General features: G+C 57.4%; 33 protein-coding genes, 3 rRNA genes and 1 pseudogene (2 of these 37 only partly in view). 24 read left to right on the plus strand and 13 right to left on the minus strand.

Annotated features, from left to right (window positions below; genetic code table 11):
• The 6 genes and pseudogenes from KGD89_RS25125 to KGD89_RS25150 form a co-directional block, all read right to left on the minus strand.
• On the minus strand, positions 1-334 hold the start of the coding sequence (locus tag KGD89_RS25125; protein WP_051427758.1) for a hypothetical protein. 443 nt of this gene lie to the left of the window's left edge; only the first 334 of its 777 coding nucleotides appear in the window; its start codon is at positions 332-334; its stop codon lies off the left edge, out of view.
• A gap of 546 nt (positions 335-880) precedes the next feature.
• Positions 881-1339 (minus strand): annotated as a pseudogene (locus KGD89_RS25130) (ATP-binding protein); the annotation flags it as partial.
• A 318-nt stretch (positions 1340-1657) separates the two neighbouring features.
• A complete protein-coding gene (locus KGD89_RS25135; RefSeq protein WP_025262489.1) occupies positions 1658-2971 on the minus strand; it encodes an OprD family porin in 1314 nt (437 codons plus the stop codon).
• 633 nt (positions 2972-3604) lie between these two features.
• Positions 3605-4717, minus strand: a complete 1113-nt coding sequence (aguA, locus tag KGD89_RS25140) for an agmatine deiminase (protein ID WP_025262491.1) — start codon at positions 4715-4717, stop codon at positions 3605-3607.
• Positions 4718-4722: 5 nt separating this feature from the next.
• The gene (gene aguB / locus KGD89_RS25145; protein WP_025262492.1) at positions 4723-5601 is read right to left on the minus strand and encodes an N-carbamoylputrescine amidase; all 879 of its coding nucleotides are present in this window, start codon (positions 5599-5601) and stop codon (positions 4723-4725) included.
• A gap of 187 nt (positions 5602-5788) precedes the next feature.
• A complete protein-coding gene (locus KGD89_RS25150) occupies positions 5789-8701 on the minus strand; it encodes an aminotransferase (protein WP_025262493.1) in 2913 nt (970 codons plus the stop codon).
• Positions 8702-8961: 260 nt separating this feature from the next.
• Here KGD89_RS25150 and rfbB point away from each other — a divergent pair, with 260 nt between their 5' ends.
• From rfbB to KGD89_RS25180, 6 genes are all read left to right on the plus strand, one after another.
• Positions 8962-10044, plus strand: coding sequence for a dTDP-glucose 4,6-dehydratase (gene rfbB / locus KGD89_RS25155; protein ID WP_025262494.1), 1083 nt, complete (start codon positions 8962-8964; stop codon positions 10042-10044).
• Complete coding sequence (gene rfbA, locus KGD89_RS25160) at positions 10041-10916, plus strand: glucose-1-phosphate thymidylyltransferase RfbA (protein WP_025262495.1); 876 nt, start codon at positions 10041-10043, stop codon at positions 10914-10916. The genes rfbB and rfbA overlap by 4 nt, the downstream gene beginning before the upstream one ends.
• Positions 10913-11458 (plus strand): dTDP-4-dehydrorhamnose 3,5-epimerase, encoded by a 546-nt coding sequence (gene rfbC, locus KGD89_RS25165; RefSeq protein ID WP_025262496.1) that lies wholly within the window; start codon positions 10913-10915, stop codon positions 11456-11458. Before rfbA ends, rfbC begins: the two co-directional genes overlap by 4 nt.
• 154 nt (positions 11459-11612) lie before the next feature.
• Entirely contained in the window at positions 11613-13427 is a 1815-nt protein-coding gene (locus tag KGD89_RS25170; protein ID WP_025262497.1) for a sensor histidine kinase, read from the plus strand.
• On the plus strand, positions 13424-14809 hold the full coding sequence (locus KGD89_RS25175) for a sigma-54-dependent transcriptional regulator (protein WP_025262498.1): 1386 nt from the start codon (positions 13424-13426) through the stop codon (positions 14807-14809). Before KGD89_RS25170 ends, KGD89_RS25175 begins: the two co-directional genes overlap by 4 nt.
• Complete coding sequence (locus KGD89_RS25180) at positions 14796-15266, plus strand: YiiD C-terminal domain-containing protein (protein ID WP_025262499.1); 471 nt, start codon at positions 14796-14798, stop codon at positions 15264-15266. Before KGD89_RS25175 ends, KGD89_RS25180 begins: the two co-directional genes overlap by 14 nt.
• 42 nt (positions 15267-15308) lie before the next feature.
• On the opposite strand, the gene cysQ is transcribed toward KGD89_RS25180, so the two are convergent.
• Positions 15309-16148 (minus strand): 3'(2'),5'-bisphosphate nucleotidase CysQ, encoded by an 840-nt coding sequence (cysQ, locus tag KGD89_RS25185; RefSeq protein WP_025262500.1) that lies wholly within the window; start codon positions 16146-16148, stop codon positions 15309-15311.
• The gene (gene nudE, locus KGD89_RS25190; protein WP_025262501.1) at positions 16145-16711 is read right to left on the minus strand and encodes an ADP compounds hydrolase NudE; all 567 of its coding nucleotides are present in this window, start codon (positions 16709-16711) and stop codon (positions 16145-16147) included. Before nudE ends, cysQ begins: the two co-directional genes overlap by 4 nt.
• A 99-nt stretch (positions 16712-16810) precedes the next feature.
• Between nudE and yrfG the strand changes: the two genes are divergently transcribed.
• Positions 16811-17473 carry a GMP/IMP nucleotidase gene (yrfG, locus tag KGD89_RS25195; RefSeq protein ID WP_025262502.1) on the plus strand — a complete coding sequence of 221 codons (663 nt, stop codon included), beginning with the start codon at positions 16811-16813 and terminating at the stop codon, positions 17471-17473.
• 67 nt (positions 17474-17540) lie between these two features.
• Here yrfG and lysM read toward each other — a convergent pair whose 3' ends face one another.
• Positions 17541-17987, minus strand: coding sequence for a peptidoglycan-binding protein LysM (gene lysM, locus KGD89_RS25200; RefSeq protein WP_025262503.1), 447 nt, complete (start codon positions 17985-17987; stop codon positions 17541-17543).
• 153 nt (positions 17988-18140) lie between these two features.
• Here lysM and KGD89_RS25205 point away from each other — a divergent pair, with 153 nt between their 5' ends.
• From KGD89_RS25205 to KGD89_RS25235, 7 genes are all read left to right on the plus strand, one after another.
• Positions 18141-19022 carry a LysR family transcriptional regulator gene (locus KGD89_RS25205; protein WP_025262504.1) on the plus strand — a complete coding sequence of 294 codons (882 nt, stop codon included), beginning with the start codon at positions 18141-18143 and terminating at the stop codon, positions 19020-19022.
• Positions 19023-19123: 101 nt separating this feature from the next.
• Positions 19124-19963 carry a formate dehydrogenase accessory sulfurtransferase FdhD gene (gene fdhD, locus KGD89_RS25210; protein WP_025262505.1) on the plus strand — a complete coding sequence of 280 codons (840 nt, stop codon included), beginning with the start codon at positions 19124-19126 and terminating at the stop codon, positions 19961-19963.
• On the plus strand, positions 19960-22296 hold the full coding sequence (locus KGD89_RS25215) for an FdhF/YdeP family oxidoreductase (protein WP_025262506.1): 2337 nt from the start codon (positions 19960-19962) through the stop codon (positions 22294-22296). Before fdhD ends, KGD89_RS25215 begins: the two co-directional genes overlap by 4 nt.
• A 203-nt stretch (positions 22297-22499) precedes the next feature.
• Entirely contained in the window at positions 22500-22976 is a 477-nt protein-coding gene (locus KGD89_RS25220; protein ID WP_025262507.1) for a YMGG-like glycine zipper-containing protein, read from the plus strand.
• Positions 22977-23138: 162 nt separating this feature from the next.
• Positions 23139-23975 carry a hypothetical protein gene (locus KGD89_RS25225; protein ID WP_025262508.1) on the plus strand — a complete coding sequence of 279 codons (837 nt, stop codon included), beginning with the start codon at positions 23139-23141 and terminating at the stop codon, positions 23973-23975.
• 341 nt (positions 23976-24316) lie between these two features.
• Complete coding sequence (locus tag KGD89_RS25230; protein WP_025262509.1) at positions 24317-25468, plus strand: DNA cytosine methyltransferase; 1152 nt, start codon at positions 24317-24319, stop codon at positions 25466-25468.
• Positions 25465-26526: a hypothetical protein gene (locus KGD89_RS25235; protein WP_025262510.1), complete on the plus strand. Its 1062-nt coding sequence runs from the start codon at positions 25465-25467 to the stop codon at positions 26524-26526. Before KGD89_RS25230 ends, KGD89_RS25235 begins: the two co-directional genes overlap by 4 nt.
• 80 nt (positions 26527-26606) lie before the next feature.
• Here the strand turns inward: KGD89_RS25235 and KGD89_RS25240 are convergent, their stop codons facing one another.
• Entirely contained in the window at positions 26607-28091 is a 1485-nt protein-coding gene (locus tag KGD89_RS25240) for a YdgA family protein (protein WP_025262511.1), read from the minus strand.
• A 313-nt stretch (positions 28092-28404) separates the two neighbouring features.
• Between KGD89_RS25240 and KGD89_RS25245 the strand changes: the two genes are divergently transcribed.
• The 10 genes from KGD89_RS25245 (at position 28405) to KGD89_RS25290 (ending at position 41930) form a co-directional block, all read left to right on the plus strand.
• Positions 28405-29094, plus strand: coding sequence for an HAD-IA family hydrolase (locus tag KGD89_RS25245; RefSeq protein WP_025262512.1), 690 nt, complete (start codon positions 28405-28407; stop codon positions 29092-29094).
• 143 nt (positions 29095-29237) lie between these two features.
• Positions 29238-30245, plus strand: coding sequence for an aldo/keto reductase (locus KGD89_RS25250; protein ID WP_025262513.1), 1008 nt, complete (start codon positions 29238-29240; stop codon positions 30243-30245).
• A 232-nt stretch (positions 30246-30477) separates the two neighbouring features.
• Positions 30478-31218, plus strand: a complete 741-nt coding sequence (locus KGD89_RS25255) for a GntR family transcriptional regulator (protein WP_025262514.1) — start codon at positions 30478-30480, stop codon at positions 31216-31218.
• Positions 31219-32006: 788 nt separating this feature from the next.
• Positions 32007-32783 (plus strand): DUF3050 domain-containing protein, encoded by a 777-nt coding sequence (locus tag KGD89_RS25260; RefSeq protein ID WP_025262515.1) that lies wholly within the window; start codon positions 32007-32009, stop codon positions 32781-32783.
• Positions 32784-32818: 35 nt separating this feature from the next.
• Positions 32819-33766: a diiron oxygenase gene (locus KGD89_RS25265; protein WP_025262516.1), complete on the plus strand. Its 948-nt coding sequence runs from the start codon at positions 32819-32821 to the stop codon at positions 33764-33766.
• A complete protein-coding gene (locus KGD89_RS25270) occupies positions 33763-37218 on the plus strand; it encodes a non-ribosomal peptide synthetase (RefSeq protein WP_025262517.1) in 3456 nt (1151 codons plus the stop codon). The genes KGD89_RS25265 and KGD89_RS25270 overlap by 4 nt, the downstream gene beginning before the upstream one ends.
• A 38-nt stretch (positions 37219-37256) precedes the next feature.
• The gene (locus KGD89_RS25275; RefSeq protein ID WP_025262518.1) at positions 37257-37733 is read left to right on the plus strand and encodes an SRPBCC family protein; all 477 of its coding nucleotides are present in this window, start codon (positions 37257-37259) and stop codon (positions 37731-37733) included.
• 133 nt (positions 37734-37866) lie between these two features.
• The gene (locus KGD89_RS25280; protein ID WP_025262519.1) at positions 37867-38367 is read left to right on the plus strand and encodes a sigma-70 family RNA polymerase sigma factor; all 501 of its coding nucleotides are present in this window, start codon (positions 37867-37869) and stop codon (positions 38365-38367) included.
• Positions 38364-39353, plus strand: a complete 990-nt coding sequence (locus KGD89_RS25285; protein ID WP_025262520.1) for a FecR domain-containing protein — start codon at positions 38364-38366, stop codon at positions 39351-39353. The genes KGD89_RS25280 and KGD89_RS25285 overlap by 4 nt, the downstream gene beginning before the upstream one ends.
• Before the next feature lie 84 nt (positions 39354-39437).
• Positions 39438-41930, plus strand: a complete 2493-nt coding sequence (locus KGD89_RS25290) for a TonB-dependent siderophore receptor (RefSeq protein ID WP_025262521.1) — start codon at positions 39438-39440, stop codon at positions 41928-41930.
• A 136-nt stretch (positions 41931-42066) separates the two neighbouring features.
• Here KGD89_RS25290 and rrf (KGD89_RS25295) read toward each other — a convergent pair.
• The 3 genes from rrf (KGD89_RS25295) to KGD89_RS25305 form a co-directional block, all read right to left on the minus strand.
• Positions 42067-42182: ribosomal RNA gene (gene rrf, locus KGD89_RS25295) — 5S ribosomal RNA — on the minus strand.
• A gap of 109 nt (positions 42183-42291) precedes the next feature.
• Positions 42292-42407: ribosomal RNA gene (gene rrf, locus KGD89_RS25300) — 5S ribosomal RNA — on the minus strand.
• Positions 42408-42554: 147 nt separating this feature from the next.
• Positions 42555-44805 (minus strand): 23S ribosomal RNA (locus KGD89_RS25305); it runs 641 nt beyond the window's last position.

The following is a 44805-nucleotide window of genomic DNA, read 5'->3' on the forward strand; positions in this document are numbered from 1 at the left end:
ATCCCAGGCCGGAAAGCCACAGCAGGCCGAGGCCTATGGCGACCACGGTGCTGATGAAGGTGAAGGTACTCTTGATTTCAACCGGAAGACTGCCTTTGCGCATCCAGCGAAGGATCCAGTAATCCAGCATGGTCGCGCCGCCCAGGCCGAAGCACAGGCCGAGAAGGTGCAGGCCTACCAGAACGGTCAGCACTCGTACGTGAGGGAGTGGATCGGGCAAATCGATGCGCAGCTCACGTGGGTCTGCCAACACAGGCTCACTGGCAATCAGTGCCACTGCTCCCGCTATCAAGGGGATGACTAAATAAAGCGGGTTAGCAGTTCGTTTGTCCATTTGTAATTACCTCGGCCAAGGAGACCTTAATCCATGAGAAAGCCAGATCCTTGCCGAAGAATAATGAACAGAAATTAAAAGTGTAATGAATATTCTATATTGAATAGTTTGAAAAATACTTCTTGATTTTTATTGCCTACCGATGAGTAATTGGAAGTTTTTTATTTTCTTTATCAACTGCCTTTATCTGAAATATTTTCTTACAAAGCTTGTCTCACTCTTTAGCTTTTTACCCATACTTACCTCTGCGTAAGTACTTTAAATCCTTTGAAAACAAATTAACAGCTTCATTTTTCAAACGGCCTGATTCGGGCACAGGTGCTCCACGCCTTGGGCGCAACACTGTGCCAAGGGCACGTTGCTGAAAGAACACGTTTGAACGTGAGGCAAACTGAAAAACCATCACGAGCAGCGTATGACCCTGGTCACAGAAAGCCGTTCGCAGCCGCACGTGTAAAAATTCTTATCACTTATATTAATGATGAAGAACTTTATAACGATTGCTATCGAGCCAGATTTAAAATGAAGGAATAAATGACTGACACTTTCACATGCCTGACAGATCAATACGCTGCCGCGCCCGAGCTTTTCCATATAACCGAGCAGGTAAAGAATATGGGCAATGTCCGGGTTGCGCAGCACTGAAATATGCCCGTGTTGCAATTGATCTGCACTGACCCCCTCAGGTAGCGTCCCCGAATTCCAGATCTTTACCTGTGCCGGGCTTATTTCCACTTTGATGCCCCCGGAGAAACTGCTGTAGTCGCGGTGGGCAAAAGCATTGACGATGCCTTCACGAATCGCCACTTCGGGGTACAGGGGAATATCTTCACGCTGGGTGCGGTCATTGCTGAAGCGCGCTCTCGATGGCGTATTACGCCTGATGAACGTGAACAGTTGCTCAATCACTTCAGCCATAGGACCAGCAAAGTGTTGCAAATTCTAATATTCATCGGCGTTCTTGCTGCTATAACAAACAGCCCGCCCCCGTGCCTGCGGGTGTCTTATTCATCCTGACCTCTCAAGCGTTGAGCAACATTTTTGATGTTGCCCAGATGATTCAGCAGCCGCTGCTCGACGTCCTGATTTTTTACCATCCATGTTCTAGTTGATCCGGCCCCGGTTTCAGGGCCGAAAAGTGACAGCGTCAACCTTCGCCTGCCGTGCTCTGTCTCAGAAAGAAATTATCAAGTATTGCCACACCACCGTCAGCCTATGCCCTGACAGCTTGAGCATCCCGGCCTATGCCTGACAGTCGCCCATAAAAAATGCCCCGATCCAGAGAGCGGGGCATTTTCGAACAGCGGTTACACAGTCACGTCATTAGAAGACGTTGATTGGGTAATCCACAAAGACACGCACTTCGTTACCTTCGCTGTTGTAACCCTGAGCGTCAGCGGAAACACGCAGGATCGAGCTACGCAGGCGAACGGATAAGTCCTTGGCCGGGCCGCCCTGTACCACGTAAGTCAGCTGGTTGAAGAACTCGCGCTCAGTACCGTTGCCGCTGCCCGGAGTGCCGTCGTCGATGTTGTCACCGCGAACGTAGGCAGTCTTGTAGCTCAGGCCTGGAGTGATCAGGCTGGACAGGTCGACGCCGTAGGCAACTTGCCACGAACGCTCGTCCTTACCGTTGAAGTCAGACCAGTAGGAGTTGGCCAGGTAGATGGTGTTGCCGCCATCACCGAAACCACCGGCATTTTTATAGCCGCCGTAGTTGTAGGCAGTCTCGCCGCTGCTGCGTTGGTGAGCCAGGGTGAAGGAGTGGATACCCACAGCCCAGGTCGCCGCCAGGCTCCAGATCTTGTTGTCACGTGCGCCAGCGGCTGCAGCAGCCGAGTAGTCCTTGTCCAGCTTGGTCTTGTAGCCGTTGAAGTCCAGAGTCAGAGACTGGTCTTGTGGCAGAGCGAAGACGTAGTTCAGGTTCAGGTACTGCTTCTTGAAGACATCTTCGTTGTCGGAAGCATAAGCTGCTGCGCTGAATGCGTCAGTGAACTTGTAGCTACCACCGAACACGTTGATGCTCTTCAAGCCACCGCTGTCGCGACCTTCAGCACTCTTGCGAGCTTCCTGAGTGAAACGACCAGCAACGACTTCCAGGCCTTCGATCTCTTTGGAAGTGATCATGGTGCCGGTGTAACTTTCCGGTAACAGGCGCGAGTTATCGTAGCTCAGCACTGGCAGCTGAGGCATTTGATCGCCGTACTTGAGCACAGTGTTGGAAACGCGGAATTTTACCGCTGCGCCAGCACGTGTCAGGTTGTGGTTCGATGAGGTAGGAATATTGTCGCCATTGGCGTCAACGCCATCGCTACCTGGTTTGAAGAAGTCGATACCGCCAGAGCCGCTACGACCTTTACCACCATCCAGACGGATGCCGTACAGACCGAATGCATCCACGCCCACACCCACAGTGCCTTGGGTGAAACCGGACGTGAAGTTACCGATGAACGCCTGGCCCCATTCAGCCTTGTCGTCACCCTCGTTCTTGTAATCGCGGTTGATGTAAGCGTTGCGCAGATTGATGGTCAAGTGGCTGTCGTCAATGAAGCCCTTGGAATCTGCTTGCCCCTGCGCCATTGCCTGGCTGGCGCTGATAATGCCCAGAGCGAGCAAACCGATACGTTTATTAAACATCTTATTTTCCTTCATTACGGATTTACACGCGCCGTGGCGGCTTCCCTAAGGTTGACCGTGGACTCTAACTTTGGGCAAAAGTATAGAAGACCGAACGAAATCATCGCAGTGGACTACAGATGGACGTACATGGCTTATAGCCACAAGCGGTGGGACGTGAATCCTAGTCCCAAGGCTTGAGGGGTGTCAAACACGGAGATGGCCGTCTTAGAAGGGTCCTACGCGATAATCAGTCTTTCAGTACGCCCAACAGAGCCTCTAGTTCCGCATCGTTGAACAGACCTGCCGGATATCGCTGCAGAAGCATTGCTCGCACATCCGGTCGGGGTTTCGGGAGTTTGGTCGTCCTTAACCAATCCGCCATCATCTGACGAGCCTCGTTACTAGCAGACAAACCACGAGCATTATGCCGGTTGATACCTGCGTTCATAATGACAACCTCTTGAGCCATGAGGGGCTAAATCTACGGACGCTTTGTGACAGAAGAACGAAAAAAACCTCCCGCTATTTACCCACCGTCGGGCCAGACTCAAGGTAATTGCTACAAAGCGTTACCCAAAAAAAAGCCTATCGGTTGATAGGCTTAGTGCAGCAAAAACAGGACCATTTGCCAGTTACGCATGTAAGCAAATGTTACGTAAATGCCTTCCGTGGAGCAGGTTGCTGCTGAGTCAGACAGTGAATATTGCCTCCGCCCAGCAGTAATTCACGGCCCGGAGCCATCACTACCTCATGCTCCGGGAACAGCCGCTGCAGGATTTCACGGGCTGTCTCGTCCATCGGGTCGTCGAAACTCGGTGCAATGATGCCGCCGTTGACGATCAGGAAGTTCACATAAGAGCCCGCCAGACGCACCGAAGGGTCGCGCTCCTGACTGCCGTGCACCTTGTCGACACCTGCGCATTCTTCTTCGGTCGCGAACAAAGGACCAGGAATGGGCATTTTATGGACGGTGATTTCACGCCCTTTGGCATCCCGGGTGTTTTCCAAAATACTCAACGCGGCGTGACAACGTGTGTAGTTGGGGTCTTTGGGATCATCGGTCCAGGCCAGCAACACCTCACCCGGGCGCACGTAGCAGCAGAAGTTGTCCACATGCCCGTCCGTCTCGTCGTTGAACAGGCCATCGGGCAGCCAGATGACCTTGTCCACCGCCAGATTGTCGCTGAGCACCGCTTCTATCTGCTCGCGGGAAAGGTTCGGGTTACGGTTGCGATTGAGCAGGCATTCTTCAGTGGTAATGAGAGTGCCTTCGCCATCGACATGGATCGAGCCGCCTTCCAGCACAAAACCTTCGGTCACATAACGCGGGCAACGCTCGATTTCCAGGACCTTGCTCGCCAGTTGCGAGTCCAGGTTCCAGGGCGAATACAGACCGCCGTCAAAACCGCCCCAGGCGTTGAAGTCCCAGTCCACGCCGCGCACTTCGCCGTGGTCGTTGATGACGAAGGTCGGGCCGGTATCGCGCACCCAGGCGTCGTCATTGCTGATTTCCACCACGCGAATGTTGGGCATGTCCAGGTGGGCACGGGCATTGTCATATTGCCTGGCCGAAACCGCGACCGTGACCGGCTCGAAACGGGCAATCGCCTTGGCGATGGCAACGTGGGCAGCCTGCGCGGGCTTGCCGCCCAGGCGCCAGTTGTCGGGACGCTCCGGCCAGACCATCCAGACCTGAGTCTGCGGTGCCCATTCGGCGGGCATGTGGAAGCCGTCAGCGCGGGGCGTGCTCTTGAGCGTCGTCATGGCCATCAGGACTCCAGCGAGCCATCGAGGGTCTTGATCGCGCCGTACAGGTTCGGACGGCGGTCACGGAACGAGCCCCAGGCGCTGCGGATATGCTCCAGTTCGTCCAGGTCAAAAGTGTGGACCAGCACGCCTTCTTCGGTTTCATCGAGTTCGGCGACTTTTTCACCGAACTGGTTGGCGATGAATGACGAGCCATAGAACGTAATGTCGTAACCGTCCTGCTCTTCGTTGCCGATGCGGTTGCTGGCAATCAGCGGCATCAGGTTGGCGCCGGCATGGCCTTGTTGCACACGCTGCCAGTGATCGCGGGAGCTGATGGTCTTGTCATGCGGCTCGCTGCCGATGGCAGTCGGGTAGAACAGGATTTCCGCGCCTTGCAACGCCATGCTGCGGGCGCACTCCGGGAACCACTGGTCCCAGCAGATGCCCACGCCGATTTTCGCGTAACGGGTCTGCCAGACCTTGAAGCCGGTGTCGCCCGGATTGAAGTAATACTTCTCGTGATAGCCAGGGCCGTCCGGGATGTGGCTCTTGCGGTAGATGCCCAGGTTGGTGCCATCCGCATCGATGATCGCGATGGTATTGAAGCGCGCACGCCCTGCCAGCTCGAAGAAGCTGATGGGCAGCACCACTTGCAGCTCCTTGGCGATCTTCTGGAAGTGCTTGATGGCAACGTTGGATTCCAGGCTGGTCGCCAACTGCAGATAGTCCGGGTTGGGCTTCTGGCAGAAGTACGGCATCTCGAACAGTTCCTGGATCAGGATGATCTGCGCACCTTTGGCAGCAGCCTCACGTACCAGCTTTTCGGCGGTTTCGATATTGGCTTCCAGATCCCAGGAACAGGCCATCTGGGTGGCAGCGACGGTGACGATACGGCTCATGGAAATGCCTCCTGGGCGGGCTCATGTAAAAACGGTGGGAGCGAATTCATTCGCGAATGGCGATTGAATTCGCTCCCACAGATATCAGTAAACAGTTGCCGTTTTATAACGGATAAAAATCGGCTTTTAAAGTAGATATCGGCTCAAAACAAAATAAAACATCAATTTAAGCCGATACCCATCGAATTTATTCCAGCTCGCTCAACACCTTGGACACACTCTCGACAAAAAATTCCACGCTTTTCCGGGTGGTACACATCGGCGGCTTGATCTTGAGAATGTTCAGGTAATCGCCGGTCGGCTGCATGAAAATGCCCAGTTCGCGCAGGCGATCACACAATTGTGCGGTTTCTTCGGTGGCAGGCTCCAGGGTCTGGCGGTCCCGGACGAATTCGACACCCAGATAGAAGCCCATGCCATGCACGGCCCCCACCAGCGGATGTTTATCGGCCAAAGCCTCCAGTCGCGCCTTGAAGTAGTCGCCGACCTGGCGGGCGTTTTCCCACAGATTTTCTTCTTCCATCACATCCAGCACCGCCATGCCAATCCGGCAACTGACCGGGCTGCCACCGGATGACGAGAAGAAATAACCCTCGGCCTCCAGCGCTTCGGCAATTTCGCGGCGGGTAATGACAGCACCCAACGGATGACCGTTGCCCATGCCCTTGGCCATGGTGATGATGTCCGGCACCACGTTCTGCTCTTCAAAGCCCCAGAAGTAATGGCCCAGGCGTCCATAGCCCACCTGCACTTCGTCGGCGATGCACACGCCGCCCTGCGCACGGACCTTCTGGTAGACCTGTTGCAGATAACCCGGCGGCAGGGAAATCCCGCCGGCATTGCCATACACCGGCTCGCAGATGAACCCGGCCACTTGCCGCTGCTGTTCAGCCAGCGTTGCCAGCGTTTGATCGACGCTGCGCACATAGTCCGGCGTGCTGTCGCTGCCACGATAAGGGCCGCGGTAGGTATTGGGCGCGGTCACCGGATGCACCCAGTCCGGACGGGTACTGAGCGCCTGAGGGTTGTCGGCAATAGAAGTAGAGATGGCGTCGGTGGCCACCGACCAGCCGTGATAGGCCTCCAGCACGCTGAGCATGTCGCGTCCGCCGCTGTAGGCCCAGGCCAGACGAATTGCCAGGTCATTGGCCTCGGTGCCGCTGTTGACCAGGAACACACGGTCCATCCCTTCGGGTGCCAGCTTGAGCAGGCGCTCTGAAAACTCGACGATGGAAGCGTAATGAAAACGGGAGTTGGTGTTGAGCAGCGACCACTGGCGACCGGCTTCCTTGGCCATGCGCGGATGACCATGGCCCAGCACCGCCACGTTATTGAGCATGTCCAGATAGGAACGGCCCTGCATGTCGATCAAGTGATTGCGCCAGCCCCGCTCGATCTGTGGCGGAGCCTGGTAATAATGCTTCTGCGAGCGAGCGAAGCTGGCATCGCGGCGGATGAGCAGCTCGGGCGCATCCGCAACAGCAGGCGCATCACAGTCGAACCCCAGCAAGGTCGCGGGTGACGGGCTCAGTACTCGCCATGCAGCGGCCCGTGATGCTGTAGTGAACAGTGGCGGGCTCAGTTCGGCATCGGTGCAGAGTTGCAGCAGCAGGGAACCACCGCCCTGCCCGATCACATCACCCGCTGCAACGAGACTTCCAGGCTTCAGGTCTGTCACTGCCCCCCACAGCCTCACACTCAGCGAATCACCCACCAGCCACAACGCCGCATCGGCTGTCAGGCGCAGGGTTGCGTTGAAGGGGGCGTGCAGAGGCGTTTCGGCTGGCAGATGCAGTTCGACGTGCAATGCAAAGGTGTCAGGCTCTGTGGCGCTGTCGGGCAAGGTGCGTGACAGGCGATATTCACCAAAGCGGCTTGAGGCCTGTCCGGTACGGGCGGCGGCTTCCATCAACAAGCGCTCGTCGATACCGCTTTGCTCCCAGTTCCCGGCCACGAAATGCTCGCTGAGCACGCCCAGGTCAACGGTCTGGAACTCACGGCCAGTCAGACTGGGCAGCAGTGGGAAATAGACCGGCTGTGCAGCAGCCTCCGGCTCGATACCGACCGCCTGAAGAATCGCCGCTTCCATCAGCTGCATCGGCACCGAAGTCGCGACCTCGAAGATGCCCCATTCACCTTCCAGATTGGCCTGAATATAGGTGTTGTCCGGCTCGACACTGGCCTGCTGTTCACTGCTGAGCACCAGTACCGCCGAGCGGGCAACGATCAGTGGCCACAAGGCCTGTAATTCTGCGACCTTCAACGGGTTGATGGCGTGGTAGGCACGAATCGCCGGCAGGATGTAGAACGGATCACCTTCGGCATGATGCAGCAGCGCAGCGCAGGTGACCGACAGATCAGCCACTCGCCAGGTAGTGACCAGATCCCCGAAATCGATCAGGCCTTGCAGTTGCCAGCGCCGCTCCGCATCCCGAGTCCAGACCACATTGTGCTCGGTGATATCCAGATGAACAGCCTGAATCGGCAGTTCCGGAATCAGTGGCAACAAACGCTTCTGCGCCTGCTCGGCAGCCTCCATGAGGCAGAGACGCTCATTGGCGTTCGAGATCACCGGCAGCAGGTGCCTGATCAGGGCCTGGGCATGCCGGGGGTCCCATTGCAGGATGCGCTCAAGACCGGGGTGTTCAAATGCCTCAAGCGCCTGATCGACCTGAGCGCACAGCTCGCCGAGACGGGTCACCACCTCATGGCTCAGATGCTGGACATGGCCCAGAGACTGGCCGTCGATAAACTCCAGCAAACGCACATGAACCGCCCGGCCATCGACGTCCAGAGACAGCAACTGCCCGGTGCTGTTGGCGCGGATCACGCCCGGCACGCGCACCGCCGAATGGCTGGCCAGATGCTGTAACGCCCCATGCTGGGCGTCCAGCTCCACAGTGGAGTAATCGCCGTGGCAGATTTTCAGCACATAGCGGCGTTGGTCGGCGTCGAGCAGAAAGTTGCGATCCTGCTGGCTGCCCAGCTCTTTCAGGGCACCGCTCAACCCGTAATGCTGCTCAAGCAGTTGCAGGGCCTGATCAGTATCGACCTGCGGACAAGGCAGGCTGGAGCGGCGGATAAGCGTAGCGAGCGGCATGTAACAACCTCGTTCTTGTTATGATCCCCGGCCAGATCGGCAGCGGCATCCCAATCGAGCAACTATAGGGTGCCTGATCCACGTCACCAACTTCTGTTCATTGAACGGACGGCGGTTTTATGGCGACGGGGCTGTGGTCTATCAATTTATTTCATTACGTGTGCGCCGGATATTGTCCGATGCTGTCTGCATACCGCACGTCGCAATGCGACAGGCTATGCTGCATAACGATCAAGACCTACTACAGAGAAGACCCGATCATGCGAATACTCGTGACCGGTGGAGCAGGCTTTATCGGCTCTGCATTGATTCGACATCTGATACAGAACACTGAGCACGAAGTCCTCAACTTCGACAAGCTGACCTACGCGGGCAACCTTGAATCACTGAGCTGCATCGCGACCGACACACGTTATGAATTCGTGCAGGCCGATATCTGTGATCAGGCCAGAGTCAGTGCGGTGCTCAAACGGTTCGAGCCCCACGCCATTATGCATCTGGCGGCCGAGTCCCATGTGGACCGCTCCATCGATGGCCCGGGCGACTTCATCCAGACCAATATCGTCGGCACCTACAGCCTGCTGGAAGCAGCTCGCGGCTATTGGCTGACATTGCCCGAGGCCGAGCGCCGGGTCTTTCGCTTCCATCATATTTCCACCGATGAAGTGTATGGCGACCTGCATGGCGTCGATGACCTGTTCACCGAAACCACGCCCTATGCGCCCAGCTCGCCCTACTCCGCCAGCAAGGCGGCATCGGATCATCTGGTGCGGGCCTGGCATCGCACTTACGGGCTGCCGGTGATCGTGACCAACTGCTCGAACAATTACGGGCCGTTTCATTTCCCCGAAAAGCTGATCCCGCTGATGATTCTCAACGCACTGGCGGGCAAACCACTGCCGGTGTACGGCGACGGTCTGCAGGTGCGTGACTGGCTGTACGTCGAAGACCACGCCCGGGCGCTGTTCAAGGTGGTGACCGAGGGCCTGGTCGGCGAGACCTACAATATTGGCGGGCACAACGAGCAGAAGAATATCGATGTGGTGCGCGGCATCTGTGCCTTGCTGGAAGAGCTGGCCCCGGCACGTCCCGTGGGTGTGGAGCACTTCAGTGACCTGATCACTTACGTGGCCGACCGTCCCGGCCACGATCAACGCTACGCCATCGATGCGGGCAAGATCGAACACGAGCTGGGCTGGACGCCTGTCGAAACCTTCGACTCAGGGCTGCGCAAGACCGTGCAGTGGTATCTGGATAACCTGGACTGGTGCCGCAGGGTTCAGGATGGCAGTTATCAGGGGGAACGACTGGGCTTCACTGACCACAAGGATCTGATCGCATGACAAAGGGAATCGTACTGGCCGGGGGCTCGGGCTCACGCTTGCACCCGATCACACTGGGCATCTCCAAGCAACTGCTGCCGGTCTATGACAAACCGATGATCTACTACCCGATTTCGGTGCTGATGCTGGCCGGCATCCGTGAAATCCTGATTATCTCCACGCCTCTGGATTTGCCGCAGTACCGCAAACTGCTGGGCGACGGCAGTCAGTTCGGCGTAAGCTTTCACTACGCCGAGCAGCCCAGGCCCGATGGTCTGGCTCAGGCGTTCCTTATCGGGGAAGAGTTCATCGGCAATGACTCGGTGTGCCTGATTCTGGGGGACAACATCTTCCACGGTCAGCATTTCAGCGAGCAACTGCAAAAAGCCGCGGCAAATACCAAAGGTGCCACGGTGTTCGGCTACTGGGTAAAAGATCCGGAGCGCTTCGGTGTCATCGATTTCGACGATGAAGGCCGTGCGCTGTCCATCGAAGAAAAACCCGAGGCTCCAAAATCCAACTACGCGGTCACAGGTTTGTATTTCTACGATAACGAAGTGATCCAGATCGCCAGGGACGTGAAGCCGTCACCACGCGGCGAACTGGAAATCACCGATGTGAACAACGCCTATCTGCAGCGCGGCGAGTTGCGGGTCGAACGTTTCGGGCGGGGCTTTGCCTGGCTCGATACCGGGACCCATGACAGCCTGCTCGATGCCTCGGCGTATGTGCAGACCATCGAACATCGACAAGGCCTGAAGGTTGCCTGCCTTGAAGAAATCGCTTATCAGAATGACTGGATAGACTGTAAACATTTACTGCACCGTGCCGATTATTTTGGCAAGACCGGTTACGGCCAGTATCTGTTCCAACTTGCAGGGGAACGTAAGTGAAAGTGACAGCCACAAAGTTGCAAGACGTCTTGATCATCGAACCCAAAGTGTTCGGCGATGAGCGCGGCTTCTTCTACGAAAGCTACAACGCCAGGGCTTTCTTCGAAGCGACCGGCATCAAGCCGGACTTCGTCCAGGACAACCACTCGCGTTCGCAGAAAGGCGTACTGCGTGGCCTGCATTACCAGATCGAAAACGCTCAGGACAAACTGGTGCGGGTCACAGCTGGCGAAGTGCTGGATATCGCCGTGGATATCCGCCGCAGCTCTCCGACATTCGGCCAATGGGCAGGTGTACGCCTGTCGGCTGAAAACGGTCGCCAGTTGTGGGTCCCCAAAGGCTTCGCCCATGGTTTCGTGGTGCTGAGCGATTACGCAGAGTTCCTGTACAAGACCACCGACTACTACACCCCGTCCGCCGAGCGCTGCATTCGCTGGGACGATGCCGACCTGGGCATCGACTGGGAACTTGCCGGAGCACCGCAATTGTCGGCCAAGGACCAGCAAGGCAAGAGCCTGAAGGAAGCAGATCTGTTTGCATGAGTGCCTGTCGGTTCAGCGGCAGGCATAATGCTGCTTACTGAGACGCCTGCTCTGACGCGATCGTGAGGTTCGCGAACGAATTCGCTCCTACGCACGGTAGAAGCCAATTCGTTCGCGAAAGACAGGCCCGCACCCCTTCGGCCATCGCCCAGACATGACTACCAAAGCCGCTATTCCACAACGCCCTCGCTGGCGCAGCCTCGCCCTTCTGGCCTTGTGCCTGGCCCCTATGCTGTGGCCGCTCGAACACCTTGCCGAACGCTACTACCGAAGCGAACTGGCCAGCCAGAATCGCCAGACCCTGGACCTGTACGTGGCCAGCCTGCTGGGCACCCTGCACCGCTACGAAACCCTGCCACAGATTCTCGCGGACCTGCCGGCCCTGCATGATGTGTTGGCCCGGCCTGGTGATCCGGCGACACAACAGCAGGCCAATCAGCTACTCAAGGACATCGTCCGGCAAACCGGCGCAGACGTCATGTACCTGATGGACCGCAACGGCCTGACCATAGCGGCCTCCAATTCGGAGCAGCCCGACCGCTTCATAGGTCGCAACTTCTCGTTCCGTCCTTACTTCAGCGATGCGCTGGCCGGAAAACTGGGGCGCTTCTTCGGCCTGGGTACAACCTCGGTCAAGCGCGGCTACTTTTTCGCCGCGCCGGTCAGTGACAACGGCGAAGTCACAGGCGTGCTGGTGGTCAAGGTCGATCTGGACCACACCGAAACCCTGTGGGGCAAGACGCCCGAACAATTGCTGCTCACCGACCAGAATGGCGTGGTGATCCTGACTTCCAACCCGGAATGGCGCTTCCGGGCGACACGCGAACTGAGCGAAGAAGAAAAGAAAGCCATCGTTGCCATACAGCCTTACCCGACCCGCGACCCAAAGCCGCTCAAGCTCGATGACCGTGCCTGGCTGACCCAGACCCGCTCGATTGCCGAAACCGACTGGAACGTAAGCATCCTTGCGCCCCGTGTGCTGCTCGACCGGCAAGTGCGTACCGTGGTTGCAATTGGTGGTGCAGGCCTGCTGGTGCTGATGTCGCTGCTGGGCCTGATGATGCAGCGCCGTCGTCACTATCTGGATCGCATCGCCTTCGAGGCCAAGGCCCGACGTGAACTTGAAATGCGCGTCATGGAGCGCACCAGCGACCTGGAAGGCCTCAACAGCCGACTCAAGCAGGAAGTTCTGGAGCGCGAGCAGGCTCAGCAGGAACTGGTGCGCGCCCAGGATGAGTTGGTACAGGCCGGCAAGCTTTCGGCACTGGGCACCATGTCAGCCAGCATCAGCCATGAACTCAATCAGCCGCTGGCGGCGATCCGCAGCTATGCCGAAAACGCGGAAGTGCTTCTGGATCACCAGCGCACCGAAGACGCTCGCGGCAACCTGAAGCTGATCAGCGAGCTGACCGGCCGCATGGCGTCGATCATCGCCCACCTGCGCGCCTTCGCTCGCCGGGACCGGCACGCACCGGAAAGTGTTGCGCTGCAACCGGCACTGGACGACGCCCTGGCGCTGCTGGCCAAACGGCGTCGCGCCATGGAAGTCGAACTGATCCGCGATCTGCCGGACGCGACCCTTTGGGTTCAGGCCGGTGAAACCCGGTTGCGGCAGGTATTGGGCAACCTTCTGGCCAATGCGCTGGATGCCCTGACCGAAAAAGGCCCGCCCCGCAGGCTGTGGATAAGTGCCGAAGCCACAAGCGAAGGCGTCAACCTGTACATTCGCGACAATGGCTCGGGCTTTACTCCAGAAGCACTGGCACGGGCACGCGAACCGTTTTTCACCACCAAGACCCGTACTCAGGGCCTGGGGCTGGGGCTTGCGATCTGCGATACGCTGATGCGCGCCCTGGGCGGCGAACTGTTGTTCGCCAATCACCCGACCGGTGGTGCATTGCTCACCCTGCGTCTGCGCGCCGGTTCGTCCGGGGCCAACCTTCAACCGCCAGAGGATCTTTCCGCATGAGTTCGGATACCGCCATCGACAGCCAGATTCAAGTGGTGCTGATCGACGACGACTCGCACCTGCGCCAGGCCTTGAGCCAGACGCTCGACCTTGCGGGCCTGAAAGTCCTGCCACTGACCGAAGCCAACGGGCTGGCCAGCCGCATCGGTCGCGACTGGCCGGGCGTCATCGTCAGCGATATCCGCATGCCCGGCATGGATGGCCTGGAACTGCTGAGCCACCTGCACAGCCAGGACCCGGAATTGCCGGTCTTGCTGATCACCGGCCATGGCGATGTCCCGCTGGCGGTCCAGGCCATGCGCGCCGGGGCCTATGATTTCCTCGAAAAACCGTTCGCCAGCGATGCCTTGCTCGACAGCGTGCGCCGGGCGCTGGCACTGCGGCGTCTGGTGCTGGATAACCGCAGCCTGCGCCTGGCCTTGAGTGATCGCCAGCAATTGAGCACCCGGCTGGTGGGCCAGTCCACGCCGATGCTGCGCCTGCGCGAACAGATCGGCGCACTGGCGGCGACCCGCGCAGACGTGCTGATCCTGGGTGAAACCGGCGCAGGCAAGGAAGTGGTTGCCAGAGCCTTGCATGACCTGTCCAACCGCCGCAACGGCCCGTTCGTGGCGATCAACGCCGGGGCCTTGGCTGAATCGGTGGTGGAAAGCGAGCTGTTCGGTCATGAGCCAGGCGCTTTCACCGGCGCGCAAAAGCGTCGCATCGGCAAGTTCGAGTTCGCCAACGGCGGCACGCTGTTTCTCGACGAAATCGAAAGCATGAGCATGGACGTGCAGGTCAAACTGCTGCGTCTGTTGCAGGAGCGTGTGGTCGAGCGCATGGGCAGCAACCAGCAGATCCCGCTGGATATCCGTGTGATTGCCGCCACCAAGGAAGACCTGCGTCAGGCCGCCGATCAAGGGCGTTTCCGGGCGGATTTGTATTACCGCCTGAATGTCGCTTCGCTGCGCATTCCGCCGCTGCGAGAGCGAGGCGAAGACGCGCTGATGCTGTTCGAGCATTACGCCGATGCCGCCAGCATGCGCCATGGCATTCCCAAGCATGAACTCACGCCGGGCCAACGCGCTCTTTTGCTGCGCCACAACTGGCCGGGCAATGTGCGCGAACTGCAGAACGCCGCCGAGCGCTTCGCTCTGGGGCTGGAACTGGAGCTGGAAGGCAGCACCACGCCGGACGCCGCGCCGGTCAGCGGCGGCTTGAGCGATCAGGTGGAAAGTTTCGAGCGCGCCCTGATTGCTGCCGAACTGACACGCCCGCACAGTTCGGTCCGCAGCCTCGCCGAAGCGCTGGGGCTGCCGCGCAAGACCTTGCACGACAAGCTGCGCAAACACGGCCTGAGTTTTGGCGACAGCACGGGAGCAGCCGATGAGCTCGAATGAACAGGACTCGCCCGCGCAGACGCTGGAGCGCGTCCTGCACCACGACATCCCGCTGACTCGCGAAATGGGCATGCGGGTTATCGACTGGCAAAACCACAGGCTGCGCCTGCATCTGCCGCTGGCCCCCAATATCAATCACAAAAGCACGCTGTTCGGCGGCAGCCTGTATTGCGGCGCGGTGCTGGCGGGTTGGGGATGGCTGCACCTGCGGTTGCAGGAAGCCGGGATCGACGAGGGGCATATCGTGATTCAGGACGGACAGATCAGTTATCCGCTACCGGTTCGCGGCGACGCCATTGCCCTGTGCGATGCACCGGATGATGCGCAGTGGGACACATTCATCGCCACCTATCAACGCCGCGGCCGTGCGCGCCTGACCTTGCAGACCCGCATCACGGCGCAGGACAGCGAAGCGGATGCCGTGCGGTTTACCGGACAGTTTGTGCTGCATCGGTGAACCGGCATTCGCGAACCACACATATCGCGAATGAATTCGCTCCTACCGGGCCAACTCCAGCAGTTTCTCGCGCCATGTCGCCTTCGCAGGCAAGGCCAGGAAAAACGGGTTGAGCAAGGATTCGCGGGGCGGATAGCTGAACACTTCGCCATCGAGTTGCAGCACTTCGCCGCCCGCGCCTTCAAGCACACCTTGGGCTGCGGCGGTATCCCACTGAGAAGTCGGAGCCAGTCGCGGGTAGCAATCGGCTGCACCCTCGGCCACCAGACAGAACTTCAATGAGCTGCCGATGCTGGTCAGTTGCAACTCGCCCAGGCCAGCGGACAATCCTGCCAGCAGGCGCTCCTGTTCGGGGCTGGAATGGCGGCGACTGGCGACAACGGTGAATTCCTGGCCGGCACCCGGCTCGTTACGCACCGCGATGGGCGCGATGTGGCTGTCATTGTCGCTGCGCCAGGCTCCCAGCCCGGCACCACCGAAATAGCAGCGATTGTTGGTGGGCATGGACACCACGCCAAACACCACACGCCCACGCTCGATCAGCGCGACATTGACCGTGAACTCTTCGCTGCCGGAAATGAACTCCTTGGTGCCGTCCAGCGGATCAACCAGCCACCAGCGTTCCCAGCCTGCACGCTCGCTCAGGGGAATGTCGGCATCTTCTTCGGACAACACATGAATCGAAGGGTCAAGCGCCTGCAACCCCTCGACCAATACCTGATGAGCCGCCAGATCCGCAGCGGTCACGGGGGAATCATCGGCCTTGGCGGTCACGGCGACACCCGAGCGCCAGAACGGCAGAATCGCCTCACCCGCCAGCCGGACCAGATCGATCACAGGAGCAAGAAGCGGATGCGGCAGGTTGTCGAACACATCGGTCATGGCAGGAAAAATCCACGTTGGGTTAACAGGTCGCGCACCAGATACAGCGCCGCCAGGGCGCGGCCTTCGGTGAACTGGGCGTTCTGGGCCAGATTGGCCAGCTCCCGCAGGTTGACCCGATCGACGCGAATCGGCTCGGGCTCGTCGCCTTCAAGACGCTCTTCGTAAAGATCAGTGGCCAGCACCACCTGAATCTTCTGGTTCATGTAACCGGGCGACAAGGACAGCTCGGTCAGGTGTTCCAGTTGGCGGGCACCGAAGCCTGCTTCTTCCTTGAGTTCGCGATTGGCGGCCGCCAGCACATCTTCGCCCGGCTCGATCAGCCCCTTGGGCAAGGACAATTCATACTCGTCCGTGCCGCCGCAATATTCTTCGATCAACAGCGCATGATCGGCGTCGATCATGGCGACAATCATCACCGCGCCATATCCCGCGCCCCGACCGACCAGCCGCTCGTAAGTACGCTCGACCCCGTTGGCAAAGCGCAATTGCAGCTCTTCGACCCTGAACAGGCGACTGCTGGCGACGATTTCGCGGGCGAGAACGGTAGGTTTCTGGCGCATGACAGGCTCCTTTGCGATGACGGGGTACTATACCGTGGCTTTTCCGATTGTCTGTCTCGGATATGCTTACATCCGCCATCAATTCCTGAAGAGGCCAGAATGCTTTCAATGCCCTGGAGCGATATCGATACCGTCCTGCTGGATATGGACGGCACTCTGCTCGACCTGCATTACGACGACCACTTCTGGATGCAGCACTTGCCCCAGCGCTATGCCGAATTGCATGGCGTCAGTCTGGCCATGGCTCTGCTGGAGATGCAGCCGCTGTTCGAGCGCCATGCGGGAACACTCAACTGGTACTGCCTGGACTTCTGGAGCACGGAGTTGAAGCTGTCGGTGCGCGACCTGAAACTCGAAACCGCGCACCTGATCGCCTTGCGGCCTGATGCCCAGACCTTTCTGGCTGCGCTCCAGAAAGCCGGCAAGCGGGTGATCATGATCACCAACGCCCATCGCGATTCGCTGTCATTGAAGTTGGAGAGGATCGAGCTGGCACCCTACTTCGAGCGCCTTATCAGCTCCCATGACTACGGCTTCCCCAAGGAAAACCAGCAGTTCTGGGACGCTTTGCAGGCCGACACCGCGTTCGACCCGGCGCGCAGCCTGTTTATCGACGATACCCTGCCGATCCTGCGCAGTGCCGGACGCTTTGGTGTGGCGCACTTGCTGGCAGTCAGCGAACCCAATAGCCAGAAAGGGCCAAAGGACACCGAAGAGTTTGAGGCAGTGAAAGATTATCTGGAGCTGATCAAGGACTTGTAGAAGCGAATTTATTCGCGAAGAGGGCCTCTCGCGAATAAATTCGCTCACGAAAACTCCATTTGAAAACCTAATCAGGAATCCTCAACTGCTGCCCCGGATAGATATGGTTCACATCCTTGAGCATCGGTTTGTTGGCCTCGAAGATTTTCTGATACTGGTTCGGATCGCCATACACCCGCCGAGAGATGGCGCTCAAGGTGTCGCCCTTTTCTACCGTGACGAATCGGGCAGCCGCTGTAGCAGGCGCACCGGCCGCGAGGGTCAGTTGATCGTCCACGGTATCGACGCCCGAGATATTTCCCAGAGCCAGCAAGATCTTTTCCTTTTCTTCCTGACTGGATACCTCTCCTGTGACGGTAACCTTGCTGCCATCCAGCGTGATTTGAACATCGGGATTACCTAATCCAAACTCGGAAATACGCTTTTTCAGGGCTTCATCGGCATTGGCAGTACCCGGTGTCAGTGCATCGAGGATGTTTTCCCCTGCCGTTTTCAAGAACTCGAAAAGACTCATTGCTCATTCTCCTTCACGGTTGTTGCCACGCCCGTAAGGATTAACCATAGCTCCCGTAACCCTGGATTTGCGGAGTTCCGACCAACGTTGCCCACCCCACAGGCTTCGCTGAACGCGTAGAATCAATTCCCTGCCTCGCCTATAGGAGTGAAGATGGACATCAAGCAACTGAAATTCCTGATCGCGCTCGACGAGACTCGTCACTTCGGCCAGGCAGCAGCACGCTGCAATATCACCCAACCCACACTGTCCATGCGCCTGCGCAATCTTGAAGAAGAGCTGGGCTTGCCGCTGGTCATGCGCGGGCAGCGTTTTGAAGGTTTTACCGCTCCCGGTGAGCGGGTGCTGGCTTGGGCCAGAACCGTTCTTTCGGCTTATGACGGCTTGCAGGCTGAAGCAGCGGCCTGCCGTGGGCATCTGGTCGGGACCCTGCGCCTGGGTGTTGTGCCGCTTTCGAGTTTCGATCCGCTCTCGCTGTTGCACCGGCTGCATCAGATCCACCCCAATCTGCGCTTCGAGCTGTCGTCGCTCAGCTCCGAGCAGGTTCTGGAACAGCTGGCGAGCAATCGCATCGATCTGGGCGTGTCGTATCTGGAGCGTCTGGATAACGAACGCTTCGACACCCTGACTCTGGATGAAACCCGCATGGGCCTGCTGTATGACCGCCGCCACTTCAGCTTTGGCGAACAGCCATTGACCTGGAGCGAGCTGGTCGAACTGCCACTGGGCGCGCTGACAAGCGGCATGCATTTTCGCCAGTCCATCGATCACAACTTCCACAGCCGCGGCCTGCATCCGCAGCCATTGCTGCAAACCGATGCCGTTCACCAGTTGATGCAGGCCGTGCATGGCGGTTTCTGCTGCACCATCATGCCGCTGGACGGCGGTCTGGACATGCTCACCGAACATCTGGGCCTGCACCCCATCGCCGATGCACGCACGCTGGCGCCCATTGGCCTGATCATGCGCCGCAGCGCGCCGCGCTCGGCCCTGGCGGAGGCCTGCTTCACGCTTCTGGCAGAAAACCAGAAATGAGTATTGATCGACGTCATCTATCAGAGCATTGGAACTAGCGATTAGACGATATCCGACAAGAGGCCTAGGCTAAGCGCTATCAAACTGCCGGTAATCAGTCCATGCACGCCAAGCGCACGGCCAGCGCGGCGCCCGCTCTTCAGGCGCCCGCGCCTCAAGCAAGCCAGTCTTACAGCTACTCGAATCTCGAGGGCGATGACTCGGCACACAATGCGCTTGCCGAAGAGGTAGCGCTCGCCATTGCCTACAACGGCATCAGCCAGGCGGTAATGCTGGTCAGCCCCACGGATCTGGAAGACTTCATCGTCGGTTTCAGCCTGGGCAGCGGCATCATTGCCTCGGCAGACGAAATCTACGACTTCAAGCTCAGCGGTTGCGGGTCGGCCATGCAGGCCGAGGTCGAGATCGCCAGCCGTGCTTTCTGGAACCTCAAGCAGCAGCGTCGGCAACTGGCCGGTACCAGCGGTTGCGGACTTTGCGGCGTCGAAGCGGTCGAGCAGGCGCTGCCGGAGCTGAACGTATTGCCCGGCGCGCCCTTGCCGCCTGCCGAGTGGCTGCAAGGCCTGCGCCAGCGCATTGGTGAATTCCAGCCACTGGGCCAACATTGCGGTGCCGTCCATGCGGCCGTGTTCATGGACTGCAATGGCCAGTTGTTGCTGGGCCGTGAAGACATCGGACGCCACAACGCCCTGGACAAGCTGATCGGCGCCCTGACCCGCCAGAACATTGCCCTGACAGGCGGTATTGCCATCGTCACCAGCCGCTGCAGCCTGGAACTGATCCAGAAAGTCCTGCGCGCCGGCATCCAGACGCTGGTCAGCCTGTCGTCGCCCACCGGCCTGGCCCTGCAATGGGCGCGCCGTCATAACCTCAATCTAATTCACCTGCCGCAGCACAGTGCGCCGCGGGTCTATAGCCCTGCGATGGAGATTCAAGCGTGAGCACTCATCACCAAGCCGACAAAACCCCGACGCCTCGCTACAAGCCTTACAAAGGTCCGGCAGGCGGCTGGGGCGCACTGATCAGCGTGACACAGGCCTGGCTGGGCAGTGACAACGCGCTGAAGAACCTGCGCATGATGCTCAAGACCAACCAGAACGGCGGCTTCGACTGCCCTGGTTGCGCGTGGGGCGACTCGCCGGAAAGCGGCATGGTGAAGTTCTGCGAGAACGGCGCCAAGGCGGTCAACTGGGAAGCCACCAAGCGCCGCGTGGATCCTGCGTTCTTCGCCCGTTACAGCGTCAGCGCACTGCTGGAGCAAAGCGATTACTGGCTGGAGTATCAGGGCCGTCTGACCGAGCCGATGGTCTATGACCCGCAAAGCGACCGCTACAAGCCCATCAGTTGGGACGATGCCTTCGCGCTGATCGCCAAGCACCTGAACAACCTGCCAAGCCCGAACATGGCCGAGTTCTACACCTCGGGTCGGGCCAGCAACGAAGCGGCCTATCTCTATCAGTTGTTCGTCCGAGCCTACGGTACCAACAACTTCCCGGACTGCTCGAACATGTGCCACGAAGCCAGCGGTGTGGCGCTGTCGCAAAGCGTGGGCGTGGGTAAAGGCACGGTGACGTTCGATGACTTTGAACACGCCGACGCAATTTTCGTACTGGGCCAGAACCCGGGCACCAACCACCCGCGCATGCTCGATCCTTTGCGCGATGCGGTGAAGCGTGGCGCTCAGGTCGTGTGCGTCAACCCGCTCAAGGAGCGCGGTCTTGAGCGCTTCCAGCATCCACAGCATGCGATGGAAATGCTCACCAACGGCGATCGCCCGACCAACACTGCGTATTTCCGTCCGGCACTGGGCGGCGACATGGCACTGCTGCGCGGCATGGCCAAGTTCCTGCTGCAATGGGAGCGCGAAGCCCAACTCAGCAATGCACCCGCTGTCTTCGATCATGCATTCCTAAACGAACACACCCAAGGCGTTCTGGATTACCTGGCGGCCATCGACGAAACCTCATGGGAAGAAATCCTGGAGCAATCCGGTCTGCCGATGAGCGATATCGAGCAATCGGCCCGCATGTACGCCAAAGGCCAGAACGTGATCATGTGCTGGGCCATGGGCATCACCCAGCATCGTCACTCGGTAGCGACCATCCAGGAAATCGCCAACCTGATGATGCTGCGCGGCAATATCGGCAAGCCGGGCGCAGGCCTGTGCCCGGTGCGCGGCCACAGTAACGTGCAAGGCGACCGGACCATGGGCATCAATGAACGCCCACCGGTGTTCCTGCTCGACGCTCTGGAAAAACGCTTCCAGTTCAAGGTCCCTCGCGAGAACGGCCATAACGTGGTCGAAGCCATTCACGCCATGGCCGAAGGTCGCTCCAAAGTGTTCATCGCTCTGGGCGGCAACTTCGCTCAGGCAACACCCGACAGTCCGCGCACTGCTGCAGCACTGAGCAACTGCGACCTGACCGTACAGATCAGCACCAAGCTCAACCGCAGCCACCTGTTCCACGGCAAGGAAGCGCTGATCCTGCCGTGCTTCGGCCGTACCGATATCGACATCCAGGCCAATGGCCCGCAAGCGGTCACCGTGGAAGACTCGTTCAGCATGGTGCACGCCTCCAACGGCCAGTTGCAGCCCTCTTCGTCGCTGATGCGTTCGGAGCCTGCGATCATCGCCGGTATCGCCAACGCGACCGTAGGTAAACAGCCGGTGGACTGGCTATGGCTGATCGAAGATTACAACCGTATTCGTGACCTGATTGCCGACACCATCCCGGGCTTCAAGGACTTCAACGAGCGCGTCAAGAATCCTGGCGGTTTCTATCTGGGCAATGCCGCAGGTGCCCGCCGCTGGAACACGGCGTCGACACGCGCCAACTTCAAGCCCAATGCGCTGCCGCTCAGCCTGCTTCATGAGGGCATCAGTTCCACGGGCCAGACCCCGGACCTGATCATGCAGTCCATGCGCTCCCACGATCAGTACAACACCACCATTTATGGCCTGGACGACCGCTATCGCGGTGTGAAAGGGCAACGTGACGTGTTGTTCGTCAATGAAGCCGACATTATCCGCCTGGGCTTCCAGCCGGGTCAGAAAGCAGACTTGATCTCGATCTGGAGCGATAACCACGAACGTCGCGTCAAGGGCTTCACCCTCTTGCCGTTCGATATCCCGGCAGGTCAGGCGGCGGCTTACTATCCAGAGGTCAACCCGCTGGTGCCGCTGGAAAGCGTTGGCGAAGGCAGCCATACCCCCACCTCGAAATTCGTGGCAATCCGCCTGGAACGTTCGAGCGAGTCGGCACGAATCATCTGATTCTGCTGCCCATGAAAAAGGCCCGAATTCGTAAGAACCGGGCCTGTATCAAGTAAGCTCAGACTGTCTTTTTCAAGTTAAGTTCCCTATGTAAAACAGTAACTTAGCTATTTGTGTTGCAGTCGTGTTACTCGTCGGAATTTCGTTGCTACATTCCTTGCGGCATATCAGGATCGCGCCGTCATCCCTATGAGATTCCATACATGAAGTATTCCTCGATACTGTTGTTGTCTCTTACTCTCGCAAGCGGTTTCGCCTCGGCAGGCGGAACAGTTGAAGCGGGCGTAGGCGGTGCATTGGGTGGGGTACTGGGTTCGGCTGTCGGTCAACAGATCGGCGGCAGCACAGGTTCTGCGATTGGCGCAGGCCTGGGCGGCGCAGCTGGCAGTGCGGTTGGCGCAGACCGTCGTAACCGTACAGAAGCGGCCATCGGTGGCGGCCTGGGCGCAGCGGGCGGTAACGTGATCGGCCGCAGTGTAGGCGGAAACACCGGTAGCCTTGTCGGCGCAGCCGCTGGCGGCGGTGCAGGTGGTGCCCTGGGTAACTACATGGGTAACGAAAGCCGCGAAGACGATCGCCGCTATCGCAATGGTCGTGACGATCGTCGCGAATACCGCGGCCATGGCCATCGCAAGCATTACGGCCATCGCAAACACGGTCGTGACTGGCGTCACCGTTGATTGATCACGCTATGCAATACCAGACTGGCCGCCCTGAAAAGCGGCCAGTTTTCGTTGAGCCTCTAAAAAGCAGAAATATGCCCTTCAGGAATTCAGGTTTCTGCCGAAACGCCGTCTAGAAAAATTACGCGTTGCCTATCGACCAGCACTCAAGGAGCAGGGATGGATTCCACCAAGCCACAGGATGACGACGGGATCATTCGCATTCAGCGCCTTGTCCCCGGTCAGGTCGATGTGGTGCTGGGCTCGCATCCGGGCAAACAGCGAATCGCTCGCCCCCGCAAATCATCACGTCGTTATGTATTGGCCTTGCTCTGCGTGGGCATTTTCGCAGTGCTGGCAGTGGGGCTGGCCACCCGAACCAGCACCCCCAAGCCTGTACCGCTGATCGCACTCGAACAACCAGAGCCTGCAGCCGGACCTGAACCCGTCGATGAGGCGCCCCTTCAAGTCGCCAACGAGCTTGCACGTCCGGCTTTGCGGGTGGAGCCCTACGTTGTTCCGACGCCTGTGGCCGCCACTCAGGAATCAGCTCCCGTAGCCCAACCTCTGGATAACTGCATCAAGGATGGCAATGTCATTGATGAGAGTGTTCTGAACTGCCGCTTCGGCCAGGCTTCGCGCCCTGCTCAGGCTGCACCTGCAACAGGCATGGTGTCTGCCAGCTACATGGCGGATTTCAAATCCGATGCCTCACGCAAAGCGCCTGCACGCCAGCAGAAGCCGCATACGGTTGCCACCGTGTCGATTCGCGAATGGGATGGCAATGGCCGCTATCGTGCGCAATGGCGCCTCTACGAAAATCGTATCGACGGCGACAGCGTGTGCGAGAACTTCCTCAATCGCTCAGTGGAAAGACGTGAATGCCGCCTTTCTGCCCAGGTGTTTTTCAAGGAAGAGTGCCGGGAATGGAACAAGCGTGCGGCGCGGGATCGCAACGAAGAAAGCAAAAATACAGCGCAACGCTATTGCGAAGCCATGACGACCTTTACCCCCTGAAATCATTATTGAGATTAAATCTCAATCTCATATATAGCCAAAGGCTTACACGAGCTGACGGCATTTGGCTCTTTTTCCCCTACGGCAACCTCCGTATTATTGGATCCAACAGGTGGCGAACAAGGAGTTCGCCAGGATCAAGGATGATCGACCATGGCCGGGAAGGCTGCCGACAGGGAGTTGGAATGGTCCTGGAAAAACCCGCTTCGGCGGGTTTTTTGTTGTCTCGCAAAAATGAGAAAGCCTACCGGGATGCGGATGCAAAACCTCCGCGATTCTCCCTATTTGGGGCATTCGTGTAGAATTGCGCCATTTCAGGCTCTGCACGATGTACATAATCAATGAAAGCAATTGAACTCTTTTCAGGGATTGGCGGATTTAGAATAGCGTGCGACTCGCTAGGTATCGAAACCATCTGGGCCAACGATATAAATACCAAAGCAGCTGCCGTTTATCGCGCCAACTTCGGATCTGAGAGTTTTCACGAGGGTGATATAAACCTCTTGCTGGATACCATACCCGATCACGATATATTGACCGGGGGCTTTCCATGCCAGCCTTTTTCCAGCGCCGGAAAAAAACTGGGCATAGAAGATATGCGCGGCACATTATTTGAAAAAATCGTTGACATCCTCAAGAAAAAAAGCCCACGATACTTTGTGCTTGAGAATGTAAAACGGCTGTTATCCATGGATAACGGAAAGCATTTCGCAACCATTCTGGATGCACTGTCAAAAGTGGGTTATCTCGTTGAATGGCGCGTGCTCAATGCCATTGATTTTGGTCTTGCCCAAAACCGTGAACGTATTGTTATCATCGGCAGAAAAGACCAAACGCCAAACTCTCACCTGTGCAATCAGGAAGATATCTCCGAGCTGACACCCGCACAGATCAGACAAGCCGCTGACTTTTCAAGCTGGAAAAACATTGAAGACCACGGAGCAAAGTTCAACACGTGGGGGCTCGCGCTGCACGGAAAATTCTTTCATGCAAAACTCAATCGCTTTTCGGAAAAGCAGAAAGACGTAAAGCTTTATGACATTCTGGAACCCCGGCCTGACGCCAGGTTCTTTTTCACAGAAGATACGCTTGAAAGAATAAAGAATAGCGACGAGGTCAACAGATACTATAGCGGCGTGGAAATCCTGTATAACCAGAAAGGTGGTGCCCGCATGGGCTACTCCATTTTCGGGATCAATGGCGTCGCCCCCACACTGACCTGCACCGCCAGCCGCCATTACGAGCGCTATAAGGTAGGCAACGAATACCGAAGGCTGACAAACATCGAATATGCACGGATTCAGGGGTTTCCTGATCAGCATTGCGATACAGCCTCGGTCTACGACCAGTACACACTTTATGGCAACGCCGTACCGCCAGTGCTTGTCGAGTGGGCCTTGCGCAAAGTCATCAACCACGAGGGTACTTCTTTTCAAAGCGCTCTGAATAAAGCGGCTAACACCATGACTGAAAGGCAAATGGACTTAATATGATTCATAACTCACATCTCCGCGACCACATAAAAAACAACTTACAGAGTATTGTTTATCAGCTGAATAGCTACCTTCGCGGAGAAAATGTTGCCAATATTCAAGGAACTCTCCAGCGCATTGGGCGAGGGGGTAAGCTACCTCATTGGTATGAGCTGCTGTTGACAGGGCAATCAATGCCCAATCTTGATGGCAAGACGATCGGCAGTGTTATTGAAATGACGTTGATCGGTGTGCTTGAAAAACACACATTGAACGCCTTTGACATTCCCGCCCTGGTAGTCAACCCGGCAAAAGGCGTCGATATTCCTCTCTTGAATCTCGGGGTCAAATCTCCGTCCGAAAACTTTTGCACAAGTGAACCGTTCTTCTCTGCCTATGAGCGAGTACTCGGCAATGAAAGTGATGCAATAATCCTGCTTACCGACTACCAGACCGCTAAACGAAACCCACCGCCCGTTCGTATCCAGATCATCAACGCAGCCTATCTTCGTGGTAGTGAAATCGCGGACAGAAACCTCTGCGCGATTGCCAGACGAAACAAGGACGAACTGTTTCACAGAAACGAAGCCGCCTGCAAAAAGATGCTTCAATTCCTTTGCCACGTTAACCAACAGGACTGGCGCGCCAAAGCACTGCTCAGGCTGGTTTACTCGCTATTTGAAACGGATGATATTCTTCTTGGTTTGCTGGACGGCATCGAAAAAGACTTTGATAAAAAGCAGGCAATGGATCTGCGCAAAGGCATTGAACCGCTTGATAGAAGCGAGTTGGAAAAGGTGCTGGAAATCCGGCTCTCTAACTATAAGGCTTCGGCAATCATCAATGCATGCAGTGACTGGGTTATCGACAACCACAAAGACTTCGCCCGCCTTCCCAATGATAATGAATGGCAACGTTTCCTGCGCAGTGACCTTGATGGAAAGATTGGCATGAGTTTCGCGCTCCAGTGGCGTTATAACTTCGGCAATCTCTTCAACTCGATGGATATCATCCCTGCACTGCCCACCCTGGACCCACAAAATCTGGTTGCACTGGAAGACGGAAGCGAGCTTTTTTAAAGACGGCCTCGCAGGAGTCACTTAACTGTCAGATCAGGACTGCGGACAGCGCAGTCCTGACGCAATGGAGACACACCTCACTACTGACTCAACGCCCCTACCTTGACCATCACTGTGGCCAGGAACTGTTGCAGGGTCATTTTCTGCCCGTTGAAGTCGACCATGCCGTTGGCGTAGTGCAGGTCGGAAACGATGTTGTTGCCCTCGATCTTGGCCAGTTGCAGCATGGTGGCCATGGCACTGAGCATGTCACTGGCGGCAGCGGCCTGATCGGCGATGGCCTGGGCGTCGGTCTGCCCGTCAAAGCCTGCCTGCAAGGTCGCCACATCGTTGATCATGGGCTTGGACAAGAGCACACGAGCCTTGAGCTGGCTGATGGTCTTTATCACCGTGTCGCTGCCTGGCTGATCGATGGAGCCAGGATCGGTCAGGTCCACGGCAATGCTCATGTGGCTTTCGCCATTGGCGGTCTTGAGCGAGAGCTTTTCCAGCTCGATATGAGGCTTGCCAGCCAGAAACTTGCTCAGCTCGCTCTTCATCAGTTGCTCGTCGGCAGGGCTGAGTTTCAGCTGGAAGGGAAGCTTGGCCTGGGCCGCAGCCTGTTGCTGTGGCAGAACCTGCTCCTGATAGAACTGGTAAAGGGTCTTGGTCGACAGCGCGTTGAAACCGGAAAGCCTGAAGCCCAAGTGTGAAGAGCCAATGTCTTTACCGCTGTAGGAAATCATGCCCAGATCATAGTTGATCTGCATCGCCAGATTACCGCCCTCCTCCTGAGCAAGGTTGGTATTGACGAAGTCCTTGATCAGCACCGGCTGCTTGCCGACCACCTGGAAACCGACATTGTCGATTTTCAGGTTGCTGTGGCCCAGGTACAGACCCGACTGGCCCTTGGTGCCGCCGGTGTCGAAGGTCAGGCCCTTGATATCGATGCTCACCGGACCTTCTTTTGACGCCACATTGAGTTGCAGGCTGTCCAGCGTGCCCGTGACCTTGAGCTTCTCGGCATCGGCGGATGCTTCGGCGTTGATGTCGAGCCCGGAGAATTTGAACGTGCCGTCTGCGTCGACCATCTCCAGCGGCGACACTTTCAGCCAGCCGCTGGTGGAACGGTCATAGCCGATACTCGCCTGCCCCTTGAGTGGCGTTTTATCACCGCTCATGGCGAACCATTTTTCCGAAGACGTGCTTTTCTCCATCTCGAAATTGCTCTGGGCCATGACCGGCATGAGCTTCAACGCTTTCAGACGCGACAGCGGAATCGGCCCGTGCTCGATGTTATCCACGAACAGGAACTGCGGATCCTGGCCATCGCGGGACAGGTCCGGGTCTTGCAGATCCACGCGGTAATGGGCCGTGCTGCTGAAGAAGTGGCGCTCCAGCGAAACCAGTTGCAGGGTAATGCTGTTGTCGGTGCCCTCCAGAGACTCCTTGAGTTCCTGATTGGCGGTCCGGATCGACTCGTTGAGCACGCCTTCCAGTTGATTGCCGGTGTACCAGGCGCCAGCACTTGCCAATGCACCGGCCACAACAATGACGCCTACCGCGATACCTGCTGATTTATTCATAGCGACTCAACGATGTCCGTTCTGATGATTTGAAAGTCTTCCCTGCGCCCCGACAGCTTGCAGCCGCGCCTTGATAGCGGAGTAGACGCAGCCTGTGTCACTGCCGAAAAGTCGCGAGAGATTAGCATTGAGCGTTTGTCATCGCCCAGCGTTGTTGGCCGGTTGCGCGGGTATTACGCCTTTTCAGGAAGCTTCAGACAAACCTGAATGCACTTTCGTTGCAGGGAGGTACTCAACACATGGGTAGCCACAGTCTTGATGTAGGCGTTAGGCTGATATCGAATCGAATCTGAGAAACGGGGGATCTGACGACATGAGTGAACAGCAAGGTGAGCGAGGCCCGATCAAGGCCGTGATTTTCGACATGGATGGTTTGCTGCTGGACACCGAAGGGGTCTACACCGAGGTCACCCATCTGATTGCCAGCCGTTATGGAAAAACCTTCGACTGGTCAATCAAGCAGCACACCATTGGCCGTGGCGCCCGTGACTTTTCAGGCTACGTTATCCAGGCGCTGGAACTGCCCATTTCCATTGACGAGTTTCTGGAAGTGCGCGAGCCCATGCTTGAAGAGCGCTTCCCTCTTGCTCCGGCAATGCCGGGGGCCGAGGCGCTGGTAAGGCATCTGGCGGCCAACAACATTCCCATCGCAGTCGGAACCAGCTCTTCGGTGCATTACTTCGAGGCCAAGACCACCTTGCACCGCGCCTGGTTCGAGCTGTTTGATACCGTCGTGACCGCCGATGACCCTGAAGTCGGCGCCGCCAAGCCTGCGCCGGATATTTTCCTGGTGGCAGCACGTCGCCTGGGCGTTTCGCCAGAGGATTGCCTGGTGTTCGAGGACTCGCCATTCGGCGTCACCGCCGCCAAGGCTGCGGGCATGTACGCCGTGGCAGTACCCGACTCGCACATGCCGGTCGAGCAGTACGAACATGCCGACCTGCTGCTGACCTCGCTGGAAGACTTCCCGCTTGAAGCATGGGGCCTGCCCAAGAAGGCCTGATGCAGCGTCTTCCTGCCGGTCGGCAGGAAGACACTCAACTGTCTTTAGCCTGTCGCATTCTCATCGGGGCCTTTTCAACGCCCCCATAAACAAGCCAGTATGCTCTTCTGATCCCGCTTTCAATGACATGGAGGATGTTGAGCATGATTTACAGAACGCTTGGCCAGTCAGGCCTGAAGGTTTCCACACTGACACTCGGCTCCATGATGTTCGGCGAACAGACCGGCACCGAAGAATCCCTGCGCATCATCGATCAGGCATGGGATCAGGGCGTGAACTTCATCGATACTGCCGACGTTTACAATGGCGGGCGCTCCGAAGAGATCGTCGGTGAAGCCATTGCTTCGCGGCGCAGTGACTGGGTGCTGGCGACCAAGGTCGCGGTAGGCCCGAGCGATGGCATTCCCAACCGTGCCGGCCTGAATCGCAAACACATCTTCAATGCCATTGAAAACAGCCTGCAGCGGCTGGATACCGACTATGTGGATATCTATTACCTGCACAAAGAGGATCACGACACGCCGCTGGAAGTCACGGTGTCGGCCATTGGCGACCTGATCCGCCAGGGCAAGATCCGCTATTGGGGCCTGTCGAACTATCGCGGCTGGCGCATCGCGGAAATCGTCAACGTCGCCCAGCGCCTGGGCGTGGACAAACCGGTCATCAGCCAGCCGCTCTACAACATCGTCAACCGCCAGGCCGAGATCGAGCAGATCACTGCCGCCGCGTTTCATGGCCTGGGTGTCGTGCCTTACAGCCCGCTGGCGCGTGGCGTGCTCAGCGGCAAGTACGCACCGGACGTCACGCCTGACAGCAGCAGTCGTGCCGGGCGTCAGGACAAGCGTCTTCTGGAAACGGAATGGCGTGTGGAGTCTCTGCGCATCGCCCAGCAATTGCAGGCCTATGTGCAGGACAAAGGCGTCGGCCTTGTGGAGTTCGCGATTGCCTGGGTGCTCAACAACAAGGCCGTCACGTCGGCCATTGTCGGGCCGCGTACCGAGCAGCAGTGGGGACATTACACCAAAGCGCTGGACGTGAAGATCAGTGCCGAGGACGAAGCCTTCATCGACTCGCTGGTAATACCGGGCCACGCTTCGACTGCCGGCTTCAATGATGTGCAGCATTTTGTTTCGGGGCGCCTGACACGCTGAGGCGCTCTGGGAACCTCATCGCGAGCAGGCCATCGGCAAATGCTCGCGATGTTCTCAAAAAGCGTTTAAAAAGCCGCGTGTATATAAATGCTCATTCAACATGTTGCCGACAGGAGCGCTAAGATGCTCTGTAACTGCCGCGATGCGGCTTGTGCCGAAACGCGAACAGACCCGGCTCTGCTTGTCGGCAACCATGAATCCAATACAGCCAGGTTGATGAAGAAGTATGGCAATGCGCAAAACTGATAGAGAAGCCTTCTTGTGCTCGGTACTGGGGAACGAACAGCCGCCCGCGCACCTTGCAAGAGCTGTTATCGAGGAAAAACTGCGCAACGCTATCATCGATGGCAGCCTGCCGAGCGGCACAGCGCTGCGCCAACAGGAGTTGGCCACGCTTTTTGGTGTCAGCCGCATGCCGGTCCGCGAGGCCTTGCGCCAACTCGAAGCCCAGTCACTGTTGCGCGTCGAAACCCATAAAGGAGCTGTGGTCGCCCCGCTGATCACAGAAGATGCCGTGGACGCCTACGGCCTGCGTATCCTGCTGGAATCCCAAGCCCTGCGCCTGTCCATTCCGTTACTGGATGCAGAAGACCTGGCCACGGCACGGCGCTGCATCGAGGCCCTTGAGGTTGAAACCGACTACTCGAAGATGGGCACTCTCAACCGCCTGTTTCACATGGCGCTTTACGCCAAGACCCCCAACAAGCGCCTGATGCGTCTGGTTGAAGAAGGCCTGAACGAAGAGGAGCGCTTTCTGCGCTTCAACCTCTCCTCAATGGGCCTTGGCAAACTGTCCCAGGATGACCACTGGGAATTGCTGCGTCTTGCCGAAGAAAAGGCTGTTGAAGAGATCGTGGGTGCTCTGCAGAACCACCTTAACCGAGGTGTCAAAGCCATCACTCAATACCTGAACAGCAAAAAGGCCGAGCAGGAAAAAACACCGGTACGCCAACGCAAGAAAAGCATCGCCTGAATCAATCGCGGTTGATCGTCTGACCCGCGCGGCCTGACGCTTCCCCTTCCCCCTCACGCTGCCACTCGTGCGCTGCGAGCTATCTGCTCGCGGGCAGCGCTTTTATGTCTGTTTTCCTGAACCATCGGGTTGGTCTGTCTCAGGAATAAGGCAAACTCGGTCGTGACCAAGGCGTGACCCTACCGGAGGGTTGCTCTCTGATCACTCTTGAACTGCCCGTCAGGTGCAGGGCAGCGATCTGTTCCTTTGAACGTACTGAGAAAGGAGTTCCTGCAAGGGCAACAAGGCATTGGAAGTCGTTTCCGATCGTGCCCGCCAAAAACACAAAACCTGGATTGTTTTGCATAACAGCAACGCTGAGCGAGGCATTCGTTCATTATTTATAATTTTGGTGCTTATCCACCGAAAGGGTTGCTTACATCCCTATAAAACTTACCGAGAGAGTTTTATATAGCAACTTACATCCTCGAAAAACAGCAACTAAAATAATGTTAAAAAATAATTGCGCATTACATTACAAGTGCTTTAACTTTTATTTGCAGCCCGTATCAATGGCCGGCACCCCCAGGCTGTCCGGCCATGCCCGCACAGGCTGCTGCTTATAGCACCATAGTTCTGCAAAGGACCTTGCAACGAAACACCTGACGTTAACGGTTACTGATCGTTTCAACTAACAGGCTCTCGCTTGCCTGTTATTCAGGTCCGCTGCCGACTGCTCGAAAACGAAAACTGTAACTCGGCCACACGTTACAGACAAAACTTGTATTTAAGACTACCGGGATATCGCCATGCCTTGTCAGAAAACGCTACTAGACCTCAAGAAAATTGAACTTAGCCAACACCCCATCTTTGCTGAAATCAATTCACTGGAAGTGCTTAAACGTTTTATGGAAACCCATGTATTCGCCGTCTGGGACTTCATGTCACTGACCAAGCGGCTACAGCAGGAACTGACCTGCACCCAATTGCCCTGGTTGCCGCCTCGGGATGCATCGGCCGCCAGGCTGATCAACGAAATCGTGCTCGGGGAAGAATCCGATGACAAGCTGAGCCACGGCCACTACAGCCACTTCGAGCTGTACCTGGATGCAATGCGCGAGATTGGCGCCAGCACCTTGCAGATAGAACGTTTCGTCGAGCTTCAGAAACAGGGCGTGCATTACGCCACGGCATTGCAGCGCGTCAATGCGGGCCAGGCGGCAACGGTGTTCGTGACCCACACGCTCAATACCGCGCTGCATGCACCGGCCCATAGCGTGGCAGCAGCTTTCCTGCATGGTCGCGAAAGCGTTATCCCGATGATGTTCCAGAGCATCCTCGATGAATGGGGCATCACCGTCGATCAGGCACCGACCTTTCGCTACTACCTGGAGCGCCACATCGAAGTCGACTCCGAAGACCACGGCCCGGCGGCCGAGCAGTTGCTGGCCAGGCTAGTCAACGGTGACGAGCAGCGCCAGCGCGAGGTGTATCAGGCCGCCATCGCCGCCGTGGATAGCCGGGTCGAGCTGTGGGACACGCTGCGCATGAGCATGCGCTCGCCATTGATGCAAGCCAGCGCCTGACCTCGCGCCGCAAGCCCCTCTACAAGGAAGCCATCATGAAAGCAGAAGACTACAGCTCGTTCATTGATGCCTGGGAAGGTCGCGCCACCATTCGCACTCGCCCACGCCGGATCGTCGAAAACGATGAAAAACTGATCTATCCCCTGAGTCGCCAGCCACTGGTGCTGAGCGAAACCTTCACCCGTGAGTGTCCGCACCTGCGCGATTACGCGCTGGTGCAAAGCCTCTACAAGTTCATCAACGATGTCGTGATCTTTGAAACCGAGATCGTCGACAAGACCGCGCGCAGTATCGCCAAGAACAACTTCGCGATCCGTTTTCCTTTCGCGTGCCGCTACGACGCCATGACCGTGGTCGTCGATGAGGATTACCACGCTCTGGTGGCGATGGACTTCATGCAGCAGACCATCGCTCTGACCGGGATCGAACCGATTCGCCTGCCCGATGAAATCGAGCTGAGCCGCGCCATTCCTGCCGCCCTGGCCCTGGCGCCGGAACATCTGCGCAGCGCCGTGGAACTGATCTGCGTAGCCATTGCGGAAAACACCGTGACCAACGATGTGGCAGCCTTCGCCAAGGACGACTCGGTCAAGCAGTCGGTCAAGGGGCTGATGGCCGATCACCTGCTGGACGAGGGGCGCCATTCCGGGTTCTGGGCGCGGCTGGTGCGTATCTACTGGAACACCGCCCCCGAAGCGGATCGAGAGTGCATCGCGCGCATCATGCCGGTGTTCATTGCTCAATATCTGACCAATGACATCCAGCACGGCTTCGATTTCATCCTGATCGACAACCTGCAGGTCGCACCGTCCGTGAAGCAGGCGCTCAAGGATGAAACCATGGCCGTGAGCTTTCCCATCAATCGCCATCATCCTCTGATCGGCAATATCGTGCGCTTCTTCAAGACCAGCTCGATGCTTGAAGCGCCTTGCGTGCAGCGGGCACTGGCCGACTACTTGCCAGCCCAGGGAATCCTCCAATGAAACGCCTGGAGATCGTGCTCATTGGTCAGAGCCTGACCCTGAGCGAACTGCACACAGAATTGCTCGCGCACGGACACTCGGTGCATCACTTGAGCGATCAGGACGGACTGCAGGCGAACGCTGTCGATAACGCCTCGATCCTGGTCGAGGATGGCAGTCTGGAGCTGAGCGGTGAACGACTCAAGGCATTCGGCAGCGCCGATCACCTGAGCCTGCGGGTCGGCTTGAGCCCGAATGTGCTGGAAGGTCTGCCACGTCTGGAGTTGCTGTGCTGGCACGGCTCCACAACGGCTCAGCATCTGATCGTCCGTGAATGGCTGCCCGTTCAGGAGTCGGGCAACGGCCGCATGTTGCGTGATGCGGCCATCGCGGAGTTTGTCGATCAGGCAGCGCTGCTGATCAGTCGCCTGTCCAGGGACGAGAAGTATTTCAGCACTCTGGCAACCACCGCTCCCGCACAAAGCGAATGGCAGCAAGGCCTGCAGGCCATAGACCATCAGTTGTTCAGGCATCGTCTGAATCAGACTGACCAGCCGCATCTGCTGGCACTGGCGAATACGTCGCTGGTGGAACGGCTGGAGCAAAGTTTTCAGACTTTCGCGGAGCGTTCGGCGCTGTCGATTGCCGGCCAGGTACTCAGCTATCGCGAGTTGTACGCGCAGGCTGTCGCCATCCAGCGCCATTTGTGGCCGCTGATCGAAGCCCGGCAGCACGAAAGTACGCCGGTAGTCATCGGCATCTGCCTGCCCAAGTCGGTTGCGCTGTATGCAGGCATTCTGGCGATTCTCGGCAGTGGTGCAGTCTATCTGCCGCTGGATCCGAGTCAGCCTATCCAGCGCCAGCAATACATTCTGGAAAACTCGGGCGCCCTGCTGTTGTTGCATGACGGCTCGCATCCCTTGGCCAAAGCCGAGTTTCCTGCGCTGGATATCAGCTCGATCCAGGCAACAGAGCTGGATCAGCCACTGACTCGTCTGCGACCTGACAGAGACTCGCCATGCATGGCGCTCTACACATCGGGCACCACCGGCCATCCAAAAGGCGTGCTACTCAGCCAGCGCAACCTCAGCCATTTCACCGCCTGGTATGCGGAGTACGTCAGCCTGTCGGAGCACAGCCGGGTCTTGCAGTTCTCGACACTGAGCTTCGACTCGTCTGTCATTGATATCTTCCCGACCTGGCTCAGCGGTGCGGAACTGGTGATCCCGGACGACGATCAACGCCGCGATCCCCTGCGACTGGTCAGCCTCCTGAAAGACGGCATCAGCCATGCGTTTCTGCCGCCGGCATTGTTGAGCATCCTGCCGCTGGACGAGCCGCTGGGCCTTGAGCATGTGATGACCGGCGGCGATGTCTGCGAGCCCTATGTCATCGAGCACCTGACCCGACAGTGCCACTTTCATAACCTCTATGGCCCGACTGAAGCCACAGTGCTGGTCACCGCCGGGCAGTTCAAGCCCGGCAGCAGTAACCGCAATCTGGGACGCCCCATCGCCAACAGCCAGGTCTGGATTCTGGATGAGCAGTTGCAGCCGGTAGCGGAAGAAACTCAGGGTGAGTTGTACATCGCGGGCCCCGGCGTGTGTCTGGGCTACCTGAACAATCCCGAGCTGACGGCCGAACGCTATGTGACGCTGACCTTGCCGGATGGACAGCAATTGCGCGCTTACCGAACCGGGGACATCGGCAAGTGGATTCCTGACGGCATCGAGCTGGCCGGACGTCGTGACAATCAAGTGAAGATCCGTGGGTTCAGGGTCGAGCCGGAAGAAATCGAACACTGCCTGCGCAGCAGCCAGTTGTATCGTCAGGTTGCCGTGGTCGTGGATACCCAACGCCGCATTCTGGCGTTTGCCGCTCAGCCACATGAAGCTGAAGAAGTCGCCTTGCAGGCATTGAAAGCCCATGTGCAGCGCCTGCTGCCCGACTACATGCATCCCGGCGCCTATACGGTTCTGGCAAACATGCCATTCGCCAGTAACGGCAAGATCGACCGCAAGGCCTTGCTGGAAATACCGGTGAGTTTCGCTGACCAGCAACCCCGTCGCTTGCCGGAAACAGAGCAGGAGCAAAAGCTTCTTGAGCTGTGGGCCGAACTTCTCGAGCTGCCCATCGGGGACATCTCCACTGACGAAAGCTTCTTCAATCTCGGTGGCCATTCGATCCTGCTGTCGCGCATGTTGCTGGGGATTCGCGAACGGTTCGGGCGCAGCATTCCCATCAACCGCTTTATCGAAGCTCCTACCGTGCTGACACTGGCCAGCCTCATCGAAAGCGAAGGCGTCTCAAGCTATACCGTCAGCCCGCAAGCGCTGCTGGACGCCAATGCCGAGCTGGAAATACCAGTGCTGCCGATCAGCCAGTTGGGCGATGTTCACAAAGTCATCGTGACCGGCGCCAATGGCTTCCTCGGCGTGCATATCGTCGAAGCGCTGCTGGCCTGGGGAGCAACCGAAGTTGCCTGTCTGGTGCGCGAAGGCGCGGGACAAAGCGCCCACGAACGCTTCGTTCAGTCGCTGCGGGAAAACCGCCTGGAGCATCTGGACCTGAGTCGGGTGACGGTCTATCCCGCCGACGTAACCCAGCCGCAGCTTGGTTTGAACGATGAGGTATATGAGCGACTGGACCGGGACTTCGGTGCGTTGGTGCATAACGCGGCCAATGTGAACCATGTTCAGGATTACGAAACCCTTATCCGCGACAACGTGGCACCGGTCTATGAATGCCTGCGTCTGTGCGAGGGGCGCAGCAAGAAGATCTTCAACTTTGTTTCCACGCTATCGGCATCCAGCGCCGTGGATGCAGCCGGCAGCGTGCTGGAGCAACCGGCCGCCGCCACACCGCCGATCTACATCAAGAACGGCTACAACCTGTCCAAGTGGGTCGCCGAGCGCGTGCTGCAGCGGGCCAGGGATCAAGGTGTGTGGGTGAACATCTATCGCCCCGGCAACATCGCCTTCAACAGCGTCACCGGCGTGTGCCAGCCACAGAAGAACCGCTTGATGCTGATGCTCAAGGGCTCGCTGCAACTGGGCAAGGTCCCGGAGTTCGCCATGAACTTCGATCTGATGCCGGTGGATTTCCTCGCCCGTTTCATCGGCTTCCATGCCAGCCGCTATCAGGCCAACCGTGCGGTATTCAACCTGCACAACCCCGAACCCTTGAGCTGGAACAGCTACGTGGATGCATTCCGCGAGGCCGGGCGTGAGTTCGAGATGGTCAGCGTGGCGCACTGGCAGACCCAGCTCAACCGAGTCGACAGCCAGAACGCGCTATTCGGCGTGCTGGGTTTCTATCTGGACGGTTTCGAGGAAGACATCGGCGACATCTCGATGATCGAGTACCAGAACGCTCTGGCCGGTATCCGGCACATGGGCGAGCAATACCCGCAGAAAACCCCGGCGCTGCTACGCAAGGGCTGCGACTACCTGAAAGAAATCGACTTTATCTGAAGCATCCACAACCCAACGTGAAACACATGGAGAATCACATGAGCTCAATCAACACTCTGCAACCGGACACGCTGATCAAGAACCCTTCGCTGTGCAAAGTCGTATCGGCCGTGGAAATTCCTGCCGATGCCAATAGCGTATGGGCGATCGTCGGTAACTTTGGCGGTTTCCAGGCCTTCATCCCGGCGCTGGAAAGCACTGAGGTGACGGGGAAAGGCGTCCGTTCGGTGCGCAAGAAACTGTTCAAGGACGGCAACGTCGCCATCGAACAACTGAACGCTCACGACAACAATGCCCGCTTCATGACCTGGTCGCTGATCTACACCAGCCTGCCGGTGGGCAATCTGTGGGCAGCGATGACTGTGGAATCCACGGGCGATAACGATTCGGTTGCGACATGGACGATCATTGCCGAACCCGATCAGGGTGGCCCTGAAGCCCTGCCAGGCTTTCAGGAGTTTCTACAGGGCTTCGCTGACAGCGCCATGAGCAACGTCCGCAGCCTGTTTGCCTGATACTTGCGTGAACTGACCCGCTCAGCGCCAGAAGCCTGAGCGGGTTCAGGCATATGGGCGGTTGCAAATTGGTGGGCGCTTTAACACAATGCGACTCATTATCATTTGTGTGGCGCCGGGATGGCGCATCCCCATGCCTTCTCAGCACTCGGCCCTACATACGCTCTACAACGATCACCATGGCTGGCTCCATTCATGGCTGCGCAGCAAACTGGGCAATGGCGCCGATGCCGCCGACCTCGCCCAGGATACGTTTGTACGGCTGCTCAATCGCAGCGAACTGCTTGAGCTGAAAACCCCGCGAGCCTTCCTGCGCACCGTTGCCAGAGGCCTGGTCATCGACCATTGGCGCCGTGAAGAACTTGAGCGGGCCTACCTGGAAGCCATTGCTCATTTATCGCCCAGCGAAACCCCTTCGCCCGAGTCACGCGAGCTGGTGTTTGAGTTGCTGGAAAGCATTGCCCGAATGCTCGACGGCCTCAAACCCAAAGTCAGGCAGGCGTTTTTGCTGGCTCAATGCGAGGGAATGCCACACAAGCAGATTGCCGCCCAGATGGGTGTCTCCCTGCGCTCGGTCGAACGCTACATCGCCGACGCCCTTTATCACTGCTATCTGCTGCGATACAACGCATGAGCCGTACCTTGCAGCCGTCTCGCCACAACCAGCCTTCGCCGCAGGTCGTAAGGCAGGCCATCCAATGGTCAATGCGCCTGAACGACTCGTCAGCCGACCCGAGCCTGCGCAAGCAATGTGAACAGTGGCGAACCGAGCATGAGTGTGCCTGGCAACGTATCCAGGCCCTGAGCAATGAGCTGAACAGCAGCTTCCAGGCCTTGCCCGGATCGGGAGCAGCCTTCGAGGCACTTGAGAAAAGTGCGCAGCGACTGGGACGCAGGCAAACCCTGAAATTACTGTCCGGTATCGCAGTGCTGGGCTCCGCGGCCTGGCTCTCTCGTGATATCGCGCCCTGGCAACAATGGCAGGCCGACTTTGCAACCGGCGTGGGCGAGCGCAACAGTTATCGGTTGCAAGATGGCACGGACCTTCAATTGAACACTGACAGTGCGGTGGACCAGGACTTCAATGCCCGGCATCGCTTGATAAACCTCACGCGCGGAGAGATTCTGGTTGCCTGTGGGGCCGATTCGCACAGTGTCACCCCAAGGCCGTTACTGGTGCAGAGCCGCCATGCTCTCTTTGAAGGGATCGGCGCACGCTTCGTTGTTCGTCAGGATCAGGACAGCACCCGGGTCAGCGTGACGAAAGGCAGCCTGATTATCCGTTCGCCTGCCACCTCACCTGTAGACGTGAAGGCTGGCCAGAGTTATTCGGTTTCCGGACAGCGCGCCACCCTGCTGCCGCCACTGGATATGGAAGCGGGCGCCTGGGCCGATGGTCTGATCGTGACGAAGGGGATGCGCCTGGGAGATTTCCTCGCAGAAGTCGGACGCTATCGCCGTGGCTACCTTGGGTGTGCGGATGACATTGCCGATCTGCGTCTTTCCGGCGTGTTCAGGCTGGAAGATACCGACAGGTTGCTGGAGGTTCTGCCTCAGACACTTCCTGTGAGGCTCAGTTACCGCACACGTTGGTGGGTGACATTGCAGCGTCAGGCCTGATTATTTTTGGCGGGTTTGGCTCAGGTGTCCGGCATGGAGATCAGTAACCCCCTCTTCTGATTGAACGTGACGGAATTGCCTCCCATGACACGGCCTCAAGGTATATCGCACTCATCCGACTCGCCAGCGCTGCGCATGGCCATTCGGGCAGCATTGATCTCCATGACTCTGGGCACAGCGGTCCTGCCGCTTCAGGTGCAGGCTCAGGAAAGCGCCTCATCAGCCAGTGCCATACGCAGCTATTCCATACCGGCAGCACCGCTGGGTGATGCACTGAATCAATTCGCCCGGCAGGCGGGCATCACCTTGTCCGCCACACCGGCACAAACGGCAGGAGCCCGCTCAACGGGATTGCAGGGTAATTATTCAGTCGATCAGGCATTGAGCATTCTGCTGGGTGGCAGCGGCTTGCAGGCCGTGTCACAGAATGGCAGCGCTTATGTATTACGTGCGGCTGAAGAGCAGACGTTATCGCTGCCAGACACGGACATTCGCGGGTTCGCCCTGGGCAATGCCTTGGGCAGCATGGAAGGCTACAACGCGACTCACAGCCAGATCGCCACCAAGACCAGCACCTCATTGCTGGAAACCTCACAGTCTGTCTCAGTGGTCACCCGTCAACAGATGGACGATCAGGGTTCGCAGACAGTTTCCCAAGCCATGCGCTACACACCCGGCGTACTGACCAATCCCTATGGCGCTACTCATCGGTACGACTATGTCGCGATGCGCGGTTTCAACGACGGGTCTGTGGATAACATCTATCTGGATGGCTTGAAGTCCATGGGGGATAGCGGGACTTACAGCACCATGCAGGTCGATCCGTACTTCCTTGAGCGGGTCGATATCCTCAAGGGTCCTTCATCGGTACTTTATGGCCGCAGCTCACCGGGCGGTCTGGTGGCGCTGACCAGCAAGAAACCTCTCTATGAGCCCTATCACCAGATCCAGGCCACTGCCGGCACACAAGGTCAGCGAGGCCTTGCCTTCGATTTCAGCGGCCCAGTGGATGAAGACAAACGCATTGCCTATCGCCTGACCGGGCTGACCGACAGATCCGACACTCAGTTCGATCATGTGGAGGAGAAGCGCTATGCATTGGCTCCCACCGTCAGCATCGATTTCAACGAAGACACGTCGCTGACACTGCAAGCTTATCTGCAGCATGATCCCGAAGGCGGTTATCACGGTGGCGTGCCGGCAGATGGCGCACTTCATCAACGCAACGGCCAGCGCATTTCACAGAACTTCTTCGACGGCGAGCCAGGTGTGGACGGCTTCAGCCGTGACCAGCAGTCATTCGGCTATCAATTCGAGCATCGCTTCAATGATGTCTTCACGGCCCGGCAGAACTTTCGCTACCTGGACTCCAAAGTGAAGAACGATCAGGTTTACGCCTATGGCTGGACCAGTGCGACCGGCAATGAACTGAACCGTTATTACTCGGGAGGCGATGAGCGTCTGCATGCATTCATCGTCGATAACATGTTGCAGGCGGAGTTCTTTACCGGCTCGGCCAAGCACACGACATTGCTCGGCGTAGACTATCAACGGCGCAAAACCGTGGTTGACTGGACCAGCGGCCAGGCAGCCCCCCTGAATGCTTTCAATCCCGTGTATGGCAATTCCGCCATCAGTTATTACAGCCCAACCAGCTACCTGCGTCGCCTGGAACAGACAGGCCTTTATGCGCAGGACCTGATCGAGCTGGACAAGTGGCGTTTCTCCCTGGGGCTGCGCCAGGACTGGGTGGAAACCTCGGACGAGAACCGACTGGCCGAGACCGGGCGTCCGGCAGGGACCGAAATCAGTGACAAGCGAACCAAGCTCACTGGCCGGGCCGGTGTGCTTTACCTGTTCGATAACGGGATTGCGCCGTATCTGAGTTATTCCGAGTCATTCAACCCGAACTCTTACTCCGACAGCAGCGGTAACCCGCTGGCACCTACGGACGGCACCCAATGGGAAGCCGGGATCAAGTATCAGCCGCCAGGTACCGAGAATCTGTTTACAGCCTCGGTGTTCCATATCGATCAGGAGAACCTGGCTTCCAAGCTGCCTCAAGAGAATTTCTATCGCCCTGTTGGCGCAGTACGTTCCCAAGGGCTGGAGCTTGAAGCGCATATGCAACTGACCGACAACTTCAAGGTGCTGGGCAGTTACACACTGACGGACATCGAATACTCGAAGTCGATGATCAGCACATTGAGTACCGCCACCAATCTCATCGAGAACAAAGGCAACTCTCCTACGCAGGCCCCCAGACAAATGGCTTCGATCTGGGGTGATTATGCATTCGACAGCGGCGCTCTCGACGGGCTGCGTCTGGGCGGTGGTGTGCGGTATGTTGGCTATAGCTGGGCAGATGCTGAAAACACCATGAAGGTCCCGGCTTACACATTGCTGGATGCATCCGTGGGATATGACCTGAGCAAGGTGGGGCTGAAAGGTGTTGATGTGCGGGTGAATGCCAACAACCTGACCAACGAATCCTATGTGGCGTCATGCGCAAGCCTGAGCTTCTGTTACATGGGCGAAGAGCGAAATGTGAGTGCGACCCTGAGTTATCAGTTCTAAACAGCCGCTCTTACTCAGCAGCCAGCCTTCGACAATAGAGGCTGGCTTTTTCATGGGCGCTGATTGAGTACCCGTTTGCAGGAAGCAGAAAGACAAAACCCCTGTCTGCGTCAGCAGACAGGGGTTTCGGAATGAATCTTGACGATGACCTACTCTCACATGGGGAAACCCCACACTACCATCGGCGATGCATCGTTTCACTACTGAGTTCGGGATGGGATCAGGTGGTTCCAATGCTCTATGGTCGTCAAGAAATTCTGTGGCCGATCCGTTACCAGGTAACGTGTCAGCAAAATTGAGTGACTTCTACTTAAAGACAAAACCCCCACCTGCGTATGCAGATGGGGGTTCTGAATTTGAATCTTGACGATGACCTACTCTCACATGGGGAAACCCCACACTACCATCGGCGATGCATCGTTTCACTGCTGAGTTCGGGATGGGATCAGGTGGTTCCAATGCTCTATGGTCGTCAAGAAATTCGGTAGCCGGTGCGTACTTGGGTACGTACCCGCGAATGGGTGTGTAATAGAGGTGTTTCGGTAATCTGTGTGTGGCGCAAACTTTCGGTTCGTCATCTTCACTACACCGCAATCCGCTCTTCGCAGATTGCTTGGGTGTTATATGGTCAAGCCTCACGGGCAATTAGTATGGGTTAGCTCAATGCCTCACAGCACTTACACACCCCACCTATCAACGTCGTAGTCTTCGACGGCCCTTCAGGGAACTCAAGGTTCCAGTGAGATCTCATCTTGAGGCAAGTTTCCCGCTTAGATGCTTTCAGCGGTTATCTTTTCCGAACATAGCTACCCGGCAATGCCACTGGCGTGACAACCGGAACACCAGAGGTTCGTCCACTCCGGTCCTCTCGTACTAGGAGCAGCCCCTCTCAAATCTCAAACGTCCACGGCAGATAGGGACCGAACTGTCTCACGACGTTCTAAACCCAGCTCGCGTACCACTTTAAATGGCGAACAGCCATACCCTTGGGACCGGCTTCAGCCCCAGGATGTGATGAGCCGACATCGAGGTGCCAAACACCGCCGTCGATATGAACTCTTGGGCGGTATCAGCCTGTTATCCCCGGAGTACCTTTTATCCGTTGAGCGATGGCCCTTCCATACAGAACCACCGGATCACTAAGACCTACTTTCGTACCTGCTCGACGTGTCTGTCTCGCAGTCAAGCGCGCTTTTGCCTTTATACTCTACGACCGATTTCCGACCGGTCTGAGCGCACCTTCGTACTCCTCCGTTACTCTTTAGGAGGAGACCGCCCCAGTCAAACTACCCACCATACACTGTCCTCGATCCGGATAACGGACCTGAGTTAGAACCTCAAAGTTGCCAGGGTGGTATTTCAAGGATGGCTCCACGCAGACTGGCGTCCACGCTTCAAAGCCTCCCACCTATCCTACACAAGCAAATTCAAAGTCCAGTGCAAAGCTATAGTAAAGGTTCACGGGGTCTTTCCGTCTAGCCGCGGATACACTGCATCTTCACAGCGATTTCAATTTCACTGAGTCTCGGGTGGAGACAGCGCCGCCATCGTTACGCCATTCGTGCAGGTCGGAACTTACCCGACAAGGAATTTCGCTACCTTAGGACCGTTATAGTTACGGCCGCCGTTTACCGGGGCTTCGATCAAGAGCTTCGCTTGCGCTAACCCCATCAATTAACCTTCCGGCACCGGGCAGGCGTCACACCCTATACGTCCACTTTCGTGTTTGCAGAGTGCTGTGTTTTTAATAAACAGTCGCAGCGGCCTGGTATCTTCGACCGGCATGAGCTTACGGAGCAAGTCCTTCACCCTCACCGGCGCACCTTCTCCCGAAGTTACGGTGCCATTTTGCCTAGTTCCTTCACCCGAGTTCTCTCAAGCGCCTTGGTATTCTCTACCCAACCACCTGTGTCGGTTTGGGGTACGGTTCCTGGTTACCTGAAGCTTAGAAGCTTTTCTTGGAAGCATGGCATCAACCACTTCGTGTTCTAGGAACACTCGTCATCAGCTCTCGGCCTTAAGATCCCGGATTTACCTAAGATCTCAGCCTACCACCTTAAACTTGGACAACCAACGCCAAGCTGGCCTAGCCTTCTCCGTCCCTCCATCGCAATAACCAGAAGTACAGGAATATTAACCTGTTTTCCATCGACTACGCTTTTCAGCCTCGCCTTAGGGACCGACTAACCCTGCGTCGATTAACGTTGCGCAGGAAACCTTGGTCTTTCGGCGTGGGTGTTTTTCACACCCATTGTCGTTACTCATGTCAGCATTCGCACTTCTGATACCTCCAGCAAGCTTCTCAACTCACCTTCACAGGCTTACAGAACGCTCCTCTACCGCATCACCAGAAGGTGATACCCGTAGCTTCGGTGCATGGTTTGAGCCCCGTTACATCTTCCGCGCAGGCCGACTCGACTAGTGAGCTATTACGCTTTCTTTAAAGGGTGGCTGCTTCTAAGCCAACCTCCTAGCTGTCTAAGCCTTCCCACATCGTTTCCCACTTAACCATGACTTTGGGACCTTAGCTGACGGTCTGGGTTGTTTCCCTTTTCACGACGGACGTTAGCACCCGCCGTGTGTCTCCCATGCTCGGCACTTGTAGGTATTCGGAGTTTGCATCGGTTTGGTAAGTCGGGATGACCCCCTAGCCGAAACAGTGCTCTACCCCCTACAGTGATACATGAGGCGCTACCTAAATAGCTTTCGAGGAGAACCAGCTATCTCCGAGCTTGATTAGCCTTTCACTCCGATCCACAGGTCATCCGCTAACTTTTCAACGGTAGTCGGTTCGGTCCTCCAGTCAGTGTTACCTAACCTTCAACCTGCCCATGGATAGATCGCCCGGTTTCGGGTCTATACCCAGCGACTAAAC

Source organism: Pseudomonas cichorii, from assembly GCF_018343775.1.
Lineage (GTDB): Bacteria > Pseudomonadota > Gammaproteobacteria > Pseudomonadales > Pseudomonadaceae > Aquipseudomonas > Aquipseudomonas cichorii.

Bases quoted from the DNA above. Each gene is read 5' to 3' on its own strand.
- KGD89_RS25175 (WP_025262498.1), top strand. From the start codon at position 13,424: ATGAGTTCGGATACCGCCATCGACAGCCAGATTCAAGTGGTGCTGATC.
- aguA (WP_025262491.1), bottom strand. From the start codon at position 4,717: ATGACGACGCTCAAGAGCACGCCCCGCGCTGACGGCTTCCACATGCCC.
- KGD89_RS25230 (WP_025262509.1), top strand. From the start codon at position 24,317: ATGAAAGCAATTGAACTCTTTTCAGGGATTGGCGGATTTAGAATAGCG.
- KGD89_RS25260 (WP_025262515.1), top strand. From the start codon at position 32,007: ATGCCTTGTCAGAAAACGCTACTAGACCTCAAGAAAATTGAACTTAGC.
- KGD89_RS25255 (WP_025262514.1), top strand. From the start codon at position 30,478: ATGCGCAAAACTGATAGAGAAGCCTTCTTGTGCTCGGTACTGGGGAAC.
- KGD89_RS25220 (WP_025262507.1), top strand. From the start codon at position 22,500: ATGAAGTATTCCTCGATACTGTTGTTGTCTCTTACTCTCGCAAGCGGT.
- KGD89_RS25265 (WP_025262516.1), top strand. From the start codon at position 32,819: ATGAAAGCAGAAGACTACAGCTCGTTCATTGATGCCTGGGAAGGTCGC.
- KGD89_RS25290 (WP_025262521.1), top strand. From the start codon at position 39,438: ATGACACGGCCTCAAGGTATATCGCACTCATCCGACTCGCCAGCGCTG.
- KGD89_RS25225 (WP_025262508.1), top strand. From the start codon at position 23,139: ATGGATTCCACCAAGCCACAGGATGACGACGGGATCATTCGCATTCAG.
- KGD89_RS25235 (WP_025262510.1), top strand. From the start codon at position 25,465: ATGATTCATAACTCACATCTCCGCGACCACATAAAAAACAACTTACAG.
- rfbA (WP_025262495.1), top strand. From the start codon at position 10,041: ATGACAAAGGGAATCGTACTGGCCGGGGGCTCGGGCTCACGCTTGCAC.
- KGD89_RS25240 (WP_025262511.1), bottom strand. From the start codon at position 28,091: ATGAATAAATCAGCAGGTATCGCGGTAGGCGTCATTGTTGTGGCCGGT.
- nudE (WP_025262501.1), bottom strand. From the start codon at position 16,711: ATGCGCCAGAAACCTACCGTTCTCGCCCGCGAAATCGTCGCCAGCAGT.
- KGD89_RS25150 (WP_025262493.1), bottom strand. From the start codon at position 8,701: ATGCCGCTCGCTACGCTTATCCGCCGCTCCAGCCTGCCTTGTCCGCAG.
- fdhD (WP_025262505.1), top strand. From the start codon at position 19,124: ATGCACGCCAAGCGCACGGCCAGCGCGGCGCCCGCTCTTCAGGCGCCC.
- aguB (WP_025262492.1), bottom strand. From the start codon at position 5,601: ATGAGCCGTATCGTCACCGTCGCTGCCACCCAGATGGCCTGTTCCTGG.
- KGD89_RS25170 (WP_025262497.1), top strand. From the start codon at position 11,613: ATGACTACCAAAGCCGCTATTCCACAACGCCCTCGCTGGCGCAGCCTC.
- rfbB (WP_025262494.1), top strand. From the start codon at position 8,962: ATGCGAATACTCGTGACCGGTGGAGCAGGCTTTATCGGCTCTGCATTG.
- lysM (WP_025262503.1), bottom strand. From the start codon at position 17,987: ATGAGTCTTTTCGAGTTCTTGAAAACGGCAGGGGAAAACATCCTCGAT.
- KGD89_RS25270 (WP_025262517.1), top strand. From the start codon at position 33,763: ATGAAACGCCTGGAGATCGTGCTCATTGGTCAGAGCCTGACCCTGAGC.
- KGD89_RS25205 (WP_025262504.1), top strand. From the start codon at position 18,141: ATGGACATCAAGCAACTGAAATTCCTGATCGCGCTCGACGAGACTCGT.
- KGD89_RS25275 (WP_025262518.1), top strand. From the start codon at position 37,257: ATGAGCTCAATCAACACTCTGCAACCGGACACGCTGATCAAGAACCCT.
- cysQ (WP_025262500.1), bottom strand. From the start codon at position 16,148: ATGACCGATGTGTTCGACAACCTGCCGCATCCGCTTCTTGCTCCTGTG.
- yrfG (WP_025262502.1), top strand. From the start codon at position 16,811: ATGCTTTCAATGCCCTGGAGCGATATCGATACCGTCCTGCTGGATATG.
- KGD89_RS25245 (WP_025262512.1), top strand. From the start codon at position 28,405: ATGAGTGAACAGCAAGGTGAGCGAGGCCCGATCAAGGCCGTGATTTTC.
- KGD89_RS25285 (WP_025262520.1), top strand. From the start codon at position 38,364: ATGAGCCGTACCTTGCAGCCGTCTCGCCACAACCAGCCTTCGCCGCAG.
- KGD89_RS25180 (WP_025262499.1), top strand. From the start codon at position 14,796: ATGAGCTCGAATGAACAGGACTCGCCCGCGCAGACGCTGGAGCGCGTC.
- KGD89_RS25250 (WP_025262513.1), top strand. From the start codon at position 29,238: ATGATTTACAGAACGCTTGGCCAGTCAGGCCTGAAGGTTTCCACACTG.
- KGD89_RS25280 (WP_025262519.1), top strand. From the start codon at position 37,867: ATGCCTTCTCAGCACTCGGCCCTACATACGCTCTACAACGATCACCAT.
- KGD89_RS25135 (WP_025262489.1), bottom strand. From the start codon at position 2,971: ATGTTTAATAAACGTATCGGTTTGCTCGCTCTGGGCATTATCAGCGCC.